General features: G+C 39.6%; 54 protein-coding genes and 2 riboswitches (1 of these 56 only partly in view). Of the genes, 25 read left to right on the forward strand and 29 right to left on the reverse strand.

What is annotated here, in order from left to right; translation table 11 throughout:
• Positions 1-65 precede the first annotated feature (65 nt).
• Positions 66-1133 carry a protein kinase domain-containing protein gene (locus FHK88_RS14375; protein ID WP_227430767.1) on the reverse strand — a complete coding sequence of 356 codons (1068 nt, stop codon included), beginning with the start codon at positions 1131-1133 and terminating at the stop codon, positions 66-68.
• Positions 1134-1216: 83 nt separating this feature from the next.
• On the opposite strand from FHK88_RS14375, the gene FHK88_RS10860 reads away from it, so the two are divergent.
• From FHK88_RS10860 to FHK88_RS10870, 3 genes are all read left to right on the forward strand, one after another.
• On the forward strand, positions 1217-2107 hold the full coding sequence (locus FHK88_RS10860; RefSeq protein ID WP_227430865.1) for an ATP-binding protein: 891 nt from the start codon (positions 1217-1219) through the stop codon (positions 2105-2107).
• A gap of 91 nt (positions 2108-2198) precedes the next feature.
• Positions 2199-2798, forward strand: coding sequence for a LemA family protein (locus FHK88_RS10865; protein WP_227430768.1), 600 nt, complete (start codon positions 2199-2201; stop codon positions 2796-2798).
• Between the two features lie 54 nt (positions 2799-2852).
• A complete protein-coding gene (locus FHK88_RS10870) occupies positions 2853-5522 on the forward strand; it encodes a M48 family metalloprotease (protein ID WP_227430769.1) in 2670 nt (889 codons plus the stop codon).
• Between the two features lie 57 nt (positions 5523-5579).
• On the opposite strand, the gene FHK88_RS10875 is transcribed toward FHK88_RS10870, so the two are convergent.
• From FHK88_RS10875 to FHK88_RS10920, 10 genes are all read right to left on the reverse strand, one after another.
• Positions 5580-6134 carry a GNAT family N-acetyltransferase gene (locus FHK88_RS10875; protein ID WP_227430770.1) on the reverse strand — a complete coding sequence of 185 codons (555 nt, stop codon included), beginning with the start codon at positions 6132-6134 and terminating at the stop codon, positions 5580-5582.
• A gap of 32 nt (positions 6135-6166) precedes the next feature.
• Positions 6167-6643, reverse strand: coding sequence for a hypothetical protein (locus tag FHK88_RS10880; RefSeq protein WP_227430771.1), 477 nt, complete (start codon positions 6641-6643; stop codon positions 6167-6169).
• A gap of 198 nt (positions 6644-6841) precedes the next feature.
• Positions 6842-7027 (reverse strand): hypothetical protein, encoded by a 186-nt coding sequence (locus FHK88_RS10885; protein WP_227430772.1) that lies wholly within the window; start codon positions 7025-7027, stop codon positions 6842-6844.
• Positions 7028-7100: 73 nt separating this feature from the next.
• Complete coding sequence (gene dcd, locus FHK88_RS10890) at positions 7101-7676, reverse strand: dCTP deaminase (RefSeq protein ID WP_227430773.1); 576 nt, start codon at positions 7674-7676, stop codon at positions 7101-7103.
• Positions 7677-7909: 233 nt separating this feature from the next.
• Positions 7910-9019: a DUF2804 domain-containing protein gene (locus FHK88_RS10895; protein ID WP_227430774.1), complete on the reverse strand. Its 1110-nt coding sequence runs from the start codon at positions 9017-9019 to the stop codon at positions 7910-7912.
• A complete protein-coding gene (gene apbC / locus FHK88_RS10900; RefSeq protein WP_227430775.1) occupies positions 9019-10266 on the reverse strand; it encodes an iron-sulfur cluster carrier protein ApbC in 1248 nt (415 codons plus the stop codon). The genes FHK88_RS10895 and apbC overlap by 1 nt, the downstream gene beginning before the upstream one ends.
• A gap of 226 nt (positions 10267-10492) precedes the next feature.
• A complete protein-coding gene (locus tag FHK88_RS10905) occupies positions 10493-11293 on the reverse strand; it encodes a 3-hydroxybutyrate dehydrogenase (RefSeq protein WP_227430866.1) in 801 nt (266 codons plus the stop codon).
• Positions 11294-11434: 141 nt separating this feature from the next.
• A complete protein-coding gene (locus tag FHK88_RS10910) occupies positions 11435-12064 on the reverse strand; it encodes a 3-oxoacid CoA-transferase subunit B (protein WP_227430776.1) in 630 nt (209 codons plus the stop codon).
• A 66-nt stretch (positions 12065-12130) separates the two neighbouring features.
• The gene (locus FHK88_RS10915) at positions 12131-12835 is read right to left on the reverse strand and encodes a CoA transferase subunit A (protein ID WP_227430777.1); all 705 of its coding nucleotides are present in this window, start codon (positions 12833-12835) and stop codon (positions 12131-12133) included.
• A gap of 189 nt (positions 12836-13024) precedes the next feature.
• On the reverse strand, positions 13025-14365 hold the full coding sequence (locus tag FHK88_RS10920) for a short-chain fatty acid transporter (RefSeq protein ID WP_227430778.1): 1341 nt from the start codon (positions 14363-14365) through the stop codon (positions 13025-13027).
• A 222-nt stretch (positions 14366-14587) separates the two neighbouring features.
• Between FHK88_RS10920 and FHK88_RS10925 the strand changes: the two genes are divergently transcribed.
• Complete coding sequence (locus tag FHK88_RS10925) at positions 14588-15979, forward strand: GntP family permease (RefSeq protein ID WP_227430779.1); 1392 nt, start codon at positions 14588-14590, stop codon at positions 15977-15979.
• A gap of 95 nt (positions 15980-16074) precedes the next feature.
• Here FHK88_RS10925 and FHK88_RS10930 read toward each other — a convergent pair whose 3' ends face one another.
• A complete protein-coding gene (locus FHK88_RS10930; RefSeq protein WP_227430780.1) occupies positions 16075-17346 on the reverse strand; it encodes a hemolysin family protein in 1272 nt (423 codons plus the stop codon).
• Positions 17347-17459: 113 nt separating this feature from the next.
• On the reverse strand, positions 17460-17642 hold the full coding sequence (locus tag FHK88_RS10935) for a hypothetical protein (protein ID WP_227430781.1): 183 nt from the start codon (positions 17640-17642) through the stop codon (positions 17460-17462).
• A gap of 141 nt (positions 17643-17783) precedes the next feature.
• Between FHK88_RS10935 and merB the strand changes: the two genes are divergently transcribed.
• The 8 genes from merB (at position 17784) to FHK88_RS10980 (ending at position 27581) form a co-directional block, all read left to right on the forward strand.
• Complete coding sequence (merB, locus tag FHK88_RS10940; protein ID WP_227430782.1) at positions 17784-18452, forward strand: organomercurial lyase; 669 nt, start codon at positions 17784-17786, stop codon at positions 18450-18452.
• 304 nt (positions 18453-18756) lie between these two features.
• Positions 18757-20787 carry a methionine--tRNA ligase gene (metG, locus tag FHK88_RS10950; RefSeq protein ID WP_227430783.1) on the forward strand — a complete coding sequence of 677 codons (2031 nt, stop codon included), beginning with the start codon at positions 18757-18759 and terminating at the stop codon, positions 20785-20787.
• A gap of 90 nt (positions 20788-20877) precedes the next feature.
• Complete coding sequence (locus FHK88_RS10955; RefSeq protein ID WP_413680498.1) at positions 20878-21963, forward strand: ABC transporter substrate-binding protein; 1086 nt, start codon at positions 20878-20880, stop codon at positions 21961-21963.
• Positions 21964-22118: 155 nt separating this feature from the next.
• The gene (locus tag FHK88_RS10960; protein ID WP_227430784.1) at positions 22119-23150 is read left to right on the forward strand and encodes an ABC transporter substrate-binding protein; all 1032 of its coding nucleotides are present in this window, start codon (positions 22119-22121) and stop codon (positions 23148-23150) included.
• A 657-nt stretch (positions 23151-23807) separates the two neighbouring features.
• Entirely contained in the window at positions 23808-24704 is an 897-nt protein-coding gene (locus FHK88_RS10965; RefSeq protein WP_227430785.1) for an ABC transporter permease, read from the forward strand.
• A gap of 46 nt (positions 24705-24750) precedes the next feature.
• Positions 24751-25545, forward strand: a complete 795-nt coding sequence (locus FHK88_RS10970; protein ID WP_227430786.1) for an ABC transporter ATP-binding protein — start codon at positions 24751-24753, stop codon at positions 25543-25545.
• 297 nt (positions 25546-25842) lie between these two features.
• Positions 25843-26439: a hypothetical protein gene (locus FHK88_RS10975; RefSeq protein WP_227430787.1), complete on the forward strand. Its 597-nt coding sequence runs from the start codon at positions 25843-25845 to the stop codon at positions 26437-26439.
• A gap of 53 nt (positions 26440-26492) precedes the next feature.
• The gene (locus FHK88_RS10980) at positions 26493-27581 is read left to right on the forward strand and encodes a hypothetical protein (protein ID WP_227430788.1); all 1089 of its coding nucleotides are present in this window, start codon (positions 26493-26495) and stop codon (positions 27579-27581) included.
• 402 nt (positions 27582-27983) lie between these two features.
• Here FHK88_RS10980 and FHK88_RS10985 read toward each other — a convergent pair whose 3' ends face one another.
• The 6 genes from FHK88_RS10985 to FHK88_RS11010 form a co-directional block, all read right to left on the reverse strand.
• On the reverse strand, positions 27984-28892 hold the full coding sequence (locus FHK88_RS10985; RefSeq protein WP_227430789.1) for a hypothetical protein: 909 nt from the start codon (positions 28890-28892) through the stop codon (positions 27984-27986).
• 11 nt (positions 28893-28903) lie between these two features.
• Positions 28904-29692, reverse strand: a complete 789-nt coding sequence (locus FHK88_RS10990; protein ID WP_227430790.1) for a DUF3944 domain-containing protein — start codon at positions 29690-29692, stop codon at positions 28904-28906.
• 201 nt (positions 29693-29893) lie between these two features.
• A complete protein-coding gene (locus FHK88_RS10995; RefSeq protein ID WP_227430791.1) occupies positions 29894-31126 on the reverse strand; it encodes a vWA domain-containing protein in 1233 nt (410 codons plus the stop codon).
• Between the two features lie 9 nt (positions 31127-31135).
• Positions 31136-31987 (reverse strand): AAA family ATPase, encoded by an 852-nt coding sequence (locus tag FHK88_RS11000; RefSeq protein WP_227430792.1) that lies wholly within the window; start codon positions 31985-31987, stop codon positions 31136-31138.
• Between the two features lie 163 nt (positions 31988-32150).
• Positions 32151-32717, reverse strand: coding sequence for a hypothetical protein (locus FHK88_RS11005; protein WP_227430793.1), 567 nt, complete (start codon positions 32715-32717; stop codon positions 32151-32153).
• A gap of 214 nt (positions 32718-32931) precedes the next feature.
• Positions 32932-33252, reverse strand: coding sequence for a YcgL domain-containing protein (locus tag FHK88_RS11010; protein ID WP_227430794.1), 321 nt, complete (start codon positions 33250-33252; stop codon positions 32932-32934).
• A gap of 171 nt (positions 33253-33423) precedes the next feature.
• Positions 33424-33531, forward strand: a riboswitch (glycine riboswitch).
• A 39-nt stretch (positions 33532-33570) separates the two neighbouring features.
• Positions 33571-33692: riboswitch (glycine riboswitch) on the forward strand.
• A gap of 152 nt (positions 33693-33844) precedes the next feature.
• Between FHK88_RS11010 and gcvT the strand changes: the two genes are divergently transcribed.
• From gcvT to FHK88_RS11045, 7 genes are all read left to right on the forward strand, one after another.
• On the forward strand, positions 33845-34996 hold the full coding sequence (gene gcvT, locus FHK88_RS11015) for a glycine cleavage system aminomethyltransferase GcvT (protein ID WP_264480664.1): 1152 nt from the start codon (positions 33845-33847) through the stop codon (positions 34994-34996).
• A gap of 72 nt (positions 34997-35068) precedes the next feature.
• Entirely contained in the window at positions 35069-35449 is a 381-nt protein-coding gene (gcvH, locus tag FHK88_RS11020) for a glycine cleavage system protein GcvH (protein ID WP_227430795.1), read from the forward strand.
• Positions 35450-35601: 152 nt separating this feature from the next.
• Positions 35602-36504: a nitroreductase family protein gene (locus FHK88_RS11025; RefSeq protein ID WP_227430796.1), complete on the forward strand. Its 903-nt coding sequence runs from the start codon at positions 35602-35604 to the stop codon at positions 36502-36504.
• 36 nt (positions 36505-36540) lie between these two features.
• The gene (gene gcvP, locus FHK88_RS11030; protein WP_227430797.1) at positions 36541-39432 is read left to right on the forward strand and encodes an aminomethyl-transferring glycine dehydrogenase; all 2892 of its coding nucleotides are present in this window, start codon (positions 36541-36543) and stop codon (positions 39430-39432) included.
• 1079 nt (positions 39433-40511) lie between these two features.
• Positions 40512-40922: a helix-turn-helix domain-containing protein gene (locus tag FHK88_RS11035; protein WP_227430798.1), complete on the forward strand. Its 411-nt coding sequence runs from the start codon at positions 40512-40514 to the stop codon at positions 40920-40922.
• On the forward strand, positions 40923-41612 hold the full coding sequence (locus FHK88_RS11040) for an esterase/lipase family protein (protein ID WP_227430799.1): 690 nt from the start codon (positions 40923-40925) through the stop codon (positions 41610-41612).
• A 74-nt stretch (positions 41613-41686) separates the two neighbouring features.
• A complete protein-coding gene (locus tag FHK88_RS11045) occupies positions 41687-42238 on the forward strand; it encodes a surface-adhesin E family protein (RefSeq protein WP_227430800.1) in 552 nt (183 codons plus the stop codon).
• 32 nt (positions 42239-42270) lie between these two features.
• On the opposite strand, the gene FHK88_RS11050 is transcribed toward FHK88_RS11045, so the two are convergent.
• From FHK88_RS11050 to FHK88_RS11075, 6 genes are all read right to left on the reverse strand, one after another.
• Positions 42271-43587: a ribonuclease D gene (locus FHK88_RS11050; protein WP_227430801.1), complete on the reverse strand. Its 1317-nt coding sequence runs from the start codon at positions 43585-43587 to the stop codon at positions 42271-42273.
• Positions 43588-43725: 138 nt separating this feature from the next.
• The gene (gene recR / locus FHK88_RS11055; RefSeq protein ID WP_227430802.1) at positions 43726-44319 is read right to left on the reverse strand and encodes a recombination mediator RecR; all 594 of its coding nucleotides are present in this window, start codon (positions 44317-44319) and stop codon (positions 43726-43728) included.
• Positions 44320-44422: 103 nt separating this feature from the next.
• A complete protein-coding gene (locus FHK88_RS11060) occupies positions 44423-44755 on the reverse strand; it encodes a YbaB/EbfC family nucleoid-associated protein (protein WP_227430803.1) in 333 nt (110 codons plus the stop codon).
• A gap of 166 nt (positions 44756-44921) precedes the next feature.
• A complete protein-coding gene (locus FHK88_RS11065) occupies positions 44922-46316 on the reverse strand; it encodes a WG repeat-containing protein (RefSeq protein WP_227430804.1) in 1395 nt (464 codons plus the stop codon).
• Between the two features lie 30 nt (positions 46317-46346).
• Positions 46347-46652 (reverse strand): hypothetical protein, encoded by a 306-nt coding sequence (locus tag FHK88_RS11070; protein WP_227430805.1) that lies wholly within the window; start codon positions 46650-46652, stop codon positions 46347-46349.
• Positions 46653-46745: 93 nt separating this feature from the next.
• Positions 46746-48038: an O-succinylhomoserine sulfhydrylase gene (locus tag FHK88_RS11075; RefSeq protein WP_227430806.1), complete on the reverse strand. Its 1293-nt coding sequence runs from the start codon at positions 48036-48038 to the stop codon at positions 46746-46748.
• A 403-nt stretch (positions 48039-48441) separates the two neighbouring features.
• On the opposite strand from FHK88_RS11075, the gene FHK88_RS11080 reads away from it, so the two are divergent.
• The 6 genes from FHK88_RS11080 (at position 48442) to dusA (ending at position 53725) form a co-directional block, all read left to right on the forward strand.
• Positions 48442-50076, forward strand: a complete 1635-nt coding sequence (locus FHK88_RS11080; RefSeq protein WP_227430869.1) for a phospholipase D family protein — start codon at positions 48442-48444, stop codon at positions 50074-50076.
• Between the two features lie 107 nt (positions 50077-50183).
• The gene (locus FHK88_RS11085) at positions 50184-51554 is read left to right on the forward strand and encodes an MFS transporter (protein ID WP_227430807.1); all 1371 of its coding nucleotides are present in this window, start codon (positions 50184-50186) and stop codon (positions 51552-51554) included.
• 91 nt (positions 51555-51645) lie between these two features.
• Positions 51646-51990 carry a CPCC family cysteine-rich protein gene (locus tag FHK88_RS11090; RefSeq protein WP_227430808.1) on the forward strand — a complete coding sequence of 115 codons (345 nt, stop codon included), beginning with the start codon at positions 51646-51648 and terminating at the stop codon, positions 51988-51990.
• Positions 51991-52015: 25 nt separating this feature from the next.
• Positions 52016-52264: an antitoxin gene (locus FHK88_RS11095; RefSeq protein ID WP_227430809.1), complete on the forward strand. Its 249-nt coding sequence runs from the start codon at positions 52016-52018 to the stop codon at positions 52262-52264.
• Positions 52261-52650, forward strand: coding sequence for a type II toxin-antitoxin system VapC family toxin (locus FHK88_RS11100; protein ID WP_227430810.1), 390 nt, complete (start codon positions 52261-52263; stop codon positions 52648-52650). Before FHK88_RS11095 ends, FHK88_RS11100 begins: the two co-directional genes overlap by 4 nt.
• Before the next feature lie 112 nt (positions 52651-52762).
• A complete protein-coding gene (gene dusA / locus FHK88_RS11105) occupies positions 52763-53725 on the forward strand; it encodes a tRNA dihydrouridine(20/20a) synthase DusA (RefSeq protein ID WP_264480665.1) in 963 nt (320 codons plus the stop codon).
• A gap of 30 nt (positions 53726-53755) precedes the next feature.
• Here dusA and FHK88_RS11110 read toward each other — a convergent pair whose 3' ends face one another.
• The 4 genes from FHK88_RS11110 to FHK88_RS14380 all read right to left on the reverse strand — a co-directional run.
• Complete coding sequence (locus FHK88_RS11110; RefSeq protein ID WP_227430812.1) at positions 53756-54556, reverse strand: CPBP family intramembrane glutamic endopeptidase; 801 nt, start codon at positions 54554-54556, stop codon at positions 53756-53758.
• A 126-nt stretch (positions 54557-54682) separates the two neighbouring features.
• Positions 54683-55582, reverse strand: coding sequence for an alpha/beta fold hydrolase (locus FHK88_RS11115; RefSeq protein WP_227430813.1), 900 nt, complete (start codon positions 55580-55582; stop codon positions 54683-54685).
• Between the two features lie 210 nt (positions 55583-55792).
• Positions 55793-56851, reverse strand: a complete 1059-nt coding sequence (sppA, locus tag FHK88_RS11120; protein WP_227430814.1) for a signal peptide peptidase SppA — start codon at positions 56849-56851, stop codon at positions 55793-55795.
• A 422-nt stretch (positions 56852-57273) separates the two neighbouring features.
• Positions 57274-57671: the 3' portion of a ComEC/Rec2 family competence protein gene (locus FHK88_RS14380; RefSeq protein ID WP_227430815.1), read on the reverse strand. 2710 nt of this gene lie beyond the right edge of the window; 398 of the gene's 3108 nt are visible here — the last part of the coding sequence; the start codon falls outside the window, past its right edge — the gene reads right to left on this strand; it ends in the stop codon at positions 57274-57276.

A 57671-nucleotide genomic window follows, 5' to 3' on the forward strand; every position in this document is an offset into this window, starting at 1 on the left:
TTTAAATTTATTTGGCAAGCCCTTTTTGCAATTTTTTTGAAATTTTTTTATTTTTCCCTACTTTCCTACTGCTTTGACAACACTTCCACTACTTCAGCCATGCTTTGATAACGCTGATTGGGGTATTTTGCTAATAACTTATCTACGATTGGCTGATAACGATGATATGAATAAGGCAAGCGAGGAATAGGCTGTTGGCAATGTTGTAATGCCCATTGTGGTAGCCGATTGTCACTATTTTTGACAACTGTTCTAGTGTCTAGTTTATCAACTGATTTAACAACTATAAAAGGGCGTTTGCCTGTTAGAATTTCCATCATCATCACACCAAACGCATACACATCACTTTGCACACTGATTGGCTGTCCCTGCCAACATTCTGGGGCAAGATAAGCAGGTGTGCCACCTTGCCCTGAATTTTTAAATTTTGATTGAGAAGTGTTAGGACGAGCTTGTGCAAAATCACAACAAACCATCTCAAAGAAAGGATACTTCTGCTTATCATAATGACCGATTAAAAAATTACTGGGCTTAACATCGCCATGCACCCAGCCAGCTTGATGAATGCTCAATAATGCTTGAGCCATTGCCAATAAAAGGGCATGTTTTTGTTGTGTAGAGAGATGCTGTTTTAAATAATGATTAACGCTTGCCAATGGATAATAAGGCATGGCAAACATCACAAATAGTCCTTGATTAAACCTACCATCAACAACGTTATCATAAATAAAATTATCAATGGGTATCTGCTTATTATGGCTATTATATATGGGTAAAATATGACTCAGATTTTGAGAGATTTTAGCTTGTGATAATGCTGATAACACAATGATTTCATGGCACAATTCACAGCATAGTTCATCAAAAACAGTGCTATGATAGGAAAAACAAGAATGGATTTGCCACTTTATCATAACCCTGCCAAAATTAGTATGCACTGCTTTGGTTAATCCAGTAAGCTGAGAAATGTTTGGCAGAGCATTTATAAGTTGCCCATCATTGTCATTATTATTATCCGTGATAAAACTTAGCCGTTTATGTTTGATTTGCTGATAACCTAACTCTTTGAGTTGTTTATTAATACAACTATTATTGTGATTAAGCCAATTTTTAAGCGTAGTTTTTATATCCACTTATACCCACCATTTTAGTCGAGCCTATTATGACCACTACCCCGCATTCTAACACAGCACCCCATACCACAGATGAGTTGACGCTGACACTGCCTAATGAGCTAACGGCATTATTAACGCAATATCTGCGTCAACACACCACGCCAACCATTGCGATTGACCCCAAAGAGTTGGCTTATCGCTGGGTAGGTGGACGCTCGGGATATTTGCAACCTGTGGAAATTCATTCAACCTTAGCCTTATCTGATTTGTTAGGCATTGATATGCAAAAGCAAAAACTGCTACAAAATACCCGTCAGTTTTTGGCAGGTGTGCCAGCCAATCATGTGCTGATGACAGGTACACGTGGTGCAGGAAAATCATCACTGATTCGGGCATTGTTAAATGAGTTACACCCTCAAGGATTGCGTCTGATTGAGGTGGCTCGTGATGATTTACAAATGCTCGATAAAATTCGCCATGCCATCTCTGCCCTACCTGAATCTTGTGATTGCCGTTATATTATTTATTGTGATGATTTGGCATTTAATGGGCAAGACGAAAATTACCGTACCCTAAAAAGTGTGCTTGATGGAGCATTAGACAGTGAGCAGGATAAACTGCTGGTGTATGCGACCAGTAATCGCCGTCATTTACTGCCCCAGCTTATGAAGGATAATGTCAATATTTATGATGGGCAAACCGATGAGGTCAATCCATACGAAACCATTGATGAAACGGTGTCTTTATCTGACCGTTTTGGGTTATGGCTGTCTTTTTATCCGATGAATCAACAGACTTATTTACAAATTGTTAAGCATTATATTCAGTCACAAAGTATTCATTCACAAAAATCTACCCAACAACAATTAAGCTATGATGACAATGTGCAAGCAGAAGCACTTAAATGGGCATCTACTCGAGGTGGTCGTTCAGGTCGGGTGGCATATCAGTTTAGTCGTCATTGGATTGGGCAAAATTTGTTAAATAAATAAAATTAGAAAAGCTGTCACGTTGTTATCATATTTTTTTGTTATTGTTTTTTAATGGCATTCCCTTCGGTAAATTTTCTAAAAGGAATAAAAAATGAAAATTGCAATTTGGGTTTTTATTATATTGGTTATTGTCATTGTATTTTTGGCAATCAGTATTTTTAATAAATTGGTACGCAGACGCAATCAGGCAAAAAATGGCTTTTCACAAATTGATGTACAATTAAAACGCCGTCATGACCTTATTCCAAATATGGTGGAGGTGGCAAAACGCTATTTAACGCATGAGCAGGACACATTAACACAGGTTATCCAAGCTCGTAATCAAGCCAATGAGTTGCAAAATGCCAGCTCACACAATCCAGAATCGTTGGCACATATGGCTCAGTTTGCTCAAGCTGAGGGCTTATTGTCAAAGGCTTTAGGACAATTTAATGCGGTGATGGAAAACTATCCAGAGTTAAAAGCGGACAGCATCATGCGTGAGTTAATGGATGAGTTAACCAATACTGAAAACCGTATTGGTTTTGCCCGCCAGCATTATAATGATGCGGTCATGATGTATAACAATGAGCGGGAAATGTTTCCTAATAATTTGATTAGCGGGACGTTTGGCTTTCGTCCGATGAGCCAGTTACAGTTTGCTGATAAGGCAGTTATTGAGCAAGCGCCCACCATTAATATGCACAATTAACCTGCGTTAATACCTACATTAATCGTTAATTAAGTTACTTAAGTTGCTAGTGCCATGATGGATTTTTTTAGCGTCCAAGAATACCGCACCAAACGCAGTTTGCGATTGTATGGGCTATTTTTTTTGATGGTATTCCTACATGTGGCAGTTGCGGTGATGGTGGTTTGGCTGATTCTATCGTTATTTGATGCCAGTCATTTAGAATTTTGGTTGATTATTGCCACCATTATATTGGCATTGGCAAGTTTTATATCCAGCAGTTGGATTGAGTGGCAACGCTTATCTGATGGCGGGCGGGCAGTTGCCAGACGGGTTGGGGCGGTACGATTATTTGTTGATAACAGCCAAGATAATTGGCAACACAGCTCTGGTGATTATTATCAGCCATCAGCCAATGAAAAGGTACGTTATACCCATCGTCATATTGCGGTAAGAAACCCCAGAGATTTTCCTGATATTTATCGGCGATTTTATGAATTTTCAGAGCAAATGGCGATTGCCTCTGGAATTACGCCACCTTTGCTCTATGTCTTACCTGATGAGATGGGGATTAATGGCTTTGTTGCAGGTCGCCATGATAATGATACGGTGTTGGTGGTGACACAAGGGGCGTTAGAGAAGCTCTCTGATGAGGGGTTATATGGGTTAATTGGTCATGAATTCGGGCATATTTTGCATGGTGATGCCAAGTTTAATTTGCATTTGATGGTGGTCTTGGCAGGATTACAGTTGTTATATGATTGGTCAGACCCAATTGAACCGACCACGCACCGCTTAAATGGCTATTATGATATGGTCGAACGGCAACGTATGGAGAATGTGCCACAGTCATTGGTCAATACTCAAGCCCAAAAATTACAACAAGAAACACAAAATATCACCAGTCCTGAACAATGGGTGGCATTTTGGCGTGGACAGGGGCACGGACAGCCGTCACCATTGCACCAATATCAACAACAACACCAGATTACAAGCCACAGACGTGCCAGTGTTTCTGATTTATCCAAGCCCATTGCTCATACTCACTTAGGGGCAATGGTGCTACAGGTGTTTAGCCTTTCAGGCATGCTATCTGCTCAACTTATCAAGCATAGCTTTAATCGAGAGCGTGAATTTTTAGCCGATGCCACCAGTGTGCAATTAACCCGATCCCCTGCCATATTAGAAACGCTGGAAACCATTTTTCAAGATAATATTGGCTCACGCTTGATTAATGTTCCTGAAACTAATGGGCTAAGCCATTTCTTTTTTGCCAGTTGTGGGCTTGATGTTGCCCAGTCCTCATGGTTTTCGACCCATCCTCCCCTTGACGCTCGTATGAGTGCCATCAATCAGCATAAATATGAGCAGTTTGCCCAAGAAATCAGTAAACAAAAACGCATTAAGCAAAAACTGCTAAAAGAAATCTACGAGCAACGCAAAAGTGGCACATGGAACGAGCTGAAAACACCCAGCACCAGCCCTGATAAAGAGCTACACTTTGCCCCCAAGCCTGATGTGATTGTTGATGGGCGTTTGCAAGTAGAGCCTTTTGAAGAAGCTGAGCAACCAACATGGCTTGAAACATGGCAAGGCAAAAAAGACCATGACCTACCTGAAACAGGACACATTAGTGTCACACTAGCAAGTAAAGTCTGCCTGCCACAATACCTACTCAACCAATATCATCATCCATTAGGTACGATTGCATTTATTGAAGCCTTGATGCTTTGTCATCAAAACCAACGACTTGATCCAGCATCTCGTTATGACTTTATCCAAATTTGGGCAAAGGCTTTTCCAACTGCCATCAGCAACTCTACCACCAAAACCACGACCGAAACACAGTCACCACAAACCAGCGAAGCATCATCAGCCATTTTGCCTCATCGCTTAGAATTAGAGTTACTACAACAAGTAGCAAAATTAGATAGACGTATGGACAGTGCTTGGATTAGCATTTTAGTAGCCAAGTTAAGTAAATATCAATTTGACCCCCATACCTTAGCGCAATTAACTGAGCAAGGTAAAGAAGACCCTTTTAATTATCAAACACAAAAAGAATTACAAAAAATTCGTAAATATCAACAAACCTATAATCAATATCAACAAGGATTATTGACTTTATTACAAACCAAACTAAATAAAGAAACCTTTCAAAAAGCCAATATTAATACCCTTTGGCAAGCCTTACATTTAAATAAAATGCTCATCGCACTGTCCCAGTGTTTGGGACAGCCATCACAACCAACCACACCAATTTATCATCAAACTTATCAAAATCTCTGCCAATCTTTAAATTGTGAACAACTGCCACAAACTGCTATTTTTTTGATATTGGCATATACTTTGAGTATTCACCAGCCCACATTACTCACTAATACGAAACTCACTAATACGAATGATAATCATCATACAAATAGTGCTGGGATACAAAAACTTAGGTTATATGCACGATTGGCAGAGATTGATTTAGAGAATGCTTGCAGACAACATCAGCAAGATAAGGCACTAAGCCAGTTATTAAATGACATCAATTATTTAACTGGTAATCAGATTTTGGCAGTTTTATATCAAGTGCAAATAGATATCTCTCTCAGTAAGATGACAAATAACCAAATCCGCCGTTGGTTAAGCACCCTACATACTGTGATTTTACAAGACACCATAGTTAGTCAAAAAGAATATGACTGTCTGACTTTATTGGCAGAGCTTTGGTTAGGACATCGAGAGCTGGTTGATTAGCCTACAAATTATGAGATTATGGATGGGCTATTGCTAGGGTCTGTTGAACATTCATCTTCATAGCTTTTTTTTCATGATAAAGTTTTCTAACTCAACACCATGACGTTGTACAATTTGCGAAGTTACCTTTTCAAAACCGTTATGCTCAAATAATGGTACTGCACCTCGTGAAGCATGTACCCAAATGATTTGGCTTTGAGTTGATTTTGTTTGTTCAGGCTCATAAACGCCTGTTATCATAACCGTCTTAAAGACAGCATCCAATAACTGCTGAGCCACACCTTGACGCTGATAATTTGGGTGAACATAGAGACAGTCAATATAACCCTGTCCCCTCACCTGTTCACCCAAATGATTGATATTTGGTAAAAATTCAATAAATGCAATGGGTTGCTGATGCTTATTTATGGCGACTAAGGGCTGTGTTTGTGCAAATCGTGTGTGCCAAAACTGCTCAACAGACTCTGCTGAAAAAGCAACTTTTCGCCATACCCGCTTCTGTTTAGCATCATATATCGCATCATCAATTGCCATAATGGCACTATCATAAATGCTTGCCAGTATTGGCGTATCACTGTCTTGATACGCTCTAATCTGCACATTGACACTCATAAATTATCCAGAAATTGCCTAACAATCAGGCATTAACGAGTTTTTTGGCAACCATATAATGGATGTGCGCCTTGTAACCCTGCATTGGAGTTAATACTAAGCTGGGCAATATTAGGTTGAGCCGTGGCAGTTTGCCAGATTAGCCAATGTCCGTTTTGGACTTGTTGTTGGGTAATATAAGCCGTACTTTCTGTATTTTGAGACAATACAGACATAGGATAATCTACCTCATTTATTCTTAATGTAGCAGGTGCTGTCGCCTGCTGACGGCTATCATAAAAGACACTGATAATTTGCTCCTCACCCTGTGCATTCTGGCACTGATAGCTACTTTCCATCAATCCACCTGTCGGCGGTGTGCCTGCTAAGGGATTTTTAGTCTGCACACTGGTCGACTGTGTTTCTGTAGAAGAATTTGTTGGAGTGTTTTGGCAACCCACTGCAAAAATAGACACTGCCACAAACGGAAGCGCACGAAATACATGAGTCATTGTCTTACTTACCATCATTGTCTCCTAAAAACTAATATAAAAAATTTAAATCCACTATAAAAACTATAGTTAAATTAAGGATTTATTCATTATCTATTGTTTTTAGCATCTCTACTTTAGTAAATTGTTTATGACTCTGTTACTGCTTAGTTAGAGATATTACTACGTATATAAAATAGACAGTTTTTGTTACGACAGGGGATAAAATAGATATTTTTAGCTATTTAACATTGCTTCAACCACAGCATAAATGGCTTGTTTCTGCTTGGCATTTAGCTGGGCTATTTTGTCAGCTAAGTCTAAAAACTGCTCAGGCTCAGGACTCGGCTCTAATATGGATAAATTTGGCTCATCTTCACCAAAACGTAACCATTGTGGGCTTACCTCTAACCAGTGTGCCAATACTTGTAACTTTTCTTGACAATTACTACCGTTAAATAACTATACTCTACCCCTAAGTACCAAACTCTCAACATCAGGTTCTAGGCAATGTCACCCCAGTTTGCCCTTGATATTTACCGCCTCTATCACGATAAGATGTTTCGCACACATCATCCGCATCACTTTGGAAAAATAACATCTGTGCCACTCCCTCGCCTGCATAAATACGGGCTGGCAAATTGGTGGTATTACTAAATTCAAGGGTAACATGCCCTTCCCATTCAGGCTCAAGCGGGGTGACATTAACAATAATGCCACAGCGAGCATAGGTCGATTTGCCCAGACAAATGGTCAACACATCACGAGGAATGCGAAAATATTCAACAGTGCGGGCAAGAGCAAACGAGTTAGGCGGAATGATACATTCATCACCGACAATATCAATAAAGCTTTTATCATCAAAGTTTTTGGGGTCAACGATGGCAGAATGCACATTGGTAAATACTTTAAATTCTCTGGCACAGCGCACATCATAGCCATAGCTGGACGTGCCATAGCTGACTAGCTTCTCGCCTGCTTCATTAAAACGTACCTGCCCAGCTTCAAATGGCTCAATCATGCCATGTTCCTCAGCCATTTTGCGTATCCAGCGGTCAGATTTTATTGACATTGGGTTTCCTTAATTTGAATTTAAGGTGGTGTTCTAAAAAGTATGCTACCCCCTCCCTAGCCCTCCCCCAAAGATGGAGGGGACTAGGGGGAGGGCTGAAACAATGGTAATTTATTAAAAATGACCACAGCATACTTTTTGAAACACTACCGAATTTAAAAAATCACAATAAAAATTTATTGGCCGTGATTATAAGCAATTTTTTTCAGATTTTCATAAAAGTTTGTGCAAACTTACCACTTAGCAAAATGGTCTTCTGCCAAGCCTAACACCTTATCTAAGACAATACGTTGCCCTGCGACCTCAATTTCTCCTGAATACAGCCCCAACCATTGCTCAAAAACACTGGCAATCACGCCAAAATTATCCTTTTTTTCATAAGCTCGAATAGGGGTAAAGGTTAAATCCAAGCGTACATTTGACCAGCCTAAGTTTTGATGATAGATATGCCATGTAGTATCTACAGAATTATTAGGTCGAGAAAATAATACAGGCGGTAGATAATAAATCTTGCCATCTAGCCAGCAAGCATTTTCACAAACGCCTGTTTCATTGACTCCCATTGCCAAATTTAGAACAAAATGACGTGGTTTTTCTCTTTTATTGTAAGGTAAATAGCAGTTAATACTTGTCCAAAACCAATTGGTAATATGACGCATATAACCAAGCGTCCAATCCATATTGACTAGGGTATCTGCTGTTAAATCAAGTGATTGCAAGCCATTTTTAGATTTATTGCTATTAACTTTATTACTATTACTGCTGTTGTTAATAGTCAGCGTACCTGATTGCAGTTGTAATGGCTCTTTTTGGGTAAATGTCCAACCATATCGCCCTGCTGGGCTACAAACTGCTAATGGTGATGAATGCCTTTGTAAATAAGCTTTGAGAAAAATTAATTTGCTATTAATCTGTACGTTAATCGCTTGAGCTAAAAATCGGATTTCTATGCTTAACGTTGAGTGCTGAAAACTAATATCACCTTGATAAGGCGATTTGGTAAACTGGCTATGACGGGTTAACGGCTGTAATCCTTCGACACATTCAAAGGCTTGGCTATCTTCATTAAAAATATAGCAAAAAGCAGTGGTTGCCAGTTTGATAGTCGCCACTGCCACACAAATGCGATAGGGTGGCTGGCTAAATTGCAAAAAACAAAACTGATTGGCTTTGAGTTTTTTTTGCCATTGGCGAGTGGGTTTTTGTGAGATAAGGTGACTGTGATAATCTAAATAGTTGATGGTTTCAACGTGTTTAAATACGCCAAATTGCGGTTGTCCGTCTGTAATGAGGTTATCAATACTGGGTAAATTATCAGGTGAGTTAGGGGCTTGAGTGGTCATTAAAATATCCGTTTACTGTCATGTTCCCGAGCAAATTTAGCAATATTAGCCTCAATATTTCTGCCAATATCAATATAATATTTGGCATAATCGTCCCCTGCCCCATCATTGGCAATCACGCTAGGCTTGCCATTGTCAGAGTTTTGGCGAATGTCACTGGCAAGCGGCAATTGCCCCAATAATGGCACATGATATTCTTCACTGATTTGCTCACCACCGCCTGCCCCAAATATCGCCTCACTATGCCCACAATTTGAGCAAATGTGCAATGCCATATTTTCCACCACCCCAAGCACTGGAATATTAACCTTGCGGAACATCTCAATGCCTTTTTGGGCATCAAGCAAGGCAATATGCTGAGGTGTGGTCACAATCACCGCCCCTGTCACTGGGATACGTTGAGCTAAGGTTAGCTGAATATCACCTGTCCCCGGTGGCATATCAATCAGTAAATAATCTAAGTTTGGCCAGTTGGTTTGGTTATATAATTGCATGAGTGCCCCTGTCGCTTTGGGTCCTCGCCATGCCACAGGTGTATTATCAGTATCAAGCAAACTACCAATAGACAACATCGGCATGCCATAAGCGTCCACAGGGACAAACTGCTCATTTTCTAAGGCAGGTTTGACCCCTGCAACCCCAAGCATACTCGGCATACTCGGTCCATAAATATCGGCGTCCAATACCCCTACTCTATGCCCCAGTTTTTGTAGAGCCAATGCCAGATTGGCAGTGGTGGTAGATTTACCCACCCCCCCTTTACCTGAGGCAACCACCACAATATGGGTAATACGTGGGTGAGCAGGTAGGCTTTGCTGTGTTGGTGGTGCTTTAACATTGGGTGTATGAGATGAATTAGTGGTGGCGGGAGTTGAACCCGCGTCCGCATTATGACTGCCCGCCATTGCGTTCATCGCATTGGTGGTTTTAGGGAGCTTTTGTTGTGACAGTTTATCAGGGTTATTTGCTGGTGGCGGTTGCATGGCGACATTTAAATTTACTTCCTCTACACCCATCACATGTAGGCGTTGCCCCAATTCTTGATGAATTTGTTCTGGGTTGGCATCATGGGGTAAGCTTAAATCCAGAGTAACCACTGCTCCCTTGATATCCTGCTTACGAACCAACGTTGCCAATGTTGTATTAACAGATACCGTATTAATAGGGAAATCTTGCAATACTTGTTGTAGTTGCTCATCACTAATAATGGGAGTTTTTGAATTAAATTTTTTGCCAAAGTTAAACATAGTTACCCTAATAATCGCCCTAAATAATATCTCGTAAATTGATTACTCTAATAGCCAGTTTAACTGACTTTGAATGATAAAAAAACCATAAAACAAACCTTGATATTGGGGCAGCATATTAACGCTACAAGTACATAAAAATAGGGGCTATTCTCCATAGCCCCTAACATTTGCATTTATTTTATATCTCTTGTCATGTACTCGTGCTTAGCTTAACCGCTTAGCCTTAATTCATAAACCAACCATGACTGGCAACAATTGACTGTCCTGTAAATACATTGGTTGGAAATGCTGCTAAAAATAATGCCAACTGGGCAATGTCATCAACCGTGGTAAACTCTTTATCTACTGTATTTACCAACATGATATCACTCACAACCTGCTCTTCCGTAATGCCTTTTTCTTTAGCTTGCTCAGGGATTTGCTTTTCTACCAATGGCGTTTTTACAAATCCGGGGCAAATCACATGGCTACGCACGTTATGCGCTGCACCCTCTTTGGCAAGCACTCGGCATAGACCAAGCAAACCATGTTTCGCTGTGACATAAGGGGCTTTATACAAGGAGGCTTCATGTGAATGTACCGACCCCATATAAATCACTGTACCCCCTTTGTTATCTTTATACATGTGCTTTACAGCAGCTTTGGTGGTCAAAAACGCCCCATCTAAATGGATGGCTAACATTTTTTTCCAGTCAGAGAATGCCATCTCATCAATACGGTTAATAATTTGGATACCTGCATTGGATACCAAAATATCAATACCACCAAATTCATCAACCAATTTTTGCACGCCTGCATTTACTGCTTCTTCATTGGTCACATCCATCGCAAGGGCAATCGCTTTGCCACCTGCTTGCTTAATTTCATCGACAGTTTTTTGTGCTGCCTCAAGATTAATATCAGCGATACCCACCGCCGCCCCTGCTTTGGCATAGGTCTCTGCAATGTCTCGTCCAATGCCACTGGCTGAGCCTGTAACCAAAGCGACTTTACCTGTTAAATCATGTTGTAGTTGTGTTGCCATCATTCTTATCCTTATCCAATTATCTTGCAATTATTAAAAAAACAACTCCCTCCCTTTATTTAAAAAGAGAGGGGGTATTATAAGTATCATAAATATCATCAAATTATAAAACACTGATTAAAAAATACTAACCCTTAACGATTAACGATGCACCGTTACTGGGGTTTTTTCTTGTACTTCTTCAAAGGTAACACCATCAGCAAGCTCAACCAGTTTTAGCCCTTGCTCAGTCACATCATAAACGGCAAGCTCAGTGATGATACGATTGACCACACCTGTACCTGTTAAAGGTAGTTGGCATTCTGGCAAAATTTTGGGGTCGCCATGTTTATTGACCTGCTCCATCAATACGATGACTCGCTGCACACCAGCAACCAAGTCCATCGCCCCACCCATACCTTTCACCATCTTTTTGGGTATCATCCAGTTCGCAAGGTCGCCTTTTTCAGATACTTCCATTGCACCTAAGATGGCAAGGTTAACATGTCCGCCACGAATCATCGCAAATGAGGTTGAGCTGGAAAAAAAGCTTGCCCCTTTTTCAGCAGTGACGGTTTGCTTACCCGCATTGATTAAGTCTGCATCAACAGCATCTTCTTCGGGAAATTCACCAATCCCTAATAAGCCATTTTCTGACTGTAGCCAGACATTAACGCCGTCTGGAATGTGGTTTGCCACCAGTGTGGGTAGTCCGATACCCAGATTGACATAGTAGCCATCTTCCAGCTCTTTGGCAGCACGCTGTGCCATTTCATCTCTTGTCCACGCCATGATTACTTCTCCTTGTATGTGTCTATTTCTTCAATAGTTTGATAGCTTGTTTTTCAAATTGGTTCATTATTTTGCTTTAGTGGTCACTTTTTCGATGCGTTTTTCTGGACTGGCATTTAGAATGACACGTTGCACAAAAATCCCCGGTAGATGAATTTCATCAGGGTTTAGATCACCAATTTCGACAATCTCTTCCACTTCAGCAATGGTCACCTTACCTGCCATTGCACAGTCTGGATTAAAGTTACGCGCGGTTTTGTTAAATATTAGGTTACCTGCTTTATCCGCTTTTTGTGCTTTCACCAGTGCCACATCAGCAGTTAATGAATGCTCTAAAATATAAGTGCGTCCATCAAAGTCACGTGTTTCTTTACCTTCTGCAACTTGTGTACCAACACCTGTGGCAGTGTAAAATGCTGGGATACCTGCACCACCTGCACGTAGTTTTTCTGCCAATGTACCTTGTGGCGTCAGCTCAACTTCTAATTCCCCTGATAAAAACTGGCGTTCAAATTCTTTGTTTTCACCAACATAAGAGGAAATCATTTTTTTGACTTGGTGTGTCTCTAACAGTAGCCCCAAACCAAAGCCATCCACCCCGGCATTATTACTGATACAGGTTAGGTCTTTAACGCCACTGTCTCGCAAAGCGCCAATTAAAGCCTCTGGAATACCACACAGTCCAAAGCCACCAATGGCAAGCGTTTGCCCATCAGCAATTACATCATCTAATGCCTGCTTGGCATTGTCATACACTTTTGATTGACTCATATTACTACTCCTTGTATTGTTTATACTAAAAAGCTATTTTCTCCATTCACTATAGATTACAACTTTTATCTTTATAGTGAACACTATTACACTGATACATAATGTATCACATTTTTTTTGTAATTGGCTACTAACCTGATGATTTTAACTTATCGGTTAACTAAAGCTGATAAGGCTTAGGGCTGGCAATTAAACCACCAACCAAAACACACCCATAATCACTGCTCCAGATACTGCTAACACCATCAAACAATAGCCCATAATCGCACGCGCATCAAGCCCTGCAATACCAAGTAATGGCAATGCCCAAAACGGCTGTATCATATTGGTCCACGCATCACCCCAAGCGATTGCCATTGCGGTCACTACGGGACTTACCCCCAGCTCCACACCAGCAGGTATCATCACTGGTCCTTGGACTGCAAACTGACCACCACCAGAGGGAACAAACACATTTACCAGTCCTGCACTTAAAAAGGCAAATATGGGGAAACTCTCCGCCGAAGCGGAATTGACAAAAAACTGAGTAACTTGTGTACTGATAGAAATGCCATCAGCATTTGCCCCTGTCATGATACCCATGATACCGCCGTAAAATGGGAATAACAGCACAATTCCTGTGATACCACTAATTCCAGAGTCCACTGCCCGATAATAACGCTCTAATGTGCCATGAGCGAGCAAACCAACAAATAAAAATAAACCAATAACGATATTTAAGCCAAGATTAAAACCATTCGTACCAAACTCATTAATATAGTACATCACAGCCAATGCCAACAGTACCAAAGCAATGATACGACTGTCATCGAGCTTTTGTGCAGGCGTATTGCGGTCAGGAATGTGGTAGGGTTTTTCTTTAATTAGATTGGGGTCGATGGTTGTTTGGGTTTTTGGGTGCATAAAGCGATTTAACAGAGGCAAGATAACAATTAACAGCCCAACTATTAATAAGTTATAACCTGCAAATATGGTCTGCGATAAAGGCACTGCCTCACTCATCACATTACCAGATAGCGTTGCTAGCGTATCACCACCCGTACTTAAGGTTAAAGGAATTGAGCCTGATAATCCCCCATGCCAAATCACAAAGCCTGAATAAGCAGATGCCACCAACAAAGGATAATCAACATTAGGCACTTTTTTGGCAAGGGACTTGGCAAATACCGCCCCAATCACCAAACCAAAGCCCCAATTAATCCAAGCACCCACCAAGCCAACCAATGTAGAAACCATAATAGCGGTGGTAGGTGAGCTGATTTTACTGGCAAGATTATCCAAAATACGTTGAATAATAGGGGCATTAGCAAGGGCATATCCTGTCACCAATATCAGCGACATCTGCATGGCAAAGCTGTGTAATGACCACAGTCCACTGCCCCAATGTCCTGCCATCGAAATCACATCCTGCCCTGTCACAGCAAGCCCTGCAATAAAGGCAATGATGGTTAAAATAATAGAAAAAACAAATGGTGAAGGCAGATAGCGGTTAACCAGTTGCACACTGGCATTGGTGATGGCATGAAGCATGGTTACATTCCTTGTAATATTGATGATGGATAATAAGCTTTTTTCCCATACACAACATATTAACGATTAATATGCAAAAAAATCAATTCGGAAATCTATTTTACTTAATATTAATTTATTGACCATTTAGTCAAGTATCGTCATAATAGATAACGTTTATTTACATTTCTTACAATCTGTAACATCAGATTCTCATAGTTGACACCTGTCAAGGAGGACACCATGTTTAGCATTTTGGCTATTCTTCTTACCCTAATTTTACTGATGTTTTTTGCTTATCGTGGCTATTCGGTACTGATTCTAGCCCCTATTATGGCAATTTTAGCGGTCTTTTTATCAGGAGACTTTATCAACAGTATGCCTGCTTATACAGGTGTATTTATGGGTGCATTAAGTGGCTTCTTGATGAAGTTCTTCCCTATCTTTTTATTAGGCGCTGTATTTGGTCGCTTAATGGCAGACTCAGGTGCAGCCACAGCGATTGCCCGTACCGTAGTCGATAAATTGGGGGCAAGCAAAGCCATTTTATCAGTCATTTTGGTATGTGGTATTTTGACTTATGGCGGTGTGTCATTATTTGTCGTAGCATTTGCCATTTATCCGATTGCCAAAGACCTGTTTAAAGTCGCCGATGTACCAAAACGCTTAATTCCTGCGGCAATTGCATTGGGTTCATTTACCTTTACCATGACTGCCCTACCCGGCACGCCAGCGATTCAAAACGCCATCCCCATTCCTTATTACAATACCAATGTTTTTGCCGCCCCCATTTTAGGGATTATTGGTGGATTGGTGATGTTTTTGGGTGGTTGGTGGTATTTGCAAAGCCGTGCAAATAAAGCTCAAAAAACAGGCGAAGGCTATGGAGAGCATGTAGACGATGATGTTCATGCTGATACCTTAACCACACACCATACTTCATTTATGGTCGCAATGATTCCATTAGTATTGGTGATTGGTATCAACGCATTATTAACTTATGCCATCTTCCCAAATATGGACTTTACCTCACTACAAACCCAGTTTCCTGACTTAAATATTGAAGGCTCATTGGGACTATGGTCAATTATCATCTCGCTTATGGTGGCTTGTTTGGTGTTGGTAATTTTAAAAATTGGACATTGGAACAATCTACAAAAAACAGTCAACAAAGGCACATACGATGCGATGTTACCGATTTTTAATACGGGCTCAGAGGTAGGCTATGGGGCAGTCATCGCTTCATTGGCTGGTTTTGCAATTATCCGTGATAATATCTTAGCACTAGACCCAAGTAACCCTCTGGTTTCTGAAGCCGTTGCCATGACTACATTGGCAGGGATTACCGGTTCATCATCGGGTGGTTTGAGTATTGCCTTATCGACACTTGGTGAGGATTATTTAAGAATGGCATTAGAAACTGGCGTTGACCCTGAGCTGATGCACCGTGTGGCAGTTATGGCGGCGGGTGGCTTAGATACCTTACCTCATAGTGGTGCGGTAATTACTTTACTTGCCATTTGTAACTTGACTCATAAACAGTCCTATTTAAGCTTGGCAGTAGTGACGATGGTTATTCCGTTATGTGCGGTATTAGTAGTCATTACTTTAGGCTCAATGTTTGGTTCTTTCTAATTTATTCTAAAGTTATTCGCCAAAAAAAGGACATATTGACTATTCAATATGTCCTTTTTTGTACTGGCTATTTATATACAGACCCAAAAAATAAACTAACCCTTATCCAACTTAGTCACTAATAACTGGTCAATTTTTAGATGCTCAGTATCAATAATCTCAAAGCGAAAATTTCCAAGCTCAACACTGTCTGTCTTTTTGGGAATTTTACGAAGCATATACATCATAAAACCACCGATGGTTTCATAATTTTGCGAATTGGGAAAATCCATAATACCCAGCTCACGCATCACATCTTCAACAGGGGTGACACCATCAATTAACCATGAATCCTCCGTACGTTGGATAATTTGTGGGTCATCAATGGTAGTGACCAACTCGCCCATCACAATACTCATCACATCTTTAAGTGACACCACACCCACCACCAATGCGTACTCATTAACCACCACAGCAAAATCATTACCCGTAGTTTTAAAGGTTTCCAATACCTCATATAAGGTTAAGGTGTCGGGGATAAATAATACAGGTTGCAAGACTCGCTTGTCATTAAGCTTTACCTGTTGCTCTTTAAGCACCAACGTTAGCAAAGTATGTGACTCAAAATAGCCCAATACCTTCTCTAATACACCATCACAAACCAAATAGCGTCTATGTGGCACATTATCAATGGTTTGTAGCACCATATCACTGCTATCATTGACGTCAAAAAAGGCGATGTTTTCACGGGTATTCATGGTAGAAGTCACCGTGCGCTGTTGCATATCAAAGATATTTTCTATCAAATGATGCTCTTGTTGATTGAGTACCCCTGCCTTTGCCCCTGCATCCATCACCGCAAAAATATCTTCATAGGTCAACTGATCTTGGCGAACTGTAGACACACCCAACATCTTAAAAAATAATGTGGCAATACCATCAAACACCCAAATAAATGGCTTAAAGATAAAGATTAAAAACAGCATTGGACGTACCAAACGTACGGCTATTGGCTCAGGTTGGGTCATTGCCATACGTTTTGGTATCAGGTCGGCAAATAAAATAAACAGACTGGTAACAAGGGTAAAGGAAAGCAGGGAGGCGATAAGTTCATGCCCAATTAATTGCAAAAAATAAGGACGTAACGTTGCCTCACCCACCACCCCTGCCAAAATGGCAATGGCATTCATTACAATCTGTACTGCGGTGATAAAGCTACCAGGATGCTCTTGTAACTTTAAGACTTCAATGGCACGTGAATCACCATTTTTGCTCATGTTTTGCAGTTTGATTTTTCGGGCAGATGCTAAAGATATCTCAGAGCTTGAGACAAAGGCACTAAATAAGATAAGCAAAAATAACAAAGCGAGTGCAATAAATATACTCATGATGGGCAATCTGATTGGGCGATTTTTAGCACAGATTATACCTTAAAACCATGGCAGAAAGTCATACAGTCCTTCTACTTTAGCTTCTGTTTCTTTAACACCACTTCTCTAGCTTAACGTAACTTTTGCTTAGAGAGTTCAAATAAAATACTGGCTTCATAGATAGAAGGTGAAGTTTTATCCCCGTTAATACCATTAACTATCCATGTCACCAAAGTAGATCTATGAAATTTAAACTTTTCAATTTCTGCTTGCATTTGCTGAACCTCAAATTTAATTTGTTGTAATTCATTCATAATATCCACGTTATATTTCCTCATAATCAATGTATTAATTATCCAAGTATATCTATCAACATTCCTATAAATTCGATTTTTTTGTTAACCCATCCTTTTTTATGTTATGTTATAACATAACATAAAATTAGGAATAACCTCATGCCTCAACCTTTACTTCAACACACATATATGCTTCCCCAGTTAAATCTTATATCCTCATCAACCTTCTCAAATGACACATCAGAAGTGCCGTTGTATCAAATAACGATGTATCAAGCACTGATAAAAGAAATAGACAGCCTACCAAGTTTTTGCAAGCAAGATATTGAAGTGTTATATCAACAACTGGCAAACGGCAAAACACCTGTCGCCGTACAAGACTTCCAGCAGTCCATTAATGAATGTTGTCATATTCACCATCAAGACGGACAAGTGACCGCTTGCTTTGGCTGTAGCCTGTCAACAACTGAACACCAAATCCAATGGTACAACTCACAAGCCTATGCATGGTGTATTTGGGACACCTTTTTTATTTGCCAAAAATTACAAAAACCTGCCAATATCATCAGCAAAGACCCCATCAGCTTGGCAGAAATTCATATTGAATTTGATGGTGATAACTTTGTAACACAGCCACTTTATTTCACTTTTCCATTAGGAAAATTATCAGAAACTGAAAGTTTACGTTCTTGTTTTTGTTGCCGTACTAAAGTTTTTGAAAGCTATCAAAATGCTCAAGTTTTTGCTGATGAGTATGATTGTGAAATTGTGGATTGGGCTGAAATGTTGTTACGAACCGATGAGATGGTCAATGCTCTTATGTATTGATATTGAATTAATATAGTCAAAGAATCCAAAAATCTAATGCCCTGCCGTTTTAGAAAAGACATGAATCACCAACACCCCACAAATTATCAACCCGATACCCAAAATAGCGGGCAAATCTAATCTTTGCTCCATAAACACCTAACCTATCATTGATACTGATACAATGGCAAAAGTCAATAAAATCCACGGATTTATTATCATCATTAGGTTAGCCCTAAGACATTTTGCCCAAATTACGGTATCATAGCACCTATCCTTATACTTTTTTCACAACCCATTCATATAACTAACGATAGGTGATTTTGTGCGACAAATTCTAGTAACTTCTGCCCTACCTTATGCTAACGGTCCAATCCATTTGGGACATTTGGTCGAATATATTCAAACAGATATTTGGGTGCGAGCGATGAAGGCTCAAGGTCATCAGGTTACTTATGTTTGTGCCGATGACGCTCATGGTACGGCAATCATGCTCAAAGCCAAAGAAAATGGCGTTAGCCCCGAAGAGCAAATCGCCACCGTTAAGGCCTCACATGAGACAGATTTTGTCAAGTTTTTGATTGATTTTGACAATTATTATTCTACCCATTCTGAAGAAAATCGTGAGTTTTCTGAGCAGATTTATCAACGCTTAAAGTCAAGAGGACATATCAGCACCCAAGATGTTGAGCAGTTATTTGACCCTGAGGCGGGGCTATTTTTGGCAGACCGTTTTGTTAAAGGCGAATGCCCAAAATGTCAGGCAACCGAGCAGTATGGTGACAACTGTGAAGTCTGTGGCACCACTTATAACGCCACTGAATTAAAAAATCCCTATTCAACCTTATCAGGGGCAACGCCTGTTTTAAAAACGTCTGAGCATTACTTTTTTAATTTACCTGACTTTGAAGAGTTTTTGCAAAAATGGACGCATGAAGAAGGGCGTTTGCAAGAGAGTATCAATAACAAACTTCAAGAATGGTTTGATACAGGATTGGCAAAATGGGATATTTCTCGTGATGCCCCTTATTTTGGTTTTAAAATTCCTGATACAGAAGATAAATACTTTTATGTCTGGCTAGACGCACCTGTCGGTTATATGGCAAGTTTTAAAAACTTATGTGAGCGTACCGAAGGGCTAAACTTTGATGATTATTGGCTGGCAGAAAACGCCAATAAAACCGAGCTTTATCATTTTATTGGTAAAGATATTGTTTATTTTCATGCCCTATTTTGGCCAGCCATGCTAGAAGGCAGTAACTATAGAACGCCAAATGGTATTTTCTCTCATGGCTTTTTAACCGTTAATGGTAAAAAGATGAGTAAATCTCGAGGTACCTTTATTCAAGCCAGCACTTATATTGAGCATTTAAGCCCTGAATATTTGCGTTATTATTTTGCCAGTAAATTGTCCGATAAAGTTGAGGATATTAACCTTGATTTAGAAGACTTTATGCAAAAGGTCAATAGTGATTTGGTGGGTAAAGTGGTCAATATTGCCAGTCGTTCAGCAGGGTTTATCGTCAAAAAATACGATGGCAAGTTATCCGAGCAGTGCATAGAGCCTGAGCTGGTGGCTGATATTGTGCGTACAGGTGATGAGATTGCCACCGCCTATGAAAACCGCGAGTTTAGCCGAGCCATGCGTTTAATCATGCAATGTGCCGATAAAGCCAATGAATATATCGACAGTAAAAAACCGTGGGCATTGGCAAAAGAGGAAGGCACAGAGCAAGAGGTGCAAGATGTTTGCTCCGTAGCGATTAATATTTTCCGTCAATTAATGGTTTATCTTGCCCCTGTATTGCCAGAGCTGACCAATAATGCTAAGGCATTTTTGAATATTGATGAGTTAAGTTTTGCCAGCCGTCATGAGTTGTTATTAGGACATCAAATTAATAAATTTAAACCCTTAATGCAACGTATTGAGCAAAGCCAAATTGAGGCAATGATTGAGGCGTCAAAACAGTCACTACAAAGCAATGAAAAACAAGCTGATAAAAACACTGATGAAACCAACACTGACGACTTTATCAGTATTGATGACTTCGCCAAAGTAGAAATGACAGTGGCAAAAGTGCTGGCATGTAATCATGTAGAAGGGGCGGATAAATTATTGCAATTTAGCCTTGATGTCGGTGAGGACAAGCCTCGCAATGTGTTTAGTGGTATTCGTAAGTTTTATGAGCCAGAGCAATTGCAAGGCAAAAAAGTGATTTGTGTGACCAACCTTGCTCCACGCAAAATGAAATTTGGTGTGTCTGAAGGTATGATTTTATCGGCAGGCGACCCAAAAACTGGTTTAGTAGTTATTACCCTACCTGAAGAGGCAAAAGTGGGTGATAAATTGGCTTAGGTTTAAGCTAAAATTTTTGCTGGATGGCTGGCATTATTTAACAATTATGTTACATTATCGTTATCTTTTTATTTTTGGAACTTACTATTTATGTTGACCTCTACCGTTTCACATACTGTTTTTAACTTAAATAAGTTCAAGCTAGCATTAGGGGCAACCGCCCTTGGCAGTGCGATGATGTTGGTTGGGTGTGCCGATAAACCAGAGCAACCCCAAGCAGACACCACCACTGATACCACCAGCGAGCAGGCAGAAAAACCAGCGAAAACGGTTGCCATTACTCAGATAGTCGAACACCCTTCATTAGATGATATTCGCCGTGGTATTGTCGATGAGCTGGCAGATAATGGCTATCAAGAAGGGCAGAATTTGACGGTGCATTTCCAGTCAGCACAAGGCAATACCGCCACCGCAGGGCAGATTGCCAAGCAGTTTGTCGGTGATAAGCCTGATGCCATTGTTGCTTTATCCACGCCATCGGCTCAGTCTGTTGTTGCAGCTACCACCACCATTCCTGTTATCTATACGGCAGTGTCTGACCCTGTGGCTGCTAAGCTAATTGATGAAAATAACAAGCCCATTCAAAGCAACGTTACTGGCTTATCTAGCCAGTTGCCATTAGAGCCACAGCTTGATTTAATCCAAAAAATTGTTCCCAATGCCAACACCATTGGCTACGTTTATAGCCCCGGTGAGGCAAACTCAGTCTCTTTATTAAACCATCTAAAAGAGGCTCTACCTAAGCGTGGCTTAAAACTGCTTGATATCCCTGCCAACCGCCCAACAGATATTGGTATGGCAACGCGTAGCCTTGAGGGACGTGCTGATGTGATTTATACCTCTATGGATAATAACGTCGCCTCAGCATTTGAGGCAATGACAGGGGCTGCCAATGAGCTACAAATTCCGATTATTGCCTCTGATGAGTTTAGCGTACAACGTGGGGCAACGGCTGCTTTGGGGGTCAATGATTATGACTTTGGACGTACCACAGGTAAGATGGTATATCGCACCTTAAACGGTGAGGCAATCACTGATATTCCACCGACTAAAATGGATAAATTGACATTATTTGTTAGCCCGACTCATGCCAAGGCTCAAGGAACGACCATACCAGAGGAATTACTGGTTGATGCGGTTAATGTGGATGAAAAACCTGCCGCCGATACACAGTAAGTATCTGTTGATTACATTTTAATTTTTCACCCTATTAAGTGGAAGGAAACCACTTTCTTATTTATGGCAACCTTATTTATCGCTAATATAGATAAGCATTTTTATTTATTATGCCAATTTGCCATAAATACTTTTTTTAATCAGGAGTAACTGCCATGTTTAACCAAAACCGTTTTGTCAAAGCCCTTATGTGGGGCGGTGTCTGTACTGCTATTTTGGCAGGCTGTAATAAACCTGCAGACACAGCTGATAACTCAGCATCTACCAGCACTGACACACCTGCTGCTGCCACTGACACCAAAACTGTCGCCATTACTGCCATTGTTGAGCATCCTGCTTTGGATGCGGTACGTGAAGGTATGATTGAAGAGTTAGCCGATGAAGGCTTTAAAGAAGGCGAGAATTTAACCGTCAACTTCCAATCTGCACAAGGCAACACTGCCACGGCAGGACAGATTGCTAAGCAGTTTGTCGGTGAAGACCCAGACGTGATTGTTGCCATTGCCACCCCATCGGCTCAATCTGTTGCTGCTGCCACTACCACCATTCCATTGGTGTTTTCTGCGGTCACTGACCCTGTTGAGGCAAAGCTGGTCAAAAGTCTGGACGGCTCTGGCACAAATGTCACTGGTGCATCTGATGCCCTACCTTATGAGCCTCAAATTGAGCTGATGCAAGAAGTCATTCCCAATCTAAAAAATGTTGGTTATGTCTATAGCCCCGGTGAAGTAAACTCTACTGTTGTATTAAAAAATCTAACAGAAAAATTAACACCTCTTGGCATTACTGTTCACCCTGCCCCTGCTCAGCGTAGCAATGACATTGCCAATGCTGCCCGCAGTCTGCAAGGTAAGGTTGATGTGATTTATACTTCAACGGATAATAACGTCATGTCAGCGTATGAGTCACTATATCAAGTGGCAAAAGAAAGCAAAATCCCGCTTATCTCTGGTGATACAGGGGCGGTCTCTCGTGGGGCAGTTGCTGCACTTGGGGTCAATTACCATGATTTAGGTAAAGAGACAGGTAAAATTGTCGTTAAAATCTTAAATGGTGAAAAAGCAGGTGATATTCCTGTCTATACGCCACAATCATTGAATTTATATGTCAGCCCAAATCATGCTAAAGAAGAAGGCATTGAGTTACCACAAGCCTTGATTGATAAAGCTCAAGAAGTGGTTGAATAGAAGTAATAGAATAACTGAACTTTTAAACTTTATCGTTGAAACCTCGCTTTATTTTAAGGTATATCCGTCAGGTTAAGTTCTTATTAAGCTCTTATTGTAAATCAGCAGAAATAAGCACATGAGTTCATCATGTGCTTTTTTTATGATTGGTTTATTTGCTACAATGTATGGTTATTGTTTCGTAAAAACTTTAGGGTACTAAATCCAAACCCTAGGGTCTGTTGAATATTCACCCCGTTAAGCTAGTATTAACAAGGGATACAGCTATTTTGTACTTTTATGTAAAAATTGGCTAAATTTGCCTTATTCTGCGTTAATGAACTGGTTAATATCTCGATATTACCTGCGTTCATTGCCTTGACTAAGACAAATTTATCTCAATTTTTCCTATAAAGATGAATGTTCAACAGACCCTAAAATTCCTTTAGTACTTTATACATTGGTTTTCACTCAATCATTTATTGAGCGACAACCCAAGGAAATCTGTTATGACGTGGCGTTTACATAGCCTCACTCTTGACGCTTTTTGGTTTACTTTAAGTGCAGATTGTTTAATCTGTTAAATTTCACCCAACCTACTCTGCCATATCATCGCCATGACACCATGTCATTAGCTATGTGGTCAGATAGGGTTGCCTTAATAAGTTTTAATTGACTATGACTTTAATTGGTTTTTTTGGTGCGTTAGAAAGTGGGCTTATCTATGGACTGGTTGCCCTCGGTGTGCTTATCTCTTTTCGAATCCTTGATTTTCCTGATTTAACGGCAGACGGTAGTTTCCCTTTAGGCGGTGCAGTGGCAGGTGTTGCCATTGTTGCAGGTGTCAATCCATGGCTTGCCTGTTTTTATGGGGCAATGGCAGGGGCAGCCGCTGGGGTAGTCACCGCTTGGTTACATGTTAAATTGGGTATTTTGCAATTACTTGCCAGTATTTTGGTGATGGTGGCATTGTATTCGGTTAATTTACGTATCATGGGAGCACCAAATTTACCTTTATTGGGAGAGCAGACAGTATTTAGCCCTTTTATTGCTGATGGCAATGGGTTTTGGGTACGTTGTGTGGTGGTTGGCGTGGTGGTACTCATTGCCAAGCTGTTTTTAGATTGGTTTTTTAGTACCGAGTCAGGTTTGTCCATGCGAGCGACTGGCTCAAATCTGCGTATGGCACAAGCTCAAGGGATTAATACCTCATGGATGACCATTTTGGGTATGGCAATCTCTAACGCGTTAATTGCTTTGGGTGGTGCATTATTTGTGCAGACGCAAGGTGGGGCAGATATTTCCATTGGTATTGGTACGATTGTCATTGGTTTGGCAGCGGTGATTATTGGTGAAACGATTATCCCTGCCAAGCGTATTTGGTTGATTACTTTAGCGGTGATTGTTGGGGCGTTTTTATACAAACTGTTTATTCAGATTGCCCTATCAAGTGATTTATTGCGAAGCATAGGCTTTGGCTCACAAGATTTAAATTTGGTGACTGCATTACTGGTGGTGATTGCTTTGGTATTACCACAAATAAAAGCCAAAATCTTATCGCACAAAGGCAAATAACAGCAACTATCCAACAGCAATCACAGCAATATAAGGAAACACGACCATGATGCAAGCCAATGATTTACGATTAACTTTTAATCGTGGCACACCCATCGAAAACCCTGCCCTACGAGGTATCAGTCTTAATATCAGTGAGGGGGAATTTGTCACTGTTATCGGTACAAATGGTGCAGGGAAATCTACCTTTTTAAATGCGGTCAGTGGGACGATTCGGGTCGATAGTGGCTCAATCCTGCTTAATGGCATTGATGTCACCAAAAAGTCTGCTTATCAACGGGCAAACTGGGTCGCTCGGGTATTCCAAGACCCCATGGCAGGCACGTGTGAGGCATTGACCATTGAAGAAAATATGGCATTGGCATACAAACGTGGTGGTAAACGTGGCTTAAAATTTGCCCTTAATCATGATAATCGTGAGCTGTTTAAAGAAAAACTGTCGATATTAAAGTTAGGATTGGAAAATCGTTTATCTGACCGTATGGGCTTATTATCTGGCGGACAACGCCAAGCGGTAAGTCTACTGATGGCATCATTGCAACCCTCCAAAATCTTACTGCTTGATGAACACACCGCTGCCTTAGACCCCAAAACAGCCGCCTTTGTGCTTGATTTGACCGACAAAATTGTCCAAGACAATGGGCTGACTACCATGATGGTCACCCACTCAATGCAGCAAGCCTTAGCTCATGGCACACGTACAGTCATGCTCCATCAAGGTCAGGTGGTGCTAGATGTGTCAGGGGAAGAACGCAAGGGTATGACGGTGCGTGATTTGCTCAATATGTTTGAGCAGACACGTGGTGAAAAGGTCACAGATGACAGTTTGATTTTGAGTTAAGCTGATTTGGCTCAAAAGGTCACATCACTAAACATTATATTTTGCTCATAGTCTGGCTGGTTCTATATACAACTGTCTATAACAAACCCTAATAGATAATCACTGAAGACCCAAACGGATACAAGGTGACAAAAAAGTAATAAAAACAACCATTGTAACCGTTTGGTCACTCTACAGCCAATGGTATCTAGGTTAGATGATAGATACCCAATGATTAATTATTGATATTCACACTCAAATAAGGTTCAATGGCCCTAAGCATTAGCAAAGGAACTCATTTTATAAGGATATTTTATCATGTCAGCACTTTCTTCCCGTACGATTATGGCTATCGCTATTGCCTTTTTATTGCTAGTCATTGCTCTGCTATATGGATGTGTCTCAAGCCAGAAGCAAGCACCTTCTGCAACCAATAGCCAGATACCTAAAACCGCTACTAGCTCACCCGAAAATAATAGCCCTACTCTTAACTCACCAAACCAACAACAAAATGAAAATCCCGTAATACCACCAAATAATACGCCTGCTATAACCAACGAGCAAATTAAGTCACAAACACCTTCTTTTGTTCGTCCAGAAGTGCGCCACCTCATTCAAAAACGATACAGCGACAATAGTGAGCTACAAAGTGCTTTAGCTGGTGCAGCAATTTTACAGTCTTATTTAGATAACCCTAGCCAAGATGCCGTAGCAATTAGCCAACGCTATGACTGCACAACTATTAACCTTACCCAGTCTGATCAGAATCTGATTAAATCCTTAACATTTGATACACCAGAGCGTATGCAGACTTTTAAAAATGGCTTAGCTAATTATATTCCCCCCGTTAGCACAGAAATATCTATCGACAGTCAAGGTAATGCCATCAATCCCTGTCAAAATGTGATAGAATAATCACTATTCTACACGTCAACCTCTACTTTCTTTAATTGCAAAAGGAACTTGCTATGCAACTTCACTATAAATCTATCACTCGTACAGCACTATACTGCTCTCTTCTAGTTCCACTTTGTTTGTCATCTGCATATGCCACAGAATCAGGAAATGCTGTCAATACAACAAATACTCATCAGATTCTGAATCAATCACAACAGCCCCCTGTTTCAGTATACTTTTTAAATGGCATCTTTAATACAGATATTCAAAGCCAGACTTCTGCTATTGCCTTATTTGAGCGTCTTAAAAACAATCCTGACTTCTTACAATTAGTCAATAACCAACAGGTACACTTACGTACCTTATATAACCCAACTGACCCATATATGGGTGATATCTATGAACTATCTGCTCAAGCAGGCATCCAAAAAGAAGCGCTAGCAGCAACTGAAGCCAGACTTGCTGAAGAAAATCAAAACAATCAATATGATGCAGCCGATCTAGAGATACTGCGCCGAGCCATTTTTAATCAGGAAATACATAAGGCAAATCAAGCTTATCAAGCACAAGATTACTCTTCATTTAACTTTATTCATAAAGCGGGTAATCGTGCCATTGGTCATTATCAAATGCTAGCAAAAGAAGTAAAAAAATCTCTACTAGCCGGTGAAAAAGTGGTAATTGTTGCCCATTCTCAGGGGAACTATGTGGTGCAAGGTATCTATGCTCAGCTGGCACAAGACCCACAAGTGAGTACTCACTTAGCAAATAATCTCAGCGTCGTTGGGGTTGCTAATGTAGCAGCGACCACACCTAGCGCTAGCTATATTACCAATAAGGACGATCTGGCTGTCTATCGCTGGCATACCAAACAAGGGGGCAATCCAATGACTGCCAACTTTAATGCCATCTTTGCTAACGGTGAGTCTCTTAGTGCTTACTTCTGGGAATCAGCTGTACAGAAACAAAATGATTCACAAAATCATGGTTTTATCGAAACTTATCTATCTGCTCGCTTTAATACCAATCAAGAATTTACGCCACATCAACCAGAAATCATCGCTAAAGAAACACAAAATGATGCCACACCAAAAACCATTTATGGCAATATCGTGACACGTGTCATGAATGGTATAGAAACGATCTTTAGCGCATCATAACGTACATGCATTTATTCTGGTCGTTAGGTCTATCATACGGTGGGGCTGATAAGCAGTCCCTACCCTACTACCTAATTAGGAAGAACAAATACATACTAATAATATGGCTGTGTAGCAATGAGAACAACATCATCACCATGTAGTGGCTCTTTGACTTGAATGAACTATAAGCAAAGTTATAAACTGGTATTAAGGCAGAAGAGTGCAAATAGTATGGTTGTACAGCAGACTTTCCTAACACCGTAGCAATTATCAAGATCGTTAACTATATTTTGACTATATCTATGATATACCAACCTATCTTATTAATGATTTTTATTGCTTAAATTTAAGATAAGTTGCATATATCAAATATAGCTAAGTTAATATTTTTACTCAAAATAAACATATATAGTTACACACTTATTCAGCAAAAGCTGTATAAGATAGCTTTTCTTTAGCAGGTATTTCTAAAAGCTCTTTCACAATATCACTTTTTATTAATTCTTTTGCTGGTTCTTTAATATTATTAAAGTATTGATGGTCTTTTTCATTTACCTCAAAATATTTTATTTTATTATTTATTTTATTAAGATAATTGCGGTAGTCACTTAGTAAGACTGAATATTTTTGATAGCTATCTTCAATTAGATGTTGAGAAAAAACCTCTTGTTTAAGACGATGTGAAAGAATAAACTCAAGATTCATTCCAACTGGTAGTAACTCCATAATATGCTGGATAAATTTCATTACTAATATTAAGTGATTTTGATCTTGTATGCTGTTAGAATCCACAAAATATATTAGGCTTTTTGTGAACGAAACCATATTATTTTTTGATTTTATAGACTCTGCCAATATATTATTAGCTAAAAACTCAATTACATCTATATGGTTTCTATCTGAATTTAAAATAGTTTGTAAGCTTTGTACAATAGCTAAATATTCGCTAAATTTATTAAGGTAAAATACAATATTTTGCTCATCTATCTTTTGTGATACCTCAGATATATTTTTATTTACAACCTCGATTTTTTTGCTTAAAAGTTGTGTTTGAATAATAGTAGCAATCATAAGACTACCTGTTGAAACCGCTTGTGTAGCTACAATAGTATTTTGGATAGTATTCTGTAGTGTCCCTAAAGTTTGAACAAAAGAATCTGAACTAATGCTAATTTCTTTAAAAGGTATATGTTGAATAATTCCTGATTTACCTAATCCTGCTTTCCAATAAGCAACACCATCTCTAATAATAACTTCATTATTTTCTATAGCTGCTATTAAAGTACTTGTAAATCTATCTATATCATAAGTTAAAATCACTTGTTCCATTTTTATCTTCCCTAAAATTCATTTTTTGGTTTATGCTTGATACGCATAATAGCAATAATACATACTGCTGGAATTGTAACCCGATAAGCAGGAGATGTAATATCTTTTGCCAAAAGTGCTGTACCAAATGCTATACCAAGTGGTGATACAGTAGCAGTCGAGGCAAAAGCTCTACCAGCAAAAGCCATTGATTTGACATGTTTAGTATATTTAACATATTTAGTATACTTCACTACTTTCCCCAAACCTATTGCACCATTTACACCACTTACACCACTTAATATTCTTTCTTTATTTATATTATGTTTAATAAATTTTATAGGATCTCCTTTTATAGCCCAAAGCCCTAAATAACCTTTTTCTTTTAATTTAGCTTCTAATAAATCCAGATCTATTTTGTTTGGAATCTCTCCAAACACTTCCATTAAAATATTCTTCTCAATATCCTCAACTGTATTATTAGCTGAACTTTCTTTATTAGCATTTATTTTTTTTGCAACATCCTTTACTATCTCTTTATACAATACACCTTTTCTCCGTGTAGTATTAACTATAGTATCACCACCGAATAGCTGTAACTCCCCTGCTATATCTTTCCAACTTTTCTCATATAAATCAGGTTCTGTATATCCATATTCATCTTTATTACGTTGAAGTTTTGATTGTAAGTTTTGGCTTCTTCTCTGCTTTCCATCAAAATCATTAATTAATATACTAGCTAGTACTTTTAAATCCTGCCAATCTGCATCTTGTAAAAACCCTAAGTCACTATCTTTACGAAATTTTGATTTTTCAGCCATATAAGCTCCTACCAAATAAAAACACATTGATAATTAAAAAATTAGAAAACACTCATTATATTTCTCATAAATACAGACTAGTACTTCTTATAAAATTTATAAAAGATGATTCTTACAATTTCATTACTTAATATCAATAGATAAATGCCTTTACAAAAAGTTTACTTAAAAAACATATACAAATCAATCATTATATAAATCCTACCTCGCTAAATACCCTGTCATCTCCTCTACGCCATGCAGACTCATCGGGTACATATGCCCCTCAAATAGCTTTTTAATCTCAACAATGGTTTGTGTATAGCCCCAATACTCGGGGTTTTCAGGATTCAGCCATGCTACTTTATCAAAGTGTTCTAGCACCCGTTTTAGCCAAACAATGCCAGCCTCTGGATTCATATATTCCACACTACCGCCCACTGAAAATAGCTCATAAGGCGACATAGACGCATCACCAACAAATATCACTCGATATTCGCGCCCATATTTATTGAGTAGCTCTATCGTTGGTATGCGTTCATTATGACGGCGATTATTATCTTTCCATACATACTCATATAGGCAATTATGGAAATAGAAAAACTCTAAAGTTTTAAACTCATTTTTGGCAGCTGAAAACAATTTTTCTAGCGCATCAATATGAATATCCATACTGCCACCAATGTCAAACAACATCAGCACTTTGACCCGATTACGCCGCTCGGGTTGCATATGAATGTCTAAAATACCTTTTTTGGCGGTACGTTTGATGGTCTCATGAATGTCTAACTCATCGGCACTGCCTGTACGGGCAAACTGACGCAGGTTACGCAGTGCCATTTGTAGCTGACGAGTGCCAAGCAGATTATCATCATCAAGGTTGCGATATTTACGCTGTTCCCATACTTTCACCGCACTGCGTTTGCGAGACTCTCCGCCGACTCGCACGCCTTCTGGGTGGTCACCATAAGCACCAAAAGGTGACGTTCCCCCTGTACCGACCCATTTACTACCACCTTGATGGCGCTCTTTTTGCTCTTTGAGTCGCTCTTCTAACGCTTTCATCAGCTCTTCAAGTGAACCATATTTTTTGAGCAAACGGCGTTGCTCTTCGGTGAGGTTTTTAGGGTCAAGTTTTAGCTCTAGCCACTCTTGCGGAATATGGGTTAATTTTGCCATTAATTCATCAATATCTAGGCTATCCACCCCATCAAAATAATCCGCCATGGCTCGGTCAAATTTATCAAAATGACGCTCATCTTTGACCATACATAGCTTTATCAGCCGATACATACCTTCACGACTGGCAAAGGTACGCATATTGGGGTCATCAGGACATTCAGGATGAGGTTGCATCATCAACCCCTGCTCTAATGCAGCGTTTAAATCCAGTAATTCACGGGTGGTTACTGGCACATCATAAGTCCGCAAGGTATAAAATAGTTTTATAAACATAATAAAACCCTAACGACGCATCATATTCGCAAAGCGTTGCAACAAACTCACATCCGCTTCATTTTTTAGTAATGCCCCATACAATGGTGGAATGGATTTTTCACCACGTAGATTCTCTTCTAGCTCCTCTTGTGCCATATCATCAGCAAGTAATAAAGTCAGCCAATCGACCAGCTCTGAGGTTGAAGGTAGTTTTTTTAGCCCTTGTACACTACGCAATTTATAAAATAAATCTAGGGCATCATTGACCAGTTTTTCTTGAATATTGGGGAAATGCACATCAATGATTTGACGCATGGTCTGCTCATCAGGAAAATCGATGTAGTGGAAAAAACAACGGCGTAAAAACGCATCGGGTAGCTCTTTTTCATTATTTGAAGTGATAATCACTACAGGGCGTTGCTCAGCATGAATGGTCTCCCCCGTCTCATATACATAAAACGACATTTTATCCAGCTCATGCAATAAGTCATTGGGAAATTCAATATCAGCTTTATCAATCTCATCAATCAGTAGCACACTGCGTTTTTCACTGGTAAAGGCTTCCCATAATTTACCGGGTTTGATGTAGTTATTAATGTCATAAACCTTATCATCACCAAGCTGAGAGTCACGCAAGCGAGATACCGCATCATATTCATATAAGCCTTGCTCTGCTTTGGTGGTCGATTTGATGTGCCAAGTAATCAGTGGCATATCCAGACTTTTTGCCACTTCTTCGGCAAGTAGTGTCTTACCTGTCCCCGGCTCACCTTTGATAAGTAGCGGCTTTTGTAGGGTCATGGCAGCATTAACCGCCAGTTGTAAGTCATCGGTAGCGATATATGATGAGGTACCCTGAAAGTTTTTTTGAGTTGTCATACAATAATTCCTAAATTTAATATCCCTAAATTAAAGTCATGAAGTGTAACAGTATTAAATAACTGTTTTATTTTGCAGGTTTTAACAATGAATGGCTTTAGTGTACCGATAAAAAAAGACACCTTAAAGTGTCTTTTGTTTATCATAAGTCAAAAATATGATGCTATTTTTGATTTTTGGGTGTTTTAATAAGTGGCTGCTGTGTATCTTTTAATACTTCATCAGAGGTTGGATCTATGTAGTTACCTGTTGCAAGCTGCATTTGTGCTTTTTCATCTTGGGCTGCTTGTAGGCGTGCTTCTTCCATTTTAGATTGCACCAAACTTTTAATGAGTGTCCAAATAAACCCAAGTGCTAACCCGACTGAAAATACCACTAAAATTGGAATGAGACTACTTAAAGCCAGACCCATGTCTTTCATGAGTATGCCATAAACAACCCCCATACTGGCAGGTGCAACTTCACCTGAATCGCCCAACGCCATCCCCGGAGTTAACAATACGGCAAATACTGCTATCCAACTCATACCACCAAATGGACGTGGCAAAACACGGGCAACCAACAACCACAGAATAAGTACAACAACCGAAAAGCCAACATAGGCATACATCGGAAGCATCTCAGGGGGGACATCTTGTACCAGATGACTCCACCGTATTGTCACATCACTTAACCAATCACTAATGGTATCTAGTGGTAGACTTTTAACAATATCACTTAACCAATCCATGCGCTACTCTGACAAAATAAAAGAATCATAAAAAGTTTACAGGTTTTGAAAAAAAATGTGCTGTACTTTAACCAAGCAAGGGAAATATAACAGCATATATTACCCACCACCCCATAAACTTTTTATCTTTAGAATCTGCATTTTATCACGATGACATCAAAATGCGTAGCCTAGCTCATACCCTACTTTTGACACTTGGTACGTTCAACAGCCTTTAATCATACTTTTTATCTTGTGCTTCTCTCGCACGCAGCTCAGCTTGACGTTTTAGCACATCTTGCGGTGGGGTTTGCACAAAATAGCCTTGCGTAGATAGCTTATCCAACACTTCTTGTTTATCTACTCGAGCAAGTTTTAGCGTTTCTGCTAAGTCTAAGTGCATGACAAATTTGCCCTCACCCAAACTTTGGCGCAACTCTTTAGGCAATACTCCCAGCCAGTCTTTTAACGCTTCAGTATCATCAGGATAATCTGGACGGGCAATATAAACGTACATCTCATCATGCTTGGGGAACTTATAAACATCACAGTGCATCACACTTCCTTTTATTTCTTAACCTTATCAACATCAAAAACGTCAATATTAAATTGTTTATTATAAGGGTATCTCGCAACTTTGGATATCAAAGAATCATGTCGGTAAACTTTCCTTGTCAACTGCCCTGTAAATTACCCTTGTAAAATACCCGATTACCTTTCATAATAAATGCGTCTTTCAGGAGAGTGTCAAACTCAAGTATGATAGAGGATAATTGACCACCGAAGGCGCAATCCACCCTGCCAATCGCTCAGGTAAATGGACTGAAAGACTCATTAGCATTTTGATTACTGTGACCAATATATGTAAACATTTAATGACAAATCTGGAGAGCGGTGTCAGACAGACCAGACACCCACCGAAGGGGCAAAGAGAACTTAGCCATCACCATTTGCTAAGTACTTGAAAATCTCAGGTTTCAGGACAGATAGGGCAAATAAAAGCAACTCATTATCCATTAATCGCATAGTCGTTATTCGTATTATGCGCTGGATAAAGTTTCTTTTATTTGCCCTTTTTTGTGCCTAACACAAATGCTTATAACACAACCATCTGACTTTATATTCAATTTTGACAAAGGACTTTGATTATGACACTACAACGTACCCCTTTTTATCAAGCTCACCTAGACGCAGGTGGTAAAATTGTCGATTTTTCAGGGTGGGAGTTGCCCATTCATTATGGCTCACAGATTGAGGAGCATGAAGCCGTTCGTAGTGATGCAGGTATGTTTGATGTGTCACATATGGTAGTGACTGATATCGAAGGCAGTGAAGCAAAAGCATGGTTACAAAAATTGCTTGCCAATGATGTGGCAAAACTCAGTACCGTTGGTAAAGCCTTATACACCGCCATGCTTAATGACGACGGTGGGGTGATTGATGATTTGATTACTTATCGTATGAATGAGGAAGAAACTCAATATCGTATCGTCTCCAATGCAGCAACTCGCGATAAAGATTTGGCACAATTTGAAAAAGTAGCAAAAGACTTTGATGTTACCTTAACCGAACGCCCAGACTTGGGTATGCTTGCGGTACAAGGTCCTAACGCCATTGCAAAACTAAAACAAGCCAAGCCAAATTGGGCAGACGTTTTGGATAGTCTGAAACCATTTGTCGGTTATGATTTGACTGATGTTGAAGGGCAAGATTGGTTTGTTGCTCGAACTGGCTATACTGGCGAAGATGGTGTGGAAGTAATTTTGCATAAAGATAATGCCATTGAGTTTTTTAACCTGTTACAAGACAATGGCGTGAAACCTTGCGGTCTTGGGGCAAGAGATACCTTACGTATGGAAGCGGGCATGAACCTTTATGGGCATGATATGGACGAGAGTATCAGTCCTTATGAGTGTGGCATGGCTTGGACACTTGCTCTTAAAGACGATAGAGATTTTGTTGGTCGTGATGCAATGGTGAGCAAACGCAAACAAGCAAAAGAGGCTGGCACAGCGATGAAACAAGTTGGCTTATTGCTTGAGTCCAAAGGTGTATTGCGTGAGGGAATGAGCGTTGCTATTAATTCAGATAACAATCAAGACACAGACAATCAGCAACAAGGTATTATTACCAGTGGTACATTCTCACCAAGCCTAAAACAATCCATTGCCATTGCACGTATTCCTGCCAGCGTTGATAGCGATACGGTACAAGTTGATTTGCGTGGCAAAGGTAAATTTGTCGATGTACGCGTGATTAAAATGCCATTTGTCAGAAATGGTAAAAAGCAGTTTGATTAATTTTATTGATTTTTAGCCAATGAAATGGCTACTATAGCCATTTAACCCTTATGTTTTTATTAGGAGAGTTCCATGAGCCATATCCCAGCCGAATTAAAATACGTTGCTAGCCACGAGTGGTTACGCCTAGAAGATGACGGTACAATTACCGTTGGTATTACTGAACACGCCCAAGACTTATTGGGTGACATCGTCTATGTGGAACTGCCCGAAGTAGGTGCTACCGTTGCCGCTGATGATGAAGTTGCTGTTGTTGAGTCGGTCAAAGCTGCCTCAGACGTTTATGCCCCGATTACTGGTGAAATTGTCGCCATCAATGAATCACTAGAAGATGAGCCAGAGATTATCAACTCTGACCCTTATGGTGATGGCTGGTTCTTTAAAATCAAACCTGATAATGTCGATGATTATGAAAGCTTATTGACTGCTGAAGAGTATCAAAACGAGCTGTAATAGTTATTTGTTAACTTTTTAGATTTTATTAGGCATAAAAATACACCTATTTTTATGCCTAACCCTTACCCCTAAAGCAGATATTTATTTTCTTTAAGTTTTTATTATTTCAGCAAAACTGATAACAAACACAGGAAATATAGGAATTATTTATGAGTGACCAGACCGCAAATACTCCAGACACTTCAAATACTGCCTCACAAACTCTTAAAGAAAATCAATCTTCTGATAGCCATTCTAAAAATAGCACTGATAGCAACAGCCAACCTTCTCAAAACTCTGATAGCAAGAGTAGCAGTGCTAATAATAATGATAATAACAGTGATTTTGCCACCCCCAATCATACCCCACAGCTTGAGGCATTTAAGCAAGTGGTAGAATCTCGGCGTTCAGTACGTCGTTTTACTGATACCCCTATTTCTGATGAAGTGCTAGACGACTGCCTACGCCTTGCCATGCTTGCCCCCAACTCTAGCAACTTGCAACCGTGGGAATTTTATATCATTGACTCAGCAACCATACGTCAAAAAGCCAACAAGATTTGTATGAATCAAAACGCTGCACGAACCGCTGCTAGACTGATTGCAGTAGTTGCCCGCACTGACACTTGGCGAAAACATGCCAAGCAAATTTTGCGTGAATACCCCAAACAGCCTGTACCCAAAATGGTTAAAGAATATTACAACAAAGCAGTGACCATTGACTTTTTACGAGGCCCTGCCAATGTGCTGTCAGTAGCAAAATGGGGTATGACCACCGCCTTTCGCCAGTTTAAAGGCCCAATGAAGTCACCATACTATGATGGTGATGATGTCAAAAACTGGGCAAGCATTAACGCCTCCCTTGCTGCTGAAAATTTAATGTTGGCACTGCGAGCGTATGGTTTTGATAGCTGTGCGATGGGCGGATTTGATGAGCCTGCGATGAAAAAGTTACTAAATCTTAGCGATAATCACCATATTGTGATGATGATTGGTGCAGGGGAACGTGCCGAAAAAGGCATTTATCATGAGCAGTTCCGTTTTGCTCAAAGTCAGTTTGTTAAAAAAGTATAGTTTATTCATATTAACACCACCTAACTAGGAATTTTTATGCAAAATCAGCAACACTCTTTTGATAATTTCCAAGACCTTTTTAATGAAGGTGAATTTATCCATCGTCATTTAGGCTCAAATGCAGCCGAGCAAGCCGAACTGCTAAAAGCGGCGGGTTATGACGATATGGATAGCTTTATTGATGCCACTGTGCCTGCCCCTGTACGTCTGAACAAAGCCCTTGATTTGCCAACTGCTATCAGTGAACACCATGCGTTAGCCAAATTGCGGGCGATGGCAGATGATATCACAGTCAATAAAAGCTATATCGGACAAGGCTATTCACCTGTACGTATGCCTGCGGTCATTCAACGTAACGTATTAGAAAATCCAAGTTGGTACACCGCTTATACCCCTTATCAAGCAGAAATCTCACAAGGTCGCCTTGAAGCATTGTTAAACTTTCAGCAAGTGTGTATTGATTTAACTGGGCTTGAGTTGGCAGGGGCATCATTACTTGATGAAGCCACCGCCGCCGCCGAGGCAATGGCAATGGCAAAACGAGTGAGCAAAAGTAAATCCAATCAGTTTTTTGTGGATGAACGCGTCTATCCACAAACCCTAGATGTGATTAAAACCCGTGCCAAATATTTCGGTTGGGACGTAGTAGTTGGTGACTTTGAAACCGCCAAATCAGGCGACTATTTTGGGGCATTGTTCCAATATGTTGGGCGTGAAGGTGATGTGGTTGATTTAACTGATATCATCACTGCGGTAAAAGAAAACAAAACTTATGCCATCGTCGCCAGCGACATCATGAGCCTTGTATTGCTAAAATCCCCTGCCGATATGGGGGCAGATGTGGCACTTGGTAGCACCCAGCGTTTTGGTATCCCAATGGGCTTTGGTGGCCCGCACGCCGCTTATTTTGCCTTTAGCGATAAAGCCAAACGTTCTGCCCCCGGTCGTATTATCGGGGTATCCAAAGACGCTCAAGGTAACACTGCCCTACGTATGGCACTGCAAACTCGTGAGCAACATATCCGCCGTGAAAAAGCCAATTCTAACATCTGTACTTCACAAGTATTATTGGCAAACTTAGCAGGTATGTATGCCGTGTATCATGGACCTGTTGGGCTAAAACGTATTGCCAACCGTATCCATGCTTTAGCCAGTGCTTTTGCTGAAGTGATTAACAATACTGACGCTCCTTTAAACGTGGTTCATCAGCAGTTTTTTGATACTGTTTTGGTGGATTGTGGCAGTGAAAAACTGGCAACACAAATCTTTGAAAATGCCGAAAATGTGGGCTATAACCTCTGGCGAATTGGTTCGGACAAATTAGCAATCGCCTTTAGCGAAACCAGCGACCAAACCGATTTTGAAATCCTAACACAACTGTTTGTTAATAAATCGCATAGCTTACCTGAGCAAGCCAGCACCATATTAGCAGATGAGCTATTACGCAAAGATGAGATTTTAACCCACCCTGTGTTTAACTCTCATCATACCGAACATGAAATGCTCCGCTACCTTAAATCGCTTGAGGACAAAGACTTGGCGATGAACCGTAGCATGATTTCATTGGGTAGCTGTACCATGAAGCTCAACGCTACCAGCGAAATGTTGCCAATTACTTGGAATGAGTTTGCCAATGTGCACCCCTTTGCCCCTCGTGAGCAGGTCAAAGGCTATATCGCCATGATTGACGGCTTGCAAGAGCAACTAAAAGCGATTACTGGCTTTGATGAGATTTCTATGCAACCCAACTCTGGGGCGTCTGGGGAATATGCAGGCTTGCTTGCCATTCGCCGTTATCATGAATCACTTGGGCAAAATGAGCGTAACATCTGCTTAATCCCACGTTCGGCACACGGAACCAACCCTGCCACCGCTCAAATGATGGGCATGAAAGTGGTGGTGGTCAATACCGATGATAATGGTAATGTGGACTTGGACGACCTAACCGCCAAATGTGAGGAACATAGCGAGCAATTAGGGGCATTAATGATTACCTACCCATCAACGCATGGCGTATTTGAGGAAGGTATTCGTGATATTTGCGACCTAATCCACAAACATGGCGGTCAAGTGTATATGGACGGAGCAAATATGAACGCTCAAGTCGGTATCATGCAACCTGCCGACGTTGGGGCAGACGTGCTACATATGAACCTGCACAAAACCTTCTGTATCCCACACGGTGGCGGTGGTCCGGGCATGGGACCTATCGGCATGAAGTCGCACCTTGCCCCATTTATGGCAAACCATAGCGTCAGCCCTGTGCATAATGCTCAAAATGACTGCACCGCTGTATCCTCTGCTCCGTATGGCTCGGCAAGCATTCTGCCCATCTCCTATATGTATATCACTATGATGGGACGTGATGGCTTACTTGAGGCGACCAAATTGGCACTGCTAAATGCCAACTATATCGCCAGTCAGCTTAAAGATGACTACCCTGTGCTTTATACGGGTAAAAATGGTCGAGTGGCTCATGAATGTATCATCGACATTCGCCCACTTAAAGAGCAAACAGGCATTAGTGAAAGCGATATCGCCAAACGCTTGATGGATTATGGTTTCCATGCTCCAACCATGAGTTTCCCTGTGGCAGGTACCTTGATGATTGAGCCGACCGAAAGTGAGTCAAAAGAAGAGCTTGACCGCTTTATTTCTGCCCTGAAACAAATTAAGCAAGAGGCGTTAAAGGTGCAAAAAGGTGAGGACGGTTGGACACTTGAGGACAACCCATTGGTCAATGCACCACATACCGCTTTTGTGATTGCTAGCGAGCAGTGGTCGCACCCTTATAGTCGTGATGAGGCAAGTTTCCCATTAGAGTATGTGCGTCAGCATAAATTCTGGTCATCAGTTGGGCGTATTGATGATGTTTATGGTGATAAAAACTTGATGTGTAGTTGCCCAAGTATTGATAATTATGAGTAGAATTTAAAATATTTTTACTTTGCAATGATTCCTTTAATAAAAAAGACACCGCAAAAGGTGTCTTTTTTTTATGTAATAATTAATCTCAAACTGTAAGAATTACGCATCATATTACGTCTAAGTATAAACTATGGTGTGGACCTCGTTTTCTGTATAGCTGTAATAACAGCACTCAATTACCCTATATCTGTTCTAGGATCTGTTGAACGTTTACTCCGCTCGGCTAAAATCTACACGAGATACAGCTATTTTTACTTTCATGTAAAAAGTAGCTAAATTTTTCCTATAAAGATAAATGTTCTACAGACCCTAGTATTCTTTGACTATATAAAAAATCACTTCTTTAGTAGATATTATTATCATTATGGCATTAGCTTATGATAAGATAGACTAATACCAATAAAAACTACTACTGATTAATCATATAAGGATAACCAAATTATAGAAAGCTTAAAAACATCACTTTATACAAACAGTATTACCAACACTTTTGTAGGGTCTGTTGAATATTCACCCTGTTAGACTGATATTTATAAACGACAGCTACTTTTTACTTTCATGTAAAAATTAACTGAATTTGAGTTCTGATGTGAATAAGCAGTGCGTTAATGAACTTGCTAATATCCCGCTGTTATTAACAGAGGCTACCTAAGCTCATTGTCTTGACTCAGTCACTGTTTTTAAAATCAGTATCTCAATTTTTCCTGTGAAGATGAATGTTTAACAAACCCTAAAACCTACTCAAAGGTCCGTACCATAGTCATAGTAAATAGTAAGACACATTATTTATGAAAACAGGTACTAAGTAAGGATAACAAATCACGCTTTATCTTGATTCTACTGTAATTAATTCAAGATAAAATAATTATAAATCCAATGGGAAAAGGTAACAAATATGGCTACGAGGGAGCCACTAATTAAATTACATTACATTAAATACAAAAAATAAACTAAACATAGTAGAGTTGCTAACATTTATATAGTAGATGCTATTTGCTTATTTACCACATTTTTATTAGATTAATTATAACAATGACAATCCAATGAACTGTCGATAATTTAAACTTAATGGTCTTAACATGGAAAAAGTCAGTCAAAAAATCCGTTTATTACGCACAGCAAACCATTTAACTCAAGAAGAGATGGCTTTAAACCTTAATATGTCGCATAATGGCTACGCTCAAATAGAGTGTGGAGAAACCAGCCTAACCTTAGCAAAACTAGAGCAAATCGCCAATATATTTGGTATTAGTGCAACCGAACTGATGACCCATGGTGAAAAAAATGTTGTCTATTTGACAAATGAGAATGGTAGTCATGATATCAAAAACAGTAATAGTATTAATTTTATTCAAGAGCATCAAGATACAGAAATAGATAACTTAAAAAATATGCTTCAATTAAAAGATGATTTAATCGAACAACAAAAAAAGGAAATACAATCATTAACTGAAACTATCAATTTACTAAAACAAAAAATAAGTGCATAAATGACCCAACCACGATCTGATAAAGCTACCCAAACAACCATCCTACTACACGGTCTGCACCAAACCACATGGGTAATGCGACCATTAGCAAAACGCTTGCAACAGGCAGGATTCTATACCCATTGCCACCGTTACTACAGTCTAAAAGACTCCATCAACACCCATAGCCAATCGCTTAATAACTGGCTTAGCCAACACCATCACCCTCGTGACCCCATTAATTTAGTGGGACATAGCTTGGGTGGTTTGGTGATTCGGGATTTTCTATCTCGCTATCCACAGTGGCAGATTGGACGTTGTGTCACCCTTGGCACACCCCATTTGGGCAGTGTATCAGCTGACTATGTTAAGCATCTATTTTCACCTTTGGTTAGACAAGCCTATACAGGGGCATTAAATGGTGACACACCGGCACTTGCTGATGAGGTATGTTTGGGGGTAATTGCAGGTAATAAACCACGAGGTGTAGGACAGTTCTTTTTGCAGGATTATGCCAAGCGTCAACTGCTTGATGAAGAAAAATGCCAGCATGATGGTAGCGTATTCTTATATGAAACTCGCCTGCCTAATGCCACTGATCATTTAATTTTACCTGTATCGCATACTGGTATGCTTATGGATAAAGACGTAGCACAGCAGACGATTTATTTTTTAAATCATGGTGAGTTTGATAGAGATACAATTTTATAAACTAGCCACTATGTATATAATTCAACTCTATAATAAAATTATTCTACTATCAGACGTTGCATAAAAAAGATTTTATGAACCATCCGTCTCAAAAAAATGACCTTAATAGAAGATATATATTCATTGGTCTTTTTTCCACTATCGTTCTTGCATTGTCATCTTATCGCAACTTTCAAACTCAAAGTATACAAGCTAATGAGCCAGAGTTAATGACACTTTGGCTACTTGCTTTTGAGACTGACAAATCTAGCATATCTGTTGATGTATCAAATATAAACTTAGAAAATAAAGAAAGCACGAAAGTAGACTATTGGGAAAAAGTAGAATTAAAGCAGGGTATGCCTGTTGATGAGTCAATTAATGCAACATTAATGTTAAAATTTGATGTTCCAATCAAAACCATATTAACCCATTTATTGGTGGACTGTGAAAATCACACCTACCAAATACTCAAGGCTACCTACACCTTAGACAATGATAAAAAACGCTACATGAATAGCAACGACACACCAGCTGTACCTAAGCAGATAGCTCCAAATACTGCGGTTTATTATAGTGCTGATGTTGCCTGCTACTTAAAGGATTTAAGTATAGAAGATAGGATAGCCATAAATACCACACACTAGCCTAAACCCATATAAGTTGAGAGCATAGCAACTTATTTATTATCGCTATACAATCCCATGCCAGTTTTCAGCTCTTCTTTATGCTCTTCAATGACTGGTATTAAGGTATTCACCACCCATTCTTGTCGCCAACCTTGTAATCCTTCAGGTAACTGCTCTAAGGGTAAATCAAATGCGACCACTTCATACAGTTGGCTCAGCCACTTTTTGCGCATCAGCACATTTGCTGGTACCCCTGTCTGCTGCTCATATCTATTAATTGCAGCCTGCACAGCCTTGGTAATGGTCTTATCTTTAGAGCGGTAAGGTGGTAGGATTCTAGCTGGTTGCTCAGCTTCATTGAGTGACTTTGCATTTTGAATAACAGTCAATAATTCCTCACCATAAAGACGTAGTACATTGCGGTGCATCACGGTTTTATGGCTTAACTGCTTCATGGTGCTGGGCATTTCTATCACCACATCACGTACTGCTTGTTTTCGTAAAATAAACGTCCGTGGTTGATTGGTTGCTCGAGCCAACGCCTCACGCCAAGCAGAAACTGCCTGTAATACCGCCAACTGCTGACTGCTATAACGATAGTCTGCCATTGCCAAATACGTTGCATCATCTTCAATATTTGCCATTTCATAAAGCTCTTGGGCGTATAACTGACAATCGGCCTCTACTTTATCAACCAGATTTTGCTGACGCAATTGCACCATCAAAATATCATATAAGGCAAGTAAGTAACGGACATCATCAATGGCGTATTGCTCTTGCTCATGAGTCAAAGGACGTGCCAGCCAATCTGACTGGCTTTGCTCTTTATCAATAGCAACTGCAAGCTCTTGAGCCAATGCTTGCTGATACCCCATCTGTAGCTGACCGGTAAGATAAGACAATGCTATCTGAGTATCAAACACATTCTTTAATGCTGGGCAATCTGACAATAGATAAAAAATACCCAAATCTTCACCGCACGCATGCCATATCATCAATGGCATCTCTTCTAATACAACCCAAAATTCTCGCAAATCCAGTTTGGGTGCATCAATCAAATAAATCTCTTTGCCAGTATTTACCTGAACCAATGCCAGCTTTGGATAATACGTATCACGTTTGATAAATTCGGTATCCAAAGCGATACGCTCACACGTTTCAAGTACATCTAGACAGTTTTCCAAGTCATCAAAACTTCGCACCCAATGAACTGGCAACTGCTCTGATGCCTGTAGAGTTTCGCGTATATGTGCAGATTCTGCCAAGTATTTAGGGTTATCAATTGTGGCTATTTTTTTATCTTTCATGGGTTTGTTTGATTTATCAGAAGGTGGTGGCTGACTTGCAGGGATTGATGTAGAAGACACGGTGCATTCCTTAGTATAGTAGAGTCACATTCCATGTACTCACTGTGTATTAGATATAGACTCGACTATAAGAACTATATCAACAGATGTCAATAGTTATGCAGTTATAGCTATCAATACACTCAATCAATAAAACATCTATAGAAAAGAGCGGTTTTGTAGTGCCTGTGTCAAAGTCATACTATCTAAATACTCCAGCTCTCCCCCCATAGGAATACCTTGAGCGATACGAGTAATCTTACTGACATGGCTTTTTGAGGCTTCTAAAATAAAATGTGCTGTTGTCTGACCCTCAACAGTCGTTCCTGTTGCCAAAATCAGCTCTTCAATAGGCTCTTGTTTCAATCGCCAGATAAGCTGGTCAATATTCAAATCATCAGCATTTACCCCATCTAAAGGTGATAAATGCCCACCCAGTACAAAGTAGCGTCCTCGAAAACCTGCTGTTTGCTCAATCGCCATCACATCAGCAGCCGTCTCAACCACACATAAGATACTATCATCACGGCGTGGGTCTTGGCAGATGGGACAAACTTCCTCATCACTAAATGAGTGACAACGCCGACACTCAATAATATCGTGCATCGCTGTCTCTAACGCATGTGCTAAGGCGATGCCTTGAGGACGTTTTTGCGTCAATAAGTGCAATGCCATACGTTGCGCAGTTTTCTGCCCAACACCGGGCAAGACACGTAACTGCTTTACAAGATTGTCAAACTTTTGCGTCAGCAAGAGCATTCCTCTATTTTGTGATACCAAATTAATAAAGAATTCAGCATAAAAAAGGGCAGTATTGCTATATCACAACCCTACCCCATAATAAACTAGTCAAAGACTAACCAAATAGTCCCTGCATACCTGGTGGTAGACCCATACCACTGGTCGCTTGTGCCAATGTTGCATCTGACAGCTCGTCTGCCTGTCGCACTGCATCATTGATAGCAGCAGCAATCAAGTCTTCAATCATATCAGGCTCATCTTCTAGCAAACTTGGGTCAATGCTAATACGCTTTACTACATGACGACCTGTCATGGTCACTTTAACCAAGCCGTTGCCCGCTTCAGCTTGTACTTCTTTGCTAGCAAGCTCTTTTTTAGCTTTTTCTACATTGGCTTCGACTTGCTTTTGCATGGTTTGTGCTTGTTGCATCAAGGCTTGAATATTCATAGTATCCTCTGGTTTTATAATAAAAGATAATCTTAAGATTGATGGCTATTATAACGAAAAACTGCCGTAAAAAGCCAATTGTAAACATTGCTTGTATGTGCGACTTGTGTTTAAAGCATACTGGATGTGTTGGATAAACTGGATTACAAAAATTATCTATTGATCTTTAATTCTGACTTTCTGCTTGGCAAAGCTCTTCTATCGTGATATCAGGAATGACAATATCCCCTTTGGCATTGACCACCACTTTTTTGTTACAGATATTTTTAGTAAAAATGATTTTTTCACCTTGTTTATTCACTATGGCATCTAACTGATAGTCATCATTAAACTGCTTAATTATCTGGTGATACTCATCAAAATGTAATGAGCCATCAGTGAAAGGAATGATTATCTTTCCTGACATATCTATAATCGCAGTTTTACCATCATTTTCTACTTTTAGCAGTTTATCATCATAAAAAGTAAATATCTCATCAAACTCAAATGGTATGATGATTTGCCCTTGCTTATTGATAATGCCTGTTTTTGCATTTTTTTCAACTTTTAACAAATCATCATTTAAAAAAGGCATTGCAATATCATACTCTAAAGGTAAAACTATCTTTCCTGTGCTATCAATCAAACCATCTTTATTATTTAATGTGACAATAGCCAAGCCATTTTTATCAAAATCATCTGCACTATCAAAATTAAGAGGGATAACAATTTCTCCTCTTTGATTAATAAAACCAAACTTATTATTTTTCTTAACATAAGCCAACGCTTGTGCTGAAAAATCACTTGCATAATCAAACTCAAAATCAATAATGACCTTTCCTGCTGCGTTGATATAGCCATACTTGTCAGACTGTTGTACTTTGGCTAAACTATTATCTATAAAGTTGCTGGCTATGACATTGCTGACAGTAAAGTTACCCGCATCTTCATATTTTGGATAGACTTTTATTTTTCCATTTTTATCTATAAAACCATATTTATCATCTTTTCTAATCACTGCCAATCCATTACTGGCAAAATCACCAATATAATCAAACTGTGGCTGAATAACCCACTCACCACGTTGATTAATCATTCCTTTTTTATCATCTTGAATCACTTTTGCCAGATTGTCATCATCAAAAGGCAACGTAATATCAAATATTGGTGGGATAACAAATCTGCCTGTTTTATTAATATATCCTGATTTACCAAGTATGCTTACATTTGCTAAGCCATTGCTGGCAAACTCTCCAGCCACCTCAAATTGATCAGGAATCGCAAATTTTCCAGTTTTATCAATATACCCCCATTTACCATTTTTTTTGGCTAATGCCAGCCCATTTTTAAAACTATAGGCGCTATCAATATCCCTTAGCTTTATCACTCGATTACCAAAAATATCAAAATAAGCACAGCCCTCAGTGTCTAGACAAAAGGGAATTAAGTCAGCATCTGCTATTTTTTTTATAGAACTATCTGCCGAAGCCAATGATGATGGGCTAATGAACAGTATTGATGAGATGGATAGAATAATGCGTGTAAGATAGGCTTTGAGTTTTTGGTATATTTTTTCAGTCATTGTTTCCCTTATTATCAATCTATGCTATTTCTAATTTTTATTAAATACCTGTTTTAATTTATTTGAGACAAATTTAATAACTTCATTTTCATTATCAAAGACCTGCTCTTCTAGACAAGGGATAGTTAGAATATCTAACACGAAAAGTTGCTCATCTGCAACAAAATCATCCGCAACATGAAATGTGGGTTTTATGGTATAACTATCTAGTCTCCATAATAAAGCACTATATTGCCCTTGATGTGACTTTAAAATATCTAACTTAAATACAATACTTTCATGCTCTAAGTCTATTTCATCAAATACAATTGATGAGATTATTTTTCTATAATTCATAGACTCTCCAGATAAATTAAAAACATGCCCCTAATGATATAAAGGGCATGTTTTTAATAAAAAAGCTATCAGTCATGATATGAAAAATCTAACTTACAACGAATCCAACCCTCGCTGCAAATCAGCAATGATGTCATCAACATCTTCTAAACCAACTGACAGACGGATTAAGCCATCAGTCACGCCAGCCGCTAGCCTATCCTCATCACTTAAACGGAAGTGCGTAGTGGTAGCAGGGTGAGTAATGGTGGTTTTGGCATCACCAAGATTATTGGTAATAGATACCATTTGAGTGCTATCAATAACATGCCACGCTGCCTGTTTTGCAGACTTATCGCCTTTTGCAACCACTTCAAAGCTCATAATCGCCCCAAAACTATCTGCTTTATGATGCTGACGTTTGACCAATTCATGGGCAGGATGGCTGTCAAGTCCAGAAAAATGCACCGTAGATACATTGGGGTGATTGTTTAAAAACTCAGCGACTTTATTGGCATTTTGGCAATGTGCTTGCATACGCAAATTAAGCGTCTCTAAGCCTTTGCTAAATACCCATGCGTTAAATGGGCTCATGCTAATACCACCTGAGCGTACCACTACAAAGGCTTGCTGCATCAGCTCATCATTACCAACTAATGCGCCACCTAATACACGCCCCTGCCCATCTATATATTTGGTCGCTGAATGAATAACCACATCTGCACCAAAGTCTAGTGGCTTTTGTAGAGCAGGCGTGGCAAAGCAGTTATCAACGATAAATAACGCATCGTGCTTATGCGCAAGCTCACTTAAAAACTGCAAATCAGCAATTTGCCCTAAAGGATTGCTTGGGCTTTCGCAATATAATACTTTGGTATTGTCTTGTATTGCCTCTGCCCATGCATCATTGTCAAAGCAATCGACATAGGTAACTTCCACACCATATTTCACAAAGTAATTGTTAAACAAACCAATAGATGAGCCAAACAACTGCTTGGCAGCTAGCAAGTGATCGCCTGCTTTTAGATACGCCAAACACATGGTCAAAATTGCCCCCATACCAGAGGCAGTGGCAACGGCGCGCTCACCCCCTTCTAAGGCTGCCAAACGACGCTCAAAGGTACGTACGCTTGGGTTGGTATGTCGTGAGTAAACATTACCTGTCTTACTACCATTAAAGTGGTCGGCAGCATCAGCAGCAGATTTATAAACATAAGAGCTGGTGGTAAAGATGGCTTCGTTATGCTCCCCTTCATCACTACGATGATGCCCTGCTCGTACCGCAATAGTTTGCGGAGCAAAGCCTGCATTTAGGTCAAGGGCGTCATCTTGCCAGTTACTATCAAGATTAGTATCCGTATTATTCTGAGTAGCAGATACTGTGTGTTGCTTATTAGCTTGGGTCATACAATCCTCTATGCTTTATAAATTAGTAAATATTTTATCCCTCATATTCTAGGGATAAGTAAATTAAAAATACTGAGTATCACTATTATACGCTTACTTATATTGCTATCCAGTCTTTAACAATTGACTACTTAATTTATGATATGGATAATCTAATCAGTTTTATGCAACAAAAGTTTATATAAATTTGTGTTGTCGTGTTATTTTAGGCAATAATCTATATATTTGCGTGTAGAATATCGCACAATTTTAAGAGCCTGTCTCTTTTTATTATTTCGTATGTTGTTGTTGCTGGTCATAATGGTCAAAAGCAGGTCGATAAATGTTAAAACGATTGGATGTTGAAAACCTAAAGGTTTTCACTACCGCACTATTATCTCAACCATTACAGCAACTAAAAGCGATGCTGTGGCTCAGTATTGTATCATGTTTCCTCATCCCACTTTGTGCCTGCCAATCTCTACCTGATACACCTCATACAGAGCAAAGTATCACACTAGACCACAAGCTTCTACAAGTCTATCAAGACCCCAATACTCAAGATAACTTATTAAGCACTGCTATTACAGAGCAAAGTCGCCATCACCCCACACTATCTGGCTATCACCCCATTTTAACGGGTGCAGATGCCTTTGCTGCTCGCAGCATCCTGACAGATATGGCAACACATAGTATCGATGTTCAGTATTACATTTGGCATGATGATCAATCTGGTCAGCTATTACTGAAAGACTTATGGGAAGCTGCTGACCGCGGTGTGATTGTACGCTTTTTACTAGATGATTTTAATAGCAGCTTAAAGCTCGACCAACAGCTGCTACGATTCTCCAGCCACCCTAACATTGCGGTACGATTGGTGAATCCTTTGGTCTATCGTCGTTTACAGATGATTAACTATCTGACTGATTTACGCCGTATTAACCACAGAATGCACAATAAGAGTATGACCTTTGACCGACAGTTAAGCATCATTGGTGGTCGTAATATTGGCAATGAATACTTGAGTAATGATAAAGAAAGTCAGTTTGCAGACCTTGATATGTTATTAATTGGACAAGTTGTCAAAGACATTAATCACAGTTTTGATGAATATTGGTCGTCACCATTATCTTTTGATATAAATACACTGGTTCAGCCCAAAAACAACCAGACAACATTAAAAGTTTTAGAATATCCATCTCAACCCATAAGTAATGCACAACGTACCGCTCAGTTTTTGGCAGGACTTGATAAAGTAGATATCAATGAAAGTAAGGACTCCCGTAGTTTATCTATTTATAAAAAAGCCATTGAAGATTCAAAGATAGATGCAGATTTAATTAATAAGAATATCCCTTTTCGCTGGGCAACCATGCAATTTGTCAGTGATAATGTGCATAAACTAACTAACTCAGCATCACCAGATACTTATCTGGTCAACCAGCTTCGTTATTTATTAGGCAAACCAAACGAGAAGCTGACCTTGATTTCATCCTATTTTGTGCCAACCAAAGAAGGTGTCGAGGCATTGATTAGACTGTCAAAAGTGGGAGTCAAAGTCAAAATTTTGACTAACTCATTTGACGCTACAGATGTCACTGCTGTACATTCAGGTTATGCTGAATGGCGACGAGATTTATTAGCTGCTGGTGTTGAGCTGTATGAACTTAAGGCGACAGTCGCTGAAGAAGACAGAGATAATAAGCTCTGGCGTGCGCGCTCACAATCTTCTACCAGCCTACATGCCAAAACCTTTGCCGTAGACAGCCACCATGTCTTCGTTGGCTCCTATAATGTCGATCCTCGTTCAGCAAATATTAATACTGAGCTGGGGGTCATTATTAATGACGATGAGCTAGCAGCTCAGTTACATGCGGCAGTCGATGAACATTTAATGACACAGGCTTATAAAGTTATACTGGGAGAACATGGAAATTTACAATGGCAAACCATTGAAAATGGACAAATGGTCACCTACACTAGCGAGCCTAATGTTGATCTCTCTGACAAAATCTGGATTAAAGTCATGTCATGGCTACCCATCGACTGGTTATTATAGTATCTTAACCACTTATCCTTAAAAAACAGCAAGTGAGTTTTCATTATTGATAGTTGCTTTTTCACAATAATAGATAACAAAAACTGTATAACTGGTGAACTTAAAAAATGTCGACACGACCCAAAGGCAAATTCATACCAAGCACATTTATCCCTAGTTTTCTTAGCCAGTTTACTCAATATATACTGGGTAAAAGCCATCATCCAGTGATGTTGTTCGCTTCGTTAAGTAGTGCCATTGCAATTTTTGATTTTTTAATTTATATATCAATGGCAGACATACTCGCCACTAACTTTTTCCCAGAAACTTCTACTATACTAACACCCGAGCTACAACTTTTAGTGTTATTTGCAGTAGGATATTTCGCACGACCGATTGGTGGCATTATTTTAGGGCAGTATGCAGATACTAAAGGGCGTAAACCAGCATTATTTATCAGTATTTTTTTAACATCCATTAGTACGTTACTTATGGCATGCCTACCGACCTATGCTCAGATTGGTATACTCTCACCCATTTTGCTATTTATTAGCCGAATCATACAGGGGATTGGGTTTAGCGTCCATGCACCTCTGGTTTGGGTTTTTGTTGCAGAACATTCCCCCATTCGTCGCCTACCACTCAACTGTAGCTATGTCACTGCCAGTTTCCTAGTGGGTATCTTATTTTCTATCTTATTTTTTACTGCATTTATTGGCTCAATGAGCCAGCTACACCTGATAGAATATGGCTGGCGGATTGCCTTTGTCTTTGCAGCATTACTCAACTTTATAACCTTATTACTTTGGTATGCGATGGATGAAACACCCATTTTTAAAAAAATTCAGCCTTTGCTACATACAACAACTCCACGACCCTGTTTACCCATCAAGCGAATTTTCACACATCGACTCAATAGTGTCTTTCTATGTGTCATGTTGACACTGGTGATTTCCAGTCTATTTGTGGTCATTGTTTTAACACTGCCAGACATCATCACTTTACGCTTTAGTTTAGATACAGATTTATTACGCATCTCCCACTGGATTGGTATTTTCTTTATGGTACTAGGTTGCTTATTTTATGGCTTATTAGCCAATCAAGGCAGTCAAGGACGAGTTTTGATGATTGGCTGTGCCATTTTAATATTACAGATTTTCGCCTTTTTTTATCAGCTAGAATATGGTGGTGATTTTATTCTAATCATGTATGCACTATTAGGTTTTTGCACTGGTGTTATTGGTATGATTCCTGCCATCATGTTACGGTTATTTCCAGCAGACTTACGGCTAACAGGACTGTCTTTTGCCTATAACACCGTCTATGCCGTTGTTGGTGGGATATTACCTTTTGCGCTGGTCTATGCCATAAACTATGTCAGTTTTTCACCTGCATTGTATGTCACCTTTATCTGCTTGGTAGGCGTGATTATTGGATTTTATATTGCCAGATTACCAGATTTTAGAAAAATAGATGCCACATCCATTGGCAATGACTAAAGTCTGTTAAACATTCATCGTTGTCAGCAAAATATACACAATGTAAATCTAACTTTATCTGTATAACGATACAACCATCATTGGAGAATTTATGCAAATAGAAGCCTGTCCTTGTTGTGGTTATAAAACGATTGATGAAAGAGGAAATTATGATATTTGCAAAGTATGTTGGTGGGAAGATGATGGGTTAGATAATAAACACTCAACCATGGCAAGTGGACCAAACAACTCAATTAACCTAGCTCAAGCAAGATATAATTATTTGACTTGTGGCTTATATAACCCAAGGCGAACCGATTTGATAAAACTTAAAAAAGACGAAAGCCAATATGTTCGTGGTCGCTTATTTGAGATTGTTGATGATAAATGGTTAATAGAAACAGGGACAAATTGGCAAGTAAACATAGCCGACTTAACCAAAGCAAACGACCAATAAACCAAATAAACTCAAAGGATATATCATGCAAATAGAAATCAGCACCGCACCGCCTCAATTACAACACTGGCTAAATAATGCCAAAAATGGTGAGCCTGTCATATTTACTGAACAAGGAAAAATCGTTGGACGTATCGCCATTGACGAGCCTACTGCCCTACCCACTCAACCCAACCGACAAGCGGGATTATTAGCAGGTATCAGCCTAGACCCAGCTTTTTTTGACCCATTAGATGAAAATGAACTGGCACTTTGGAATGGGGAAGGTGAATGACTGGCTACCTACTAGATACCCATGCCTTAATCTGGTGGTGGACAAATCCTCAAAAACTATCAACACAAGCCTTTGATATCATATCTAACCCACGTAATATTATATTTGTCAGCTCTGCCAGTATTTGGGAAATGGCAACCAAGCACCGCAAAGGCAAGCTGGGTGAAGCTCAGCTAATACTAGATAAATTTTCATCACTCATGCTGATAAATAATTTTAAGCATATGCCTATTAACTGGCAACACGCCAAGTTATCAGGCGAACTACCCCATTCACATTCTGACCCATTTGATAGAATGTTGGTTGCTCAAGCTAAGTTAGAGAATTTGGCATTGATTAGTTGTGATGGTGCTTTAGCAGACTTTGATATTACTTTATGTTGGTAACTTATATGCTATCAATAAGTAAGGTAATATCTAGATTTCACTAACAAAAGCTACTTACACACATTTATTACCTTAATTAAAACACACCTAAACACCTAATATGAATAACATCATGCAAAACAAACGCCTATCCATCGCCCCGATGATTGATTGGACAACCACCGATTACCGCTACTTTGCCCGCCTATTTAATCCGCACACTTATCTATATACCGAAATGATAAGTACCTCAGCGATATTGCATGGCAACACCGAGCGACTATTACGTTATCACTCCGATGAACACCCGCTTGTATTACAGCTTGGTGGGGCAGATATTGCCGAGATGACACGCTGTAGCGAGATTGGGCAACAATACGGTTATGATGAAATTAATATCAATGTTGGCTGTCCTTCCGACCGAGTACAGCACAACAAAATCGGGGCATGTCTGATGGCAGAGCCTGATACCGTTGCCAACTTGGTCAAAAGTATGCAATCGGCGGTTGATATCCCCATCACCGTTAAGCACCGCATTGGTATTGATAACTTTGACAGTTATGAATTTATGCGAGATTTTGTGCAAGCGGTTGCAGAGGCTGGCTGTCAGCATGTTATCGTTCATGCCCGCATTGCATGGCTACAAGGGCTTAGCCCAAAGCAAAACCGAGAAATCCCACCGCTACGCTATGACGATGTCTATCGCCTAAAGCAAGAGTTTCCACAACTTTTTATTGAGATTAACGGCGGAATTACTACCGTTGATGAGATAAAACAGCATTTAAACCATGTAGATGGGGTAATGATAGGACGGGCGTTTTATCATAACCCTTATCTATTGGCAGAATCGATGTGTTTATGGGGGCAAGCATCAATTAGCCGTCAGCAGGTTTTGGACAAACTATACCCCTACCTACAATCGCAAATTGATAATGGCGAACCGCTACATTCGATGGTGCGTCATTATTTAGGATTGTTTCAAGGGCTGGCAGGGGCAAGAAAATGGCGACAAGCATTAAGTGGCAAACCCAACTTAACCCTTGATGAAGTCAAAAAAGCAGGTGATGAAGTGCTGGCGTTAAATCCTGAGGCTTAATAAGGTCAGGGATTTTTAATAGCCACGATGTTAACCGCTTAACACAAAATCACCCATTGCAAAACCATTATTGATGATATGCAAAACAATAGGCAACCATAAAGAGTTTGACTTGATTCTAGCCAGACTGAGTAACAATGCCAGTACAAATATGGTCGTTAAACCATACCAGCCATACTGCACATGAATCATTGCAAATAGTACACTGGTCGTGATGCTAGCAATCCATAGTCCTTTTTGCCCCACCCATTGCTCACTTATTGCTGACCATAATATACCCCGAAACACCAGCTCTTCATAAATTGGCGCAACCACAACCACTGCCAATACTAACAACCAGCGTGGCTGAGCGCTCCAATACAATACATCTAAAAAAGCGCTGGGGTCTTCATCCAACCAATACGTCAGCACTGTACTAATCACCACAAAGACAATCAATAAACCCACCATTAGCATAGCGGTATGTAATGAAAAACGTTGAATCTCTAAATACTGGAAGATTGTGGGAAAGTGGCTTAAAGGGCGTTGATAGCGACGGCTAGCAAGATAGCGCTGAAAATAAAACCACACACCCACTACAACTGATAATAAAAACAAAGTCAAGATAACAGACAACGCAATCACTGTACCATCTAAGCTACCATGAGCAATGAGTGTCACTAAATCCAATTGTTGGTTATTGGGTAATATCCAAAGCGCACTGATAGCAACACTAATAAACTGCACTAATAAAAAGCAAGCCAACATACCAAGAACCAATACAGCAACACCCAGCTTTGAAAATAAAGGCTTTTTTGTCGGTGACGAGGGTATTATGGAAGGTTGATTCATCACAATTGCTACTCAATAGTTATCTATCTAGGGTCTGCTTTGATTCACTTTTATTGACTTATTTTTTACTGTACAGCTTTTGACAACATATCTTAGGCTCAGTTGATGATGGATATCTGCCGATAGCTAAGATTGGCTATCAATACACGATATTATCTGATGGGCAACTTCCTCAGGATATTCCAAAGGAAACATATGACCACCTTGATGGGTAATAAATGGAATATTCAGACGTTTTTTTACCTTATGTGGAAACTGATAATAATAAAATAAGCTGTCTTCACCAACAATCCATTGTACTGGTACAGCAGGTGGCTGATTTGGTGTTAACCAATATAATGAAGGGTTGGTTTCAAATACAGCGACTTCCCTATCTTTAGGATAGGTTAACGTAAATTTGCCATCAGCTCGCTCAGTCAACCCATGCTCAATATAGCCTTGAAAACACCGCTCATGAAATTTTTTAAAGAATTTTTTATGACGTAATGACTGGTAGGCTTGCTCTCGGTTATCCCATACATCTCGGCGATAACGTGATACACCAGCGGGAGACATCTTATTAACACCTTGACTAAAACCAAAACGATGCCCAATCTTTGCCAAATGCCAAATAAAACTGCGATAACCATAAATAAGTGGTGGGTCTAATAAGACTGCCTGTGCAAAATGTTTAGGCTGTCGATATATCGCCCGTAATGTACATAGCGCCCCCAATGAATGACCCAGACCGATAACACGGCTTACTTGATGTGCTTGACACGTCTCTTGCACACTATCTAGCACTTGATTTACCAGCTTATCCCAGTGATTATCCACAGGATACTTTTCTGTATCTGCACCCATAATAGGAATAAAAACCACAGTAAACCTATCCGCCAAGATATCAAACAAAGGCTGATAGACTCGGCTAGGCATACCATTGGCATGGGCAAAATGAATCACGGGTTTACCTGTTAGAGCAGATACAGGTGCAATACCAGAATGTTGAGGTGAATTGTGCTTATTAAATAGATTTAAAATTTTCATAACCCTATTTTTATCACCTATATTGATACCAATACTGTGCTTAGATAGCAAGATTTACATTCGTACAGATAAGAAGTCATCAGAATCCATAATAATACAGACTCTAATAATAGCTAATAAAATGCCTATCTTAACTACTGTATTGCAAACTCAGCAGTAAGATAGGCATCATGACCATCATTCAGATAATATGACTCAAACAGTATTAAACTATCGCATTTCACCTGAATTCTGCTCAGAAGGTAGCGCACTAATCTTGACACTAGAGCCAAGCCCAGCACCCATTTTAACTGCAAAGCGGTCAAATAACTGCTGAATTGGATCAACTGGTGTATAGTTCACCACTTCATCAAGCTCAAGCTCTTTTTCTAGCGCACGGATACTACCCGTTTTATCTGCTAAGCCAAGCTCAATAGACTGCTGACCTGTCCAGAATAAGCCCGTAAACAAATTATTTTTCTCAGGGTTTTTAAGACGATCACCACGCCCTTTTTTAACCGCATCAATAAAGTGTTGATGCGTGTTATTTAATACCCCTTCAACATGCTCACGCTCAAAGTCAGTCATCGGACGAGACAAACTCAAAATATCTTTATATTCACCAGCAGTCAGGGTACGGTCTTTCACACCAACTTTATCTAATAATCCTTCAATATCATAACTTGGCATAATCACACCAATTGAGCCAACCAAACTTGAAGGGTTCACATAAATTTCATTGGATGCTGAAGCAATATAATACGCACCAGAAGCACCAATATCACCAATCACAGCATATAGCTTTTTATCAGGATACTGCTCACGTAAATCCATCATATTCTGCCAGATAAGGTCTGACTGGACAGGTGAACCACCCGGAGAGTTGATATTTAATGCCACTGCTTTCGCATTTGGATTTTCAAAAGCACGAGTCAAGGCTTCGTTAATATCATCTGCATTTGCAACTTCACTTTCACTGATAACGCCCTGAACATCTACCACAGCAAGGTGTGGATTTTTGGAGTCTATTCCTTCAATGCCTGTACTATCACTTGAGCTACAACCTCTACCCATAATGATAAAGATTAAAATTAGATATCCAAATGTTAATAACTTAAAAAATATACTCCAACGACGCGCACGACGTTGTTCCTCAATACTGGCAAGAAGTGTTTTCTCAAGTAAATGCCACTCCCGACCTGCAATATTAGCAGGCATTTGCTGATGAGGTTGAGGCACATTGTTATTGGAATTACTGGGTTTATTTGGATCTGGTGGCCAACTAGACATAATTCTTTCTTTTCCTTAAACAATCGATAAGGTTGTTTCGTTATTAAAATAGAATGATGGAACAACAAGATGTAGTATGGTAAACGATATTCATACCACAGCCAATGTTTAGAATATGGTCTATGGTAGTTTTTGTGTTGCCAGTATGTGTGCTTTCCATCAAGGATTCAACAGCACTTTGTTGATAGTTGGCTAAGTGTATTACACTTTGCTGGCTATATACAGAGGTGATACATATTTAACACCAATACATCTTACTACTGGTAATTTTTTTTGGTCAATGGGTGATAAAAATAGAAAAACCCAATACTGCTTATAGGTTTTGTTGAACATTTATCTTTATTGGAAAAATTAAGAAACTGATATTAACAAGCAGTGTCTTAGTCAATGCAATGGCTACAGGTCATATCAGGATAATTAGCTTAACGGGGTAAAGATTCAATAGATGCTAGTTCAGTATCTAGTAATGAAGTGGACTTTCTCAATTGTCTACCTGTCACCACATGCACACTGGCAGGCTCAAATCTATCTAACATCTCTTGGCTAAAATAAGCAGGTGCTGGTGTTAGCCAATATTGTTGAGTCAATACTGGCATCTGTATACCATTTTGTGTGCTGGTTTTTATACTATGATTTATATCATCTTGTGGACACATTAATGACCACATCTGCCATAACTGCGCATCATCACCCGCATTAAAAATGATACTTATCTTTTGTCGTTGAGAGTTGTTATTAGACTGGTTATTAGACTTACTGTTCAACCTATTATTAATATTATCCAAATTATCAGGCTCAATTTTGCTATCTAAACCATCAA

Origin of the sequence: Psychrobacter sp. I-STPA6b (assembly GCF_020662265.1) — a bacterium.
Taxonomy (GTDB): domain Bacteria; phylum Pseudomonadota; class Gammaproteobacteria; order Pseudomonadales; family Moraxellaceae; genus Psychrobacter.

Bases quoted from the DNA above. Each gene is read 5' to 3' on its own strand.
- FHK88_RS10990 (WP_227430790.1), bottom strand. From the start codon at position 29,692: ATGGCTGAAAAATCAAAATTTCGTAAAGATAGTGACTTAGGGTTTTTA.
- FHK88_RS11100 (WP_227430810.1), top strand. From the start codon at position 52,261: ATGACTGGCTACCTACTAGATACCCATGCCTTAATCTGGTGGTGGACA.
- FHK88_RS10920 (WP_227430778.1), bottom strand. From the start codon at position 14,365: ATGCTTCATGCCATCACCAATGCCAGTGTGCAACTGGTTAACCGCTAT.
- FHK88_RS10985 (WP_227430789.1), bottom strand. From the start codon at position 28,892: ATGGAACAAGTGATTTTAACTTATGATATAGATAGATTTACAAGTACT.
- FHK88_RS11025 (WP_227430796.1), top strand. From the start codon at position 35,602: ATGAGTGACCAGACCGCAAATACTCCAGACACTTCAAATACTGCCTCA.
- FHK88_RS10880 (WP_227430771.1), bottom strand. From the start codon at position 6,643: ATGATGGTAAGTAAGACAATGACTCATGTATTTCGTGCGCTTCCGTTT.
- FHK88_RS11115 (WP_227430813.1), bottom strand. From the start codon at position 55,582: ATGAAAATTTTAAATCTATTTAATAAGCACAATTCACCTCAACATTCT.
- FHK88_RS10875 (WP_227430770.1), bottom strand. From the start codon at position 6,134: ATGAGTGTCAATGTGCAGATTAGAGCGTATCAAGACAGTGATACGCCA.
- FHK88_RS11010 (WP_227430794.1), bottom strand. From the start codon at position 33,252: ATGCACTGTGATGTTTATAAGTTCCCCAAGCATGATGAGATGTACGTT.
- FHK88_RS11065 (WP_227430804.1), bottom strand. From the start codon at position 46,316: ATGACTGAAAAAATATACCAAAAACTCAAAGCCTATCTTACACGCATT.
- gcvT (WP_264480664.1), top strand. From the start codon at position 33,845: ATGACACTACAACGTACCCCTTTTTATCAAGCTCACCTAGACGCAGGT.
- FHK88_RS10975 (WP_227430787.1), top strand. From the start codon at position 25,843: ATGTCAGCACTTTCTTCCCGTACGATTATGGCTATCGCTATTGCCTTT.
- FHK88_RS10865 (WP_227430768.1), top strand. From the start codon at position 2,199: ATGAAAATTGCAATTTGGGTTTTTATTATATTGGTTATTGTCATTGTA.
- dcd (WP_227430773.1), bottom strand. From the start codon at position 7,676: ATGTCAATAAAATCTGACCGCTGGATACGCAAAATGGCTGAGGAACAT.
- gcvP (WP_227430797.1), top strand. From the start codon at position 36,541: ATGCAAAATCAGCAACACTCTTTTGATAATTTCCAAGACCTTTTTAAT.
- FHK88_RS11045 (WP_227430800.1), top strand. From the start codon at position 41,687: ATGAACCATCCGTCTCAAAAAAATGACCTTAATAGAAGATATATATTC.
- FHK88_RS10980 (WP_227430788.1), top strand. From the start codon at position 26,493: ATGCAACTTCACTATAAATCTATCACTCGTACAGCACTATACTGCTCT.
- FHK88_RS10925 (WP_227430779.1), top strand. From the start codon at position 14,588: ATGTTTAGCATTTTGGCTATTCTTCTTACCCTAATTTTACTGATGTTT.
- FHK88_RS11110 (WP_227430812.1), bottom strand. From the start codon at position 54,556: ATGAATCAACCTTCCATAATACCCTCGTCACCGACAAAAAAGCCTTTA.
- FHK88_RS10910 (WP_227430776.1), bottom strand. From the start codon at position 12,064: ATGGCGTGGACAAGAGATGAAATGGCACAGCGTGCTGCCAAAGAGCTG.
- FHK88_RS11005 (WP_227430793.1), bottom strand. From the start codon at position 32,717: ATGGATTGGTTAAGTGATATTGTTAAAAGTCTACCACTAGATACCATT.
- FHK88_RS11000 (WP_227430792.1), bottom strand. From the start codon at position 31,987: ATGACAACTCAAAAAAACTTTCAGGGTACCTCATCATATATCGCTACC.
- FHK88_RS11090 (WP_227430808.1), top strand. From the start codon at position 51,646: ATGCAAATAGAAGCCTGTCCTTGTTGTGGTTATAAAACGATTGATGAA.
- gcvH (WP_227430795.1), top strand. From the start codon at position 35,069: ATGAGCCATATCCCAGCCGAATTAAAATACGTTGCTAGCCACGAGTGG.
- FHK88_RS10895 (WP_227430774.1), bottom strand. From the start codon at position 9,019: ATGACCACTCAAGCCCCTAACTCACCTGATAATTTACCCAGTATTGAT.
- FHK88_RS11075 (WP_227430806.1), bottom strand. From the start codon at position 48,038: ATGACCCAAGCTAATAAGCAACACACAGTATCTGCTACTCAGAATAAT.
- FHK88_RS10955 (WP_413680498.1), top strand. From the start codon at position 20,878: ATGTTGACCTCTACCGTTTCACATACTGTTTTTAACTTAAATAAGTTC.
- FHK88_RS11080 (WP_227430869.1), top strand. From the start codon at position 48,442: ATGCTGTGGCTCAGTATTGTATCATGTTTCCTCATCCCACTTTGTGCC.
- FHK88_RS10905 (WP_227430866.1), bottom strand. From the start codon at position 11,293: ATGGCAACACAACTACAACATGATTTAACAGGTAAAGTCGCTTTGGTT.
- FHK88_RS11095 (WP_227430809.1), top strand. From the start codon at position 52,016: ATGCAAATAGAAATCAGCACCGCACCGCCTCAATTACAACACTGGCTA.
- apbC (WP_227430775.1), bottom strand. From the start codon at position 10,266: ATGTTTAACTTTGGCAAAAAATTTAATTCAAAAACTCCCATTATTAGT.
- dusA (WP_264480665.1), top strand. From the start codon at position 52,763: ATGCAAAACAAACGCCTATCCATCGCCCCGATGATTGATTGGACAACC.
- FHK88_RS10965 (WP_227430785.1), top strand. From the start codon at position 23,808: ATGACTTTAATTGGTTTTTTTGGTGCGTTAGAAAGTGGGCTTATCTAT.
- FHK88_RS10970 (WP_227430786.1), top strand. From the start codon at position 24,751: ATGATGCAAGCCAATGATTTACGATTAACTTTTAATCGTGGCACACCC.
- FHK88_RS11085 (WP_227430807.1), top strand. From the start codon at position 50,184: ATGTCGACACGACCCAAAGGCAAATTCATACCAAGCACATTTATCCCT.
- FHK88_RS11035 (WP_227430798.1), top strand. From the start codon at position 40,512: ATGGAAAAAGTCAGTCAAAAAATCCGTTTATTACGCACAGCAAACCAT.
- FHK88_RS11040 (WP_227430799.1), top strand. From the start codon at position 40,923: ATGACCCAACCACGATCTGATAAAGCTACCCAAACAACCATCCTACTA.
- FHK88_RS11070 (WP_227430805.1), bottom strand. From the start codon at position 46,652: ATGAATTATAGAAAAATAATCTCATCAATTGTATTTGATGAAATAGAC.
- FHK88_RS10915 (WP_227430777.1), bottom strand. From the start codon at position 12,835: ATGAGTCAATCAAAAGTGTATGACAATGCCAAGCAGGCATTAGATGAT.
- FHK88_RS10960 (WP_227430784.1), top strand. From the start codon at position 22,119: ATGTTTAACCAAAACCGTTTTGTCAAAGCCCTTATGTGGGGCGGTGTC.
- FHK88_RS10870 (WP_227430769.1), top strand. From the start codon at position 2,853: ATGATGGATTTTTTTAGCGTCCAAGAATACCGCACCAAACGCAGTTTG.
- FHK88_RS10930 (WP_227430780.1), bottom strand. From the start codon at position 17,346: ATGAGTATATTTATTGCACTCGCTTTGTTATTTTTGCTTATCTTATTT.
- FHK88_RS10935 (WP_227430781.1), bottom strand. From the start codon at position 17,642: ATGAATGAATTACAACAAATTAAATTTGAGGTTCAGCAAATGCAAGCA.
- sppA (WP_227430814.1), bottom strand. From the start codon at position 56,851: ATGTCTAGTTGGCCACCAGATCCAAATAAACCCAGTAATTCCAATAAC.
- FHK88_RS11060 (WP_227430803.1), bottom strand. From the start codon at position 44,755: ATGAATATTCAAGCCTTGATGCAACAAGCACAAACCATGCAAAAGCAA.
- FHK88_RS10995 (WP_227430791.1), bottom strand. From the start codon at position 31,126: ATGTTTATAAAACTATTTTATACCTTGCGGACTTATGATGTGCCAGTA.
- merB (WP_227430782.1), top strand. From the start codon at position 17,784: ATGCCTCAACCTTTACTTCAACACACATATATGCTTCCCCAGTTAAAT.